The sequence below is a fragment of the Neobacillus niacini genome (assembly GCF_023715415.1).
GTDB lineage: Bacteria > Bacillota > Bacilli > Bacillales > Cytobacillaceae > Neobacillus > Neobacillus niacini_C.
In genome coordinates this window covers 346029-403699 of sequence record NZ_JAMBOB010000004.1, presented here as the reverse complement: position 1 = coordinate 403699, position 57671 = coordinate 346029, and the positions used below count along the sequence as shown (strand labels likewise).

The 57671-nt window shown below is 40.0% G+C and carries 52 protein-coding genes and 2 riboswitches (2 of these 54 cut by a window edge); of the genes, 22 read left to right on the top strand and 30 right to left on the bottom strand.

The annotated features are described in order from the left end of the window. The 6 genes from M3189_RS11225 to M3189_RS11200 form a co-directional block, all read left to right on the top strand. Positions 1–528: the end of a 1-propanol dehydrogenase PduQ gene (locus M3189_RS11225; RefSeq protein WP_251634154.1), read on the top strand. Its footprint begins 657 nt before the window's first position; only the last 528 of its 1185 coding nucleotides appear in the window; its start codon lies off the left edge, out of view; the stop codon is at positions 526–528. A 13-nt stretch (positions 529–541) separates the two neighbouring features. Further along, positions 542–1360 (top strand): MIP/aquaporin family protein, encoded by an 819-nt coding sequence (locus tag M3189_RS11220; protein ID WP_251634153.1) that lies wholly within the window; start codon positions 542–544, stop codon positions 1358–1360. A gap of 168 nt (positions 1361–1528) precedes the next feature. After that, positions 1529–4060 carry a glycyl radical protein gene (locus M3189_RS11215; protein ID WP_251634152.1) on the top strand — a complete coding sequence of 844 codons (2532 nt, stop codon included), beginning with the start codon at positions 1529–1531 and terminating at the stop codon, positions 4058–4060. Between the two features lie 73 nt (positions 4061–4133). After that, the gene (locus M3189_RS11210; protein WP_251634151.1) at positions 4134–5042 is read left to right on the top strand and encodes a glycyl-radical enzyme activating protein; all 909 of its coding nucleotides are present in this window, start codon (positions 4134–4136) and stop codon (positions 5040–5042) included. 208 nt (positions 5043–5250) lie between these two features. Beyond that, entirely contained in the window at positions 5251–5754 is a 504-nt protein-coding gene (locus M3189_RS11205) for a DoxX family membrane protein (protein ID WP_251634150.1), read from the top strand. A gap of 438 nt (positions 5755–6192) precedes the next feature. Continuing rightward, the gene (locus tag M3189_RS11200) at positions 6193–6696 is read left to right on the top strand and encodes a DoxX family membrane protein (RefSeq protein WP_251634149.1); all 504 of its coding nucleotides are present in this window, start codon (positions 6193–6195) and stop codon (positions 6694–6696) included. A gap of 139 nt (positions 6697–6835) precedes the next feature. Here the strand turns inward: M3189_RS11200 and M3189_RS11195 are convergent, their stop codons facing one another. From M3189_RS11195 to M3189_RS11175, 5 genes are all read right to left on the bottom strand, one after another. Then, positions 6836–8050: a M20 family metallopeptidase gene (locus tag M3189_RS11195; protein ID WP_251634148.1), complete on the bottom strand. Its 1215-nt coding sequence runs from the start codon at positions 8048–8050 to the stop codon at positions 6836–6838. A gap of 24 nt (positions 8051–8074) precedes the next feature. After that, on the bottom strand, positions 8075–8905 hold the full coding sequence (locus M3189_RS11190) for a MetQ/NlpA family ABC transporter substrate-binding protein (protein WP_251634147.1): 831 nt from the start codon (positions 8903–8905) through the stop codon (positions 8075–8077). Between the two features lie 18 nt (positions 8906–8923). Further along, positions 8924–9574 carry a methionine ABC transporter permease gene (locus M3189_RS11185; RefSeq protein ID WP_251634146.1) on the bottom strand — a complete coding sequence of 217 codons (651 nt, stop codon included), beginning with the start codon at positions 9572–9574 and terminating at the stop codon, positions 8924–8926. After that, the gene (locus tag M3189_RS11180) at positions 9564–10595 is read right to left on the bottom strand and encodes a methionine ABC transporter ATP-binding protein (RefSeq protein ID WP_251634145.1); all 1032 of its coding nucleotides are present in this window, start codon (positions 10593–10595) and stop codon (positions 9564–9566) included. The genes M3189_RS11185 and M3189_RS11180 overlap by 11 nt, the downstream gene beginning before the upstream one ends. 86 nt (positions 10596–10681) lie before the next feature. Further along, a riboswitch (SAM riboswitch) is annotated at positions 10682–10786 on the bottom strand. Positions 10787–10859: 73 nt separating this feature from the next. Next, a riboswitch (SAM riboswitch) is annotated at positions 10860–10959 on the bottom strand. Between the two features lie 220 nt (positions 10960–11179). Further along, positions 11180–11374 (bottom strand): hypothetical protein, encoded by a 195-nt coding sequence (locus M3189_RS11175; RefSeq protein WP_251634144.1) that lies wholly within the window; start codon positions 11372–11374, stop codon positions 11180–11182. Positions 11375–11608: 234 nt separating this feature from the next. On the opposite strand from M3189_RS11175, the gene M3189_RS11170 reads away from it, so the two are divergent. Beyond that, positions 11609–12070 (top strand): CBO0543 family protein, encoded by a 462-nt coding sequence (locus M3189_RS11170; protein WP_251634143.1) that lies wholly within the window; start codon positions 11609–11611, stop codon positions 12068–12070. Between the two features lie 41 nt (positions 12071–12111). Here the strand turns inward: M3189_RS11170 and M3189_RS11165 are convergent, their stop codons facing one another. Genes M3189_RS11165 through M3189_RS11155 form a run of 3 tightly spaced genes read right to left on the bottom strand, consistent with a single transcriptional unit; the run spans position 12112 to position 15881 of the window. Next, complete coding sequence (locus M3189_RS11165; RefSeq protein WP_251634142.1) at positions 12112–12651, bottom strand: 4Fe-4S dicluster domain-containing protein; 540 nt, start codon at positions 12649–12651, stop codon at positions 12112–12114. Continuing rightward, positions 12644–14644, bottom strand: a complete 2001-nt coding sequence (locus M3189_RS11160; RefSeq protein ID WP_251634141.1) for a molybdopterin-dependent oxidoreductase — start codon at positions 14642–14644, stop codon at positions 12644–12646. Before M3189_RS11160 ends, M3189_RS11165 begins: the two co-directional genes overlap by 8 nt. A 19-nt stretch (positions 14645–14663) precedes the next feature. Then, positions 14664–15881 carry a PucR family transcriptional regulator gene (locus M3189_RS11155; RefSeq protein WP_251634140.1) on the bottom strand — a complete coding sequence of 406 codons (1218 nt, stop codon included), beginning with the start codon at positions 15879–15881 and terminating at the stop codon, positions 14664–14666. Between the two features lie 253 nt (positions 15882–16134). Between M3189_RS11155 and M3189_RS11150 the strand changes: the two genes are divergently transcribed. The 6 genes from M3189_RS11150 to M3189_RS11125 are packed head-to-tail and all read left to right on the top strand — an operon-like array spanning position 16135 to position 23149. Continuing rightward, on the top strand, positions 16135–17451 hold the full coding sequence (locus tag M3189_RS11150; protein WP_251634139.1) for a radical SAM protein: 1317 nt from the start codon (positions 16135–16137) through the stop codon (positions 17449–17451). Between the two features lie 18 nt (positions 17452–17469). Beyond that, positions 17470–18192, top strand: a complete 723-nt coding sequence (locus M3189_RS11145; RefSeq protein WP_251634138.1) for a TorD/DmsD family molecular chaperone — start codon at positions 17470–17472, stop codon at positions 18190–18192. A gap of 18 nt (positions 18193–18210) precedes the next feature. Next, a complete protein-coding gene (locus M3189_RS11140) occupies positions 18211–20787 on the top strand; it encodes a molybdopterin-dependent oxidoreductase (RefSeq protein WP_251634137.1) in 2577 nt (858 codons plus the stop codon). 15 nt (positions 20788–20802) lie between these two features. Beyond that, a complete protein-coding gene (locus tag M3189_RS11135) occupies positions 20803–21348 on the top strand; it encodes a DMSO/selenate family reductase complex B subunit (protein ID WP_251634136.1) in 546 nt (181 codons plus the stop codon). 16 nt (positions 21349–21364) lie between these two features. Next, positions 21365–22198 carry a dimethyl sulfoxide reductase anchor subunit family protein gene (locus M3189_RS11130; RefSeq protein ID WP_251634135.1) on the top strand — a complete coding sequence of 278 codons (834 nt, stop codon included), beginning with the start codon at positions 21365–21367 and terminating at the stop codon, positions 22196–22198. A 42-nt stretch (positions 22199–22240) separates the two neighbouring features. Then, complete coding sequence (locus M3189_RS11125) at positions 22241–23149, top strand: 4Fe-4S binding protein (RefSeq protein WP_251634134.1); 909 nt, start codon at positions 22241–22243, stop codon at positions 23147–23149. A 57-nt stretch (positions 23150–23206) separates the two neighbouring features. On the opposite strand, the gene M3189_RS11120 is transcribed toward M3189_RS11125, so the two are convergent. After that, the gene (locus tag M3189_RS11120; protein WP_251634133.1) at positions 23207–24502 is read right to left on the bottom strand and encodes an MFS transporter; all 1296 of its coding nucleotides are present in this window, start codon (positions 24500–24502) and stop codon (positions 23207–23209) included. A 184-nt stretch (positions 24503–24686) separates the two neighbouring features. Between M3189_RS11120 and M3189_RS11115 the strand changes: the two genes are divergently transcribed. Next, positions 24687–25913, top strand: a complete 1227-nt coding sequence (locus tag M3189_RS11115; RefSeq protein WP_251634132.1) for a helix-turn-helix domain-containing protein — start codon at positions 24687–24689, stop codon at positions 25911–25913. Between the two features lie 19 nt (positions 25914–25932). On the opposite strand, the gene M3189_RS11110 is transcribed toward M3189_RS11115, so the two are convergent. Continuing rightward, the gene (locus M3189_RS11110) at positions 25933–28086 is read right to left on the bottom strand and encodes an ABC transporter permease subunit (protein WP_251634131.1); all 2154 of its coding nucleotides are present in this window, start codon (positions 28084–28086) and stop codon (positions 25933–25935) included. Positions 28087–28875: 789 nt separating this feature from the next. On the opposite strand from M3189_RS11110, the gene M3189_RS11105 reads away from it, so the two are divergent. Next, positions 28876–30969, top strand: coding sequence for a sensor domain-containing protein (locus M3189_RS11105; RefSeq protein ID WP_251634130.1), 2094 nt, complete (start codon positions 28876–28878; stop codon positions 30967–30969). A gap of 23 nt (positions 30970–30992) precedes the next feature. On the opposite strand, the gene M3189_RS11100 is transcribed toward M3189_RS11105, so the two are convergent. Then, positions 30993–31469, bottom strand: a complete 477-nt coding sequence (locus M3189_RS11100) for a GNAT family N-acetyltransferase (protein WP_251634129.1) — start codon at positions 31467–31469, stop codon at positions 30993–30995. A gap of 59 nt (positions 31470–31528) precedes the next feature. Next, positions 31529–32248: a metallophosphoesterase family protein gene (locus M3189_RS11095; RefSeq protein WP_251634128.1), complete on the bottom strand. Its 720-nt coding sequence runs from the start codon at positions 32246–32248 to the stop codon at positions 31529–31531. A 153-nt stretch (positions 32249–32401) separates the two neighbouring features. Here M3189_RS11095 and purU point away from each other — a divergent pair, with 153 nt between their 5' ends. Beyond that, positions 32402–33301: a formyltetrahydrofolate deformylase gene (purU, locus tag M3189_RS11090; RefSeq protein WP_251634127.1), complete on the top strand. Its 900-nt coding sequence runs from the start codon at positions 32402–32404 to the stop codon at positions 33299–33301. A 75-nt stretch (positions 33302–33376) separates the two neighbouring features. Here the strand turns inward: purU and M3189_RS27140 are convergent, their stop codons facing one another. Continuing rightward, a complete protein-coding gene (locus M3189_RS27140) occupies positions 33377–34147 on the bottom strand; it encodes a CPBP family intramembrane glutamic endopeptidase (protein ID WP_251634126.1) in 771 nt (256 codons plus the stop codon). Between the two features lie 157 nt (positions 34148–34304). Here M3189_RS27140 and M3189_RS27135 point away from each other — a divergent pair, with 157 nt between their 5' ends. Together M3189_RS27135 and M3189_RS11075 are read left to right on the top strand one after the other, a co-directional pair. Then, entirely contained in the window at positions 34305–35549 is a 1245-nt protein-coding gene (locus M3189_RS27135; RefSeq protein ID WP_251634125.1) for a sensor histidine kinase, read from the top strand. Further along, positions 35524–36177 (top strand): response regulator transcription factor, encoded by a 654-nt coding sequence (locus M3189_RS11075; RefSeq protein ID WP_251634124.1) that lies wholly within the window; start codon positions 35524–35526, stop codon positions 36175–36177. Before M3189_RS27135 ends, M3189_RS11075 begins: the two co-directional genes overlap by 26 nt. A 46-nt stretch (positions 36178–36223) precedes the next feature. On the opposite strand, the gene sleB is transcribed toward M3189_RS11075, so the two are convergent. The 11 genes from sleB to M3189_RS11020 form a co-directional block, all read right to left on the bottom strand. Continuing rightward, on the bottom strand, positions 36224–36943 hold the full coding sequence (gene sleB, locus M3189_RS11070) for a spore cortex-lytic enzyme (protein ID WP_251634123.1): 720 nt from the start codon (positions 36941–36943) through the stop codon (positions 36224–36226). 103 nt (positions 36944–37046) lie between these two features. Next, positions 37047–40778: a S8 family serine peptidase gene (locus M3189_RS11065; RefSeq protein ID WP_251634122.1), complete on the bottom strand. Its 3732-nt coding sequence runs from the start codon at positions 40776–40778 to the stop codon at positions 37047–37049. Between the two features lie 156 nt (positions 40779–40934). Next, complete coding sequence (locus M3189_RS11060; RefSeq protein WP_251634121.1) at positions 40935–42227, bottom strand: helix-turn-helix domain-containing protein; 1293 nt, start codon at positions 42225–42227, stop codon at positions 40935–40937. A gap of 150 nt (positions 42228–42377) precedes the next feature. Continuing rightward, positions 42378–43373, bottom strand: a complete 996-nt coding sequence (locus tag M3189_RS11055; RefSeq protein ID WP_251634120.1) for an NAD-dependent epimerase — start codon at positions 43371–43373, stop codon at positions 42378–42380. Beyond that, a complete protein-coding gene (locus M3189_RS11050; RefSeq protein ID WP_251634119.1) occupies positions 43370–44773 on the bottom strand; it encodes a hypothetical protein in 1404 nt (467 codons plus the stop codon). Before M3189_RS11050 ends, M3189_RS11055 begins: the two co-directional genes overlap by 4 nt. Then, positions 44773–45834 carry a glycosyltransferase gene (locus M3189_RS11045; protein ID WP_251634118.1) on the bottom strand — a complete coding sequence of 354 codons (1062 nt, stop codon included), beginning with the start codon at positions 45832–45834 and terminating at the stop codon, positions 44773–44775. Before M3189_RS11045 ends, M3189_RS11050 begins: the two co-directional genes overlap by 1 nt. Before the next feature lie 250 nt (positions 45835–46084). Further along, positions 46085–46684: an NADPH-dependent FMN reductase gene (locus tag M3189_RS11040; RefSeq protein ID WP_251634117.1), complete on the bottom strand. Its 600-nt coding sequence runs from the start codon at positions 46682–46684 to the stop codon at positions 46085–46087. 206 nt (positions 46685–46890) lie between these two features. Next, positions 46891–47352, bottom strand: a complete 462-nt coding sequence (locus M3189_RS11035; protein ID WP_251634116.1) for an inorganic phosphate transporter — start codon at positions 47350–47352, stop codon at positions 46891–46893. Positions 47353–47369: 17 nt separating this feature from the next. Continuing rightward, the gene (locus M3189_RS11030) at positions 47370–48128 is read right to left on the bottom strand and encodes a hypothetical protein (protein ID WP_251634115.1); all 759 of its coding nucleotides are present in this window, start codon (positions 48126–48128) and stop codon (positions 47370–47372) included. A gap of 80 nt (positions 48129–48208) precedes the next feature. Continuing rightward, on the bottom strand, positions 48209–48712 hold the full coding sequence (locus tag M3189_RS11025; RefSeq protein WP_251634114.1) for a hypothetical protein: 504 nt from the start codon (positions 48710–48712) through the stop codon (positions 48209–48211). Continuing rightward, positions 48709–49176 (bottom strand): hypothetical protein, encoded by a 468-nt coding sequence (locus M3189_RS11020; RefSeq protein WP_251634113.1) that lies wholly within the window; start codon positions 49174–49176, stop codon positions 48709–48711. The genes M3189_RS11025 and M3189_RS11020 overlap by 4 nt, the downstream gene beginning before the upstream one ends. 158 nt (positions 49177–49334) lie before the next feature. On the opposite strand from M3189_RS11020, the gene M3189_RS11015 reads away from it, so the two are divergent. Beyond that, positions 49335–49670, top strand: a complete 336-nt coding sequence (locus tag M3189_RS11015; RefSeq protein ID WP_251634112.1) for a zinc ribbon domain-containing protein YjdM — start codon at positions 49335–49337, stop codon at positions 49668–49670. Between the two features lie 42 nt (positions 49671–49712). On the opposite strand, the gene M3189_RS11010 is transcribed toward M3189_RS11015, so the two are convergent. Together M3189_RS11010 and M3189_RS11005 are read right to left on the bottom strand one after the other, a co-directional pair. Beyond that, the gene (locus tag M3189_RS11010; protein WP_251634111.1) at positions 49713–50555 is read right to left on the bottom strand and encodes an aldo/keto reductase; all 843 of its coding nucleotides are present in this window, start codon (positions 50553–50555) and stop codon (positions 49713–49715) included. A 2-nt stretch (positions 50556–50557) separates the two neighbouring features. Next, positions 50558–51790: an MFS transporter gene (locus tag M3189_RS11005; RefSeq protein ID WP_251634110.1), complete on the bottom strand. Its 1233-nt coding sequence runs from the start codon at positions 51788–51790 to the stop codon at positions 50558–50560. A gap of 180 nt (positions 51791–51970) precedes the next feature. On the opposite strand from M3189_RS11005, the gene M3189_RS11000 reads away from it, so the two are divergent. Together M3189_RS11000 and M3189_RS10995 are read left to right on the top strand one after the other, a co-directional pair. After that, a complete protein-coding gene (locus M3189_RS11000) occupies positions 51971–52339 on the top strand; it encodes a winged helix-turn-helix transcriptional regulator (RefSeq protein ID WP_251634109.1) in 369 nt (122 codons plus the stop codon). Between the two features lie 95 nt (positions 52340–52434). Further along, a complete protein-coding gene (locus M3189_RS10995) occupies positions 52435–52875 on the top strand; it encodes a cell wall hydrolase (RefSeq protein ID WP_251634108.1) in 441 nt (146 codons plus the stop codon). An 88-nt stretch (positions 52876–52963) separates the two neighbouring features. Here M3189_RS10995 and M3189_RS10990 read toward each other — a convergent pair whose 3' ends face one another. From M3189_RS10990 to M3189_RS10975, 4 genes are all read right to left on the bottom strand, one after another. After that, on the bottom strand, positions 52964–53971 hold the full coding sequence (locus M3189_RS10990) for a FecCD family ABC transporter permease (protein ID WP_251634107.1): 1008 nt from the start codon (positions 53969–53971) through the stop codon (positions 52964–52966). Continuing rightward, entirely contained in the window at positions 53968–54978 is a 1011-nt protein-coding gene (locus tag M3189_RS10985) for a FecCD family ABC transporter permease (protein ID WP_251634104.1), read from the bottom strand. The genes M3189_RS10990 and M3189_RS10985 overlap by 4 nt, the downstream gene beginning before the upstream one ends. Positions 54979–55045: 67 nt before the next feature. Then, positions 55046–55969 (bottom strand): iron-hydroxamate ABC transporter substrate-binding protein, encoded by a 924-nt coding sequence (locus M3189_RS10980; protein WP_251634103.1) that lies wholly within the window; start codon positions 55967–55969, stop codon positions 55046–55048. Beyond that, positions 55920–56765: an ABC transporter ATP-binding protein gene (locus M3189_RS10975; RefSeq protein WP_251634101.1), complete on the bottom strand. Its 846-nt coding sequence runs from the start codon at positions 56763–56765 to the stop codon at positions 55920–55922. Before M3189_RS10975 ends, M3189_RS10980 begins: the two co-directional genes overlap by 50 nt. 317 nt (positions 56766–57082) lie before the next feature. On the opposite strand from M3189_RS10975, the gene M3189_RS10970 reads away from it, so the two are divergent. After that, positions 57083–57671 carry the 5' portion of an NAD(P)/FAD-dependent oxidoreductase gene (locus M3189_RS10970; RefSeq protein ID WP_251634100.1) on the top strand. Its footprint extends 470 nt past the window's final position, so the window shows 589 of its 1059 coding nt (coding positions 1–589); its start codon is at positions 57083–57085; its stop codon lies beyond the right edge, outside the window.

The following is a 57671-nucleotide window of genomic DNA, read 5'->3' as shown; positions in this document are numbered from 1 at the left end:
AATGGAAATGATCTGTATGCAAGAGAAAAGCTACATAATGCCTCTTGTATTGCCGGTATGGCATTTACAAATGCCTATCTAGGATTGAATCATAGTCTTGCACATGCTTTGGGAGGTTCATTCCACATTCCTCATGGAAGGGCGAATGCGATCATTCTCCCGCATGTGATTCGCTACAATGCGAACCTAGAAAGTGGCCAAGAAACTCTTGCTGCCAGAAGATATGCAGAACTTTCTAGAATAGTAGGACTGCCAGCTACATCAGTAAGTGAGGGAGTGCACAATTTAATTGCTGCGATTAAGGTTTTGTTAACCGAAACAAACACTCCTACAAGTTTAAGAGAATTGAATGTTGATAAAGGTCAGTTTGATGAAAAACTAGATTATATGAGTGAAACTGCATTAAACGACCGCTGTACGGCAACAAACCCAAGATCTACGACAAAGAAGGAAATTAGCGCACTTTATATTGACATCTATGGCGAAATAGTAAAAGAAGAAAAAAAGGCTTTAGCACTTTCTATCTAAGGGAGAGTTGTAAATGAGAAAGACTTTATTAGGCGAATGTTTGGCTGAGTTTTTCGGAACATTTATTTTAATTTTTATTGGAGTTGGAACAGTAGCAGCGATGGTTACCGCTGAAATTTCAATGAGCTTTTGGGAGCTATCAATTGCTTGGGGTCTAGCTGTTAGTATTGCCATTTATGTCGTAGGTGCGATTTCTGGAGGGCATATCAATCCAGCCGTTACCATTGGTTTAGCCGTATGGGGCGGATTTGAAAAAAGAAAAATCCTTCCTTATATCGGTTCACAAGTAGCAGGCGCTTTTGCAGGTGCAGCCGTTGTCTACGGATTGTACCGAGAAGCGATTCTAATTTTTGAAAAAGCAAATGAAGTTGTCCGTGCTACTGACAGTGGGTGGGCATCTGCAGGAATCTTTAGTACCTTTCCTAAATCCTACCTCTCTACCTTTGAGGCTTTTTTAGTGGAGATGGCCATTACAGCTCTACTGATGATTGTGATTTTTGCTGTAACCGATGGTAAGAATGGAGCCGCTCCAGCAGGTGGTTTACCGGCAGTAGCGATTGGTTTAACGATAGCGATTTGTGGAATTTCCTTCGGACCATTAACTGGATTCGCCATGAACCCAGCACGTGATTTAGGTCCACGCTTGTTCCTGATGCTATCTGGTTGGGAAACAAATGTTATCGGACCACATCTGTACGGTTTAATCGTACCGATTTTTGGACCAATTGTTGGTGCGATTCTCGGTGGAGGATTATATAAGAAATTAATTGCTCCTTACTTCCCAGTAACTACTGTTGATCCAGTAGGAAAAGATTATAAAAAAGCATCTTAAAAGAAAAATGGAGAATCCAAGGTGGAATTCTCCAAGAAAAAGGCGATATTTTCATCCATAGTACAGGTGATTCACACATTATGATACAAAAACCTGTTGAAATTGTAAAGAGTAATAGAACAAACAAACTACTATCAAACTTTTAATATTGAAAGGGGAAACCTATTCATGCCAACAGTTACAGTTGAACCATCATTACGTATTCAAAATTTAATTGATGTTCTTTACGAAGTTACTCCTGAAATTGAAGCAGAAAGAGCGGTTCTCATCACTGAATCCTATAAAGAAACAGAAGCCTATCCAATGGTTATCCGTCGTGCAAAAGCACTTGAAAATATTCTAACAAAAATGACGATCGTAATACGAGATCATGAACTAATCGTAGGAAATCTTACGACTAAACCAAGAGCAAGCCAGGTGTTTCCAGAGTTCTCGAATAAATGGCTAGTAGAAGAGTTCGAAACGCTTGAGAAACGTAAAGGTGATGTCTTCTTAATTTCTGAGGATACGAAAGCAAAGCTTCGTGAAGTTTTTAAATACTGGGAAGGAAAGACAACTAACGAGCTGGCTACACAATTAATGTTCCCTGAAACTAGAGAGGCAATGGATGCAGGCGTATTTACAGTTGGTAACTATTATTTCAACGGTGTAGGACATATCGGTGTTGATTATGAAAAAGTATTAACAAAAGGTTTTAACGGAATTATTGCAGAAGTTGAAGCAGCTAAAGCACGTGCAGATAAAGCAGATCCAGATTATATTAAGAAAGATCATTTCTTAAATGCTGTGTTAATTACCGCCAATGCCGTTATCGCATATGCTCAAAGATTCGCAGAAGAAGCGAGAAAATTGGCCGGACGTACAAAAGATGTAAAACGCAAAAATGAGCTATACCAAATTGCGGATAACTGTGAAAATGTCCCTGCAAATCCTTCCAAAAACTTTTATGAGGCATTACAATCCTTCTGGTTTGTACAAGCAGTGATTCAAATTGAATCCAATGGACATTCTATTTCACCACTTCGCTTTGATCAATACATGTATCCTTATTATAAAAATGATTTAGCGAATGGGACACTAACTGCTGAAGAAGCTCAAGAATTACTTGATGCTTTATGGGTCAAGTTTAACGATGTGAACAAAGTCCGTGATGAAGGTTCAACAAAAGCATTTGGTGGCTATCCAATGTTCCAAAACCTTATCGTCGGTGGACAAACAGCGGATGGAAGAGATGCGGTCAACCCATTATCATTTGCATGTTTGCAAGCAACGGCTAATACAAAATTACCACAGCCATCTATTTCCATTCGTTATTGGAATAAGACACCAGACGAGTTAATGTTCAAGGCTGGAGAAGTTACACGTCTCGGACTTGGAATGCCTGCTTATTATAATGATGAAGTTATCATTCCATCATTAGTTAGCCGTGGAGTTTCATTAAGTGATGCGCGTGATTACGGAATTATTGGCTGTGTTGAACCACAAAAGGGTGGGAAAACAGAAGGCTGGCATGATGCTGCGTTCTTCAATATGGCAAAAGTACTTGAAATTACTATTAATAATGGTTTGATGGATGGAAAACAAATTGGATTAAAAACAGGAGAATTTACTTCTTATACTACCTTTGAAGAATTCTTGGCTGCTTACCAACAGCAAATGGAATATCTCGTCCGTCTACTTATTAACGCAGATAACTCAGTTGATTTAGCACATGGTGAACGTGCTCCGCTTCCATTCCTTTCATCGATGGTTGATGACTGTATTGGAAAAGGTAAATCACTTCAAGAGGGCGGAGCTCTCTACAACTTTACCGGTCCTCAGGGTGTAGGTGTAGCCAACGTAGGTGATTCCTTAATGGCTATTAAGCAGCTTGTATTTGATGAGAAGAAAGTCTCTTTAGCTGAATTAAAGCATGCGTTAGATACAAACTTTGGCCAAGGACAAGTACAAACTTCACCAAACTTTAGTCTTGACCAGCTTACACAAGAAACTCTTGTAGAAGTGATTAAAAAGCTCATTGTTGAGGGTAATAATATTTCTTTAGACATGCTTAAAAACGCAACTAACGTGAAGGTAGATCTAGGCTCAAATAAAGATCAAGAGTACTTACGTCAACTTTTAGAAAATCGTGCACCTAAGTTTGGTAATGACATTGATGAAGTTGATACCCTTGCTCGTGAGGCAGCATTAATTTATTGCCGTGAAGTAGAGAAGTATCGCAATCCACGTGGCGGCAGCTTCCAACCAGGGCTATACCCAGTTTCAGCAAACGTACCGATGGGAGCGCAAACTGGAGCAACTCCTGATGGAAGAAAAGCAGGTGAGCCATTAGCTGATGGTGTATCTCCAGTTTCTGGAAGAGATAAAACCGGTCCAACAGCTGCTGCGAATTCAATTGCAAAATTAGATCACCATATTGCATCCAATGGTACATTGTTTAATCAGAAGTTCCACCCTTCTGCCATTTCTGGTCAAACAGGCTTAGAGAATTTATCTGCCTTGGTTCGTGGATATTTCGATCAAAAGGGAATGCATGTCCAGTTTAATGTTGTAAGTCGTGAAACCTTAATAAAGGCACAAAAGAACCCTGAAAAATATAAGAACCTTGTAGTTCGTGTTGCTGGTTATAGTGCCCACTTCACATCATTGGATAAAACAATCCAAGACGATATTATTAACCGTACTGAGCAAGCGTTCTAAACATTAAAAAGTAAAAGGAGGAGTAGGAATTTTAAGCTCCTCCTTTATTTTACAGAGGCAGGTGCAACTAGTAATGGAAACTAACAAGGGAATTGTTTTTGATATTCAACGCTTTTCTGTTCATGATGGTCCAGGAATTCGCTCTATTGTTTTTTTAAAGGGGTGCCCTCTTCGATGCCGTTGGTGCAGTAATCCAGAATCTCAAAATAAAGAACCGCAAATTATGTTTATTGAGAGAAACTGTATTGGATGTGGGCGATGTACAGAAGTATGCCCAACAGGTGCGTTACAAATTGTTCCTTCTTTTAAGATTGACTATAATCAATGTACGAAGTGTGGAAAATGTGTAGATGTTTGTTATAGTGAGGCACTTAACTTCTCTGGGAACACTAGGTCTGTGGAAGAAGTAATGGGTGAACTTAAGAAAGATCATATTCATTATAAACGGTCCGGAGGGGGTATCACACTTTCTGGAGGGGAGCCACTTTCGCAACCAGAATACGCTGAAGAATTACTTAAGGCCTGTAAAGCAAAAGGGTGGCATACAGCAATCGAAACCACTGCATATACGAGTGGAACTGTATTGGAAAAAGTATTGCCATGGTTGGATTTGGTGTTATTAGACATAAAACATACGGATGACCAGAAACATCAAGAGTTTGTTGGACGGTCGAATGAAAAGATTTTAGAAAATGCGAGGTATATTGGCCAGTTTGGTGTGCCGATTATTATTCGGGTACCTGTTATCCCTACTTTTAATGATGGTGAAAATGAAATTAAGAGTATCGCTTCATTTGCGTCAAGTATAAAAGGGGTAAAGGAAGTGCATCTCCTGCCATATCATCGTCTTGGTGAAAATAAATATGGTTACTTGAATTATGACTATCGAATGAAAGGTATTCAGCCGCCTACAAATGAGAAGATGCAAGGACTAAAAAAAGTAGTCGAAGAAAAAGGGTTACTATGTAAAATAGGTGGTTAGATAAGCTTGGGAGTGTTTTCACTCCCAGGTTATTTTTTGTTTTTGCATTAAGTTAGTGTAAATCGTGAGCGCAATTACCTTGTTCAACATTCAGTCATATCTTTTCAAACAAACTGTGAACTTAACACTAGATCTATGTTATTAACGTCGGGAATCCAATATAGTGTAAGTATAAAGAACAAACAAATATTGAAAGGCGGAATGACTTATGTTTAACAACTTTTTAAGAGAAAATAAACTTTCTGCAGCACTTTTAACTATCATTCGTTTATACCTTGGCTACTCATGGTTCACAGCTGGTTTTCATAAAATTACAGGCGGCTTCGATGCTGCAGGATTTCTAAAAGGAGCAATTGCAAATCCAGTGAAAGGTCCAGATGGCAGCATGGTTTACAGCTGGTATGTAAACTTCTTAGAAAGCTTTGCATTACCGAACATCGATGTTTTCAACTTCATCGTTCCTTGGGGCGAAACATTAATCGGACTTGGACTTCTACTAGGATGTTTAACAACAGCAGCAATGTTCTTTGGATTAGTAATGAACTTCAGCTTTTTCTTAGCTGGAACTGTATCTCATAACCCAACAGACATTTTCTTAGGCTTCATTATCTTAACAGCAGGTTTCAACGCAGGTAAATTTGGTTTAGACTACTGGGTAGTTCCATTCATCAACAAAACTCTTAGAAAAAATAAAGCAAAAGCAACAGCTTAAAGTATGCAAACAAAAAGACGATTCGAGATCCCCCCTCGTATCGTCTTTTTAGTTTTGGTAATTCAATTTTAGCTTTAATACGGGGATTGGACCTAGGCTTGAGGACAAATCACACGGACCCACCAGGAGGATTAGTCCTCAATCGAGGGTCTTGAGGACAAATCGCAGGAACCGGCCAGAAGGATTTGTCCTCAATCCGGGGTCTTGAGGACAAATCGCAGGAACCAGCCAGAAGGATTTGTCCTCAATCCGGGGTCTTGAGGACAAATCGCAGGAACCAGCCAGAAGGATTTGTCCTCAATCCAGCGGCTGTTCAAATTTCCGTCATATCATTTCAAACAAACTGTGAACTTAACACTACACCTATGTTATTAATATTCAAAACCTAATATAGTGTAAGTATAAAGAACAAACAAATACTGAAAGAAGGAATGACTTATGTTTAACAATTTCCTAAGAGAAAACAAAATCTCAGCAGCACTTTTAACAATTATTCGTTTATACCTAGGCTACTCATGGTTCACAGCTGGTTTTCATAAAATTACAGGCGGCTTCGATGCTTCTGGCTTCTTAAAAGGTGCAATTGCAAAACCCGTAACAGGACCAGATGGCAACATGGTTTACAGCTGGTACGTGAACTTCTTAGAAAACTTAGCCTTACCGAACATTGATGTTTTCAATACTATCGTTCCATGGGGCGAAACATTAATCGGCTTAGGACTTATGCTTGGATGTTTAACAACAGCAGCAATGTTCTTTGGTCTAGTGATGAACTTCAGCTTTTTCTTAGCCGGAACTGTATCACATAACCCAACAGACATTTTCTTAGGCTTTATCATTTTAACAGCAGGCTTCAACGCAGGTAAATTTGGTTTAGACTACTGGGTAGTACCATTCATCAACAAAACAATTGGAAAAAACAAAGCAAAAGCATCAGCATAATGTAGCAGAAAAAGGCGATTCGGTCCCCCTTGAATCGTCTTTTTTACGTTTTGGGGACAATTGTAGATATCCAAGGAATTTGGAAAAATTTCAATTCATAGAAATGCCCAGCGACAAGTTTATATCGCTGGGCGTCTTATTATTTGGATTCTTCTGCTTTTCTTTCGTTGAACTCTCCTTTGATTTGTGCCAATGTATCAGCATCTGTAATCAGTTTTAATGCGGTTAGTGCGAGAGCCTTAGCACCCGTGATTAGAGCTTGGTCTCCTTTAGGTGAGGCAGCTGCTTCTCTAAATGGTACAGTATGTGGAATTAGGTCACTGGCACCAATTTTAATATACGGATGAATGGTTGGGACAACCTGGCTGATGTTCCCTGCATCTGTTGAGCCGATGCCTTTATCGCCAGAATCAACCACGGTTTCACCTAATTCTTCTACAACTGCCTTAAATACTGCATCATAATTGCTATTTAATAGAAGGTTATCGACTTCATTTTGGAAGGCAATGAAGTTCAGCTTTGCCCCTGTGGCCAATGCCGCGCCTTCTGCGACTGCCTTTACCCGCTTAGTAACTTCGTTTAAACCAGCTCTTGTTGCAGCACGGATGAAAAATCTGGCTTTTGCATATTCAGGGATTATGTTTGGCGCATCTCCGCCATGTGTGATGATTCCATGAATGCGCACATCGTCTTTAAGTTGCTGCCTTAAGGCATTGATGCCATTAAACAGTTGAATGACTGCATCTAATGCATTAATTCCTTCATGCGGGGAAGCGGCTGCATGCGCCGGCTTTCCGATAAACTCGAAGTCCAGCGGATCGACTGCTAGGGATGAACTAGTTAGACGTGTCTCACTATTCGGGTGAATCATAAGTGCTGCGTCAATCCCGTTCACTAGTCCGTGTTTAACAAAGCTACCTTTTGCACTGCCGTTTGGCCCGCCTTCTTCTGCAGGGGTACCGAAAACAACTGCTTCTCCGCCTGTTTCTTGTAGGACCTTACTCAAGGCAATCGCTGCAGCCACGCTAGTAGTACCAATAATATTATGGCCGCATGCATGTCCCAAACCTGGCAGGGCGTCATATTCTGCTAGGAATGCAATGGAGGGACCTGGTTTTTCTGATTTTTTCCGAGCTACAAAGGATGTTTCATGCCCGGCAACAGCCTTTTCAACCTCAAAGCCTTCTTTTAAAAGAATGTCTGTCAGAAGGGAAGAAGCAAAAAATTCCTCATTGCCGATTTCAGGGTTTTCATGAATTTTATGGCTTGTTGAAAGATAAAGCTCTCTATTGTTTTCTACATTTTCAATGATTGTTTCTTTTAATGCGGTTATGGATGTAACAGTTTCTGTCATCATTTCTCCTCCTTTTATTACAATCTACCAACCAATATCGCTAAGTGGAACGAATGTTGGGATTAGGTTGCCTTTGTATTCTTTTTCAATAAATTTTGCTGTATCTTCTGATTGATAAAGTTCTGCTACTCTCTTATATGTTTTGTTGTCTTTGTCTTTTGCTTGGACCGCAATAATGTTCAGGTAAGGTGTAGCCGTTTCACTTTCAACGAAAATCGCATCTTCTAATGGGCTAAGACCTGCATCACTTGCAATCCCGTTATTGATCAAAGAAGCGGCAACGTCTGGCAGTGCTCTTGGTGTTTGCGCTGGTACAACTGCGACAAATTCAATGTTTTTAGGGTTATCCTTTATTTGAGTTAGATCACCATTTGCATCGAAATCTTCTGGTAATTTAATGAGCCCCGCTTCTTGAAGAAGTAATAAGGCACGGCCTTGATTGGATGCATCGTTCGGTAGCGCAATTTTTGCTCCATCCGGAATGTCTTTGACATCTTTGTATTTTTCAGAGTAAATTCCCATTGGGGCAAGGACGGTAGTCGCGATTGGCACTAAGTCTAATTTGTGTTCTTTAATAAATACATCAAAATAGGCAACAGTTTGAAATGCATTAACATCTAGCTCGCCTTCAGCAAGTGCAGTGTTGGGTGCAACGTAATCGGAAAATGGAACGATTTCGATATTGATTCCCTCTTTTTCTGCTTTTTTCGCAATAAAATCCCAAATGCGTGTATCGGTTCCGCTAATCCCAAGCTTCACGGTAGTTGATTCTTTGCCCTCTGATGTTTTCTCAGCACAGGCCGCACTAATAATCGCCAATGTAATAATAATGATGGATAATAAAAGTTTTTTCATAGTCGTTTTCCTCCTAGTTTATCTTCGTCTGATTTTTTTTGCTGCTATATTTCCTAATGACTGCAGGCCTTGAACCATCACAATCAGAATTGCTACTGTAATCATCATTGTGACTGTATCAAAACGCTGGTAACCATATGTAATGGCTAAATCTCCAATCCCGCCGCCGCCGACTGCCCCAGCCATCGCCGATGCTCCAACTAAACCGATAGTAGCAATCGTAAGGGCTAAAACAAGTGAACTTAGTGCTTCAGGAATAAGAAATTTGAAAATGATTTGTCCTGGGGTTGCTCCCATTGCCTCGGCTGCTTCAATGACACCTGGATCCACTTCTAGCAAAGAATTTTCTATCAATCTTGCAATATAGGGACCAGCATAGAATACAAGAGGGACAACTGCTGCCGCTGTTCCAATCGATGTACCGACAATTAATCTTGTGACCGGAATCATGGCCACTAATAAAATAATGAACGGTACAGAACGAAAAATATTAATGATCCCATTCAAGACTGTAAAGAACGGCAAATTCTGAAGCAGATGACCTTTCCGTGTTACGACTAACAAGATTCCCAAAGGCAGACCAAGGATGGTTGAGAACAAAAGTGAGAAGGCGACCATTTGAACCGTCTCGATTAAGGCAGAAATGATTTGCTCTGAGTTAACTAGCATGTGAATTCACTTCCTTTATGCTGATTTTCTTCTGATTGATATACGTTAGCGCACGGATAACTTCTTTGTCAGACCCTTGGAACTCAACAATGAGGTTTCCAAAAGGAGTTCCTTGAAGCTCGGTAATATTGCCGAATAAGACATTAATATGAATATCAAACTGTTTGGCAAGTTCAGAGAGTAGGGGTTGTCCGGCTGAGTTGCCAACAAAATTAATTCGGAAAATCCGCTGCATTCCATCATGCTTTTGAATGATTTCTTTTATTGAATTAGGCAGCTGGTCATTCATGACAGTGCTAACAAAATTTTTGGCTGTCTGCGTTTTCGGTGCTGAAAAGACATCAAACACCGTGCCATCTTCAATAATTTTTCCTGCTTCGATAACGGCAACCCGGTCACATATTTCTCTAATCACTGCCATCTCGTGCGTAATAATTAGAATCGTGATGTTGTATTCGTTTTTGATTTTTTTCAACAGCTGTAAAATGGAGCTGGTGGTCTGTGGATCGAGAGCAGAGGTGGCTTCATCACAGAGCAGGATGGATGGCTGTGTGGCCAATGCTCTGGCGATTCCGACACGCTGCTTTTGTCCGCCTGAAAGTTGGTCCGGATAATAGTCCGCTTTGTCTGCTAACCCGACAAATTCTAGTAGCTCTTGCACCCTTTTTTTGACCGCTTCCTTAGGAACTTTGGCTAGCGTAAGCGGCATTGCCACGTTTGCAAACACTGTTTTTGAGTTTAATAGGTTAAAGTGCTGAAACACCATCCCAATATTTTTCTTAATCTCACGGACTTCTTTGACGGACATGGAAGTAAGGTTATGACCATCAACGATCACACTGCCGGAGGTCGGACGCTCAAGTAAGTTCACACAACGGATAAGCGAGCTTTTCCCAGCACCACTAAAGCCGATTACTCCGAAAATCTCTCCCTTATTAATCTTCAAATCAATTCCGTTCAGTGCGGCAACCTGCTGCCCGCCACTTTCATAAACCTTCTTAAGATTCTGAAATTCAATCATGGTGTATCTCCCCTTTATCAAATAAATAAAAAATCCCCTTCTTGGAAACAAGAAGAGGATAGGCCAATGCAAAGCAAAGGAAGCTCTTCTTATCTCCCAAGCATTTATGCCTGCTGGATTTGGCACAGTCTCCGAAGGATTCCGCTGCCGAGGTGTCATAGGGCCAGTCCCTCAACCTCTCTGGATAAGAAATAGTATTCAGTTAAAAATAAAAAACCTCTTCTTGAAAAAGAAGAGGGCAAATTGAAATAATCATTAGACCTCTTCTTATCTATCAAGTCACACTTGCTGGATTTGGCACAGAATTAGAAATTCCGCTGCCGAGGTGTCATAGGGCCAGTCCCTCAACCTCTCTTGATAAGAAGTATTTTTACTTTATTCATTTTTTGAACTTGTTAATTAATTTACTTTAATAAAATTCAAAAGTCAAATACCTTTTTTAAAATAATGTTTAACAGCAGAAATGTAAAACGCTTCCAACTCCTGTTGATAGGCGTTTGGGAGAAAAATAAATTTTTTTTTTGCAGCCTTCTATAAAGAGAAAAGAGAGCAAGAAACTGCTCTCTTTCAGCAACTAAATTCATCTACCTTCTTTTAACTAAACAAAGTACCCCATGGATGATTAATACTAAAGAGAATAAAAGGATAGCTAGGACACCGATAAAGACAACTAAAGGACTCAGCGGTTGAAGAATTCCAGTCAACGGTACTCTTAATAAGGCAAAACCAGCTATAATACAGGCTAAATACAAAAATGGACTGCGGTCTAATACACTCATCGTATCTCACTCCTTTTCTGGGGATTACTTATTACTATTCACCAGAGAGGCAAGATAGTTACTAGAATAATAAATCAGGGCAAAGTTACTATGTATTTGGAGTATTATTCCTAGAATTCATGCCCGTTACTGTGAGTAAAGTTTCATCTTAAGGATGAAGGGGAACATTTGTGACTAATTGAACTGCAGTTGGAAAGGATAAGATTTAATCAGTTGTGTTGAAGGGGAACGATTATGTGGATCCTAGTCGTATTTATTTTCTTTATTATTCTTGTTGTTATTACTTTCCTAGTTCCAAAAAGATTGAGCAGCATAGAACTTTATACAACTAATCTCTTTGCGTTAGTATTTGGAATCAATGTGGATATGGTTCTGAATTTTAAGTACCACTTATATGGATATTTTGGAAAAGGGTTTCAATGGCTGGGGTTTGTGGGAGAATTTCTATACTTTATTCCTGTTAGTGTATTGTTTTTAAACTATTATCCCTTAAAAGGAACCAATCAAAACAAACTTCTTTACATCCTTGGATGGTCATTAATCTCGGTAATTATTGAGTATCTAATAGAAAAAACGCACTTTTTTAACTATACAGGATGGAAGCTATGGTATTCTGCCTGCCTATATCCATTTATTTTTCTAATCCTGGTTTCCCATTTAAGAGTTGTACGAAGGATGCTTCGATTGAATAATTAGCTTTTATTAAGTAAGGAGTTTTCCTTTTAGGGAATAACTCCTTATTTAATAAAATACCTTTTTCGTGGTTTCTCAGGATAAAAGACGATTGATGGACTGGTTATTTTTATATTCGGAAAGCCTGGGAGTGTCCGGACGGCCTCAGGGTCTGAAAATGTGTTTAGGTCAACAAGTTTAAGTGCTCCAGTGGTGCATGCCTCAACGCACGCAGGCGGCAATCCGGCATCCTGCCTTGGATAGCACATCTGGCATTTACTTACTTTGTGTGTTTCAGGATCAAATTGCGGAGCCGAGTATGGGCAAGCGGATACGCATAACTGACAGCCTGTACAGCGGTTTTCATCAATTTCCACAATTCCATCCTGTCTTTTTGTAAAAGCTCTTTCCGGGCAGACTCTGAAACACTCCGGGTTGTCACAGTGATTACAGGAGACAGATAGGAAAAAATCTCCTGAGGTTTTTGTCACCTTTCTCCACCGGATATTTGTAGGAGTTTGGTTTTCGTTTTTACAAGCGATTTCACATGCTTTGCAGCCAATGCAGTCATCGGCATGAAAGGAGTATCCTAGTTGTTTAAACATTGGCCTCGCTCCATTTCCTAATGTAGACGATGCTGTCATAGAAATAGGTACTGACATCATCCTTTTTGTTTTGTTGAATAATGAGTTGATTAATAGGATTATTACCTGCTTGATGGGCAAGGATAATATTCTTGGGCAGATGAGAATTAATTTTAGCCACTCCGATAATTTGCCCTTGGTCGTTAAAAACCGCTATTTTTTCCTGATCGTTAATATCATTTCGTTGTGCTGCTTCAGCGGACAGCTCTATATAGGATTCATCCTGACGGCCGTGGAGCCAGGTTAATGCTTCATACTGTGAATGTATTTTCAATAAGGCTTGTGGAGTAATCAATTGATACCCATTGGGTTCTGCCTGTCTTTCCCTCATCTGATTCTTTTTACCATTGGCAGCGAATAAATGGAAGTTCTTCCTCTTTGTTGAAAAATTCTTTTCTATGTTTTTTTGATAAGGTCTCTGTAAAAGATCTTTATAACTGTTTAATGCATACAAGTCCATTATCTCAGGTGTTAATTCTCCTTTAATCCAGTCAATCGGTTCTTTTGTGGCAGGAAAATTGGAAAATCCGGGTGAGAGCTCATTTAATTTTGTTGTTAACTCCCTAGCAATCTGCAAATCACTCTTTGCTTCGTAATAGGGTGGGATGGCTTTCTGGTTGATTGAGAGCCAATAATGCCAATAGCCAACATTCAAATCTTCTTCTTCAAAATGTGTGGCAGCGGGAAGGACAATATCCGATTTTTCTGCTGTCTTGGTCATATAAAGATCCACTGTGACAATTAGCTCCAACTCCTGAAAAAGATCGGACCACGCTTTTAAATTATGATCTTGTGTGATGTTCCGAGAAGCGATCCATAAAAACTTAAGCGGCGGCTCTGTTAATTGAAGTGCATTGCTAGCAAAGTCACTAATGTCCACTTCTCTTGGTTCAGAAATGGTTGGATGTAGAGGACCTTTATGATTTTTGAGTGCACATGGGAAATCATCGACATCGAAGTGCATGAAGTAGAGTCCGCCATTGGGGATAAAGAGATTCCCTGTTACGGCAGCTAAACTGTTGATTGCACTAATACTGTCACTTCCGAGGCTATTCCGCTGGACACCAAGACCAGCCCAGGTAGATACGGGTTTAATCCTTCCATATAATTCACTAAGTTCAATTAGTGCCTCAAGTTCTATACCTGTTTGTTTACATACCTCTTTAATGGTCATCTGGTTTTCTAGGTAGTGTTTATACTCCGGCCAGCCTGTAGTTTGTTCTTCCAGAAACTCAAGTGAATGCTCTTGTTTTTCAATGATGAGTTTGGCAATCCCATCCGCTAGTAATCGGTCTGTTCCAGGATGAATCTGGATATAGAGATCGGCCTTTTTAGCTGTTTGCGTAAAGATGGGATCAATCACAACAAGGTGTGCGCCCTTTTGGCGTGCTTCATTGATAAACTTCATTTGATGAACATTTGTGACGGCTGGGTTTGCTCCCCAAAGAACGATTAATTTCGAACCTGCCATATCCTCTGGAACCGAGCTAAAGCTTTCTCCAAAGGAGCGATTCATGGCAAGTTTTCCTGTCAGTGCACAAGGATTCCCGATTGGCTTTGTGTGGGGACCAATGCTGTTAAACATGCCTTCTGTTGCATAGTGAAGCAGGCCAAGGTTACCTGAAAATTTATTGTATCCACTGGCCAGATTGGATCCGTAACGCTGATTTAATTCAATCATTTTTAAGGAGATAGTCGTATAGGCCTCCTCCCACGAAATTCGTTTCCACTTACCAGACCCTCTTGGACATTGAACCATCGGATACTTAATTCGCTCTGGGCTATAAACATATTGTGTAAAGGCGTATCCCTTCGCACAAAGACTTCCCTTTGAATAGCCATGCTCAGGGTCTCCGGTAACTTTTATCAGCCTTCCGTTTTTTACATGTGACAGGATGCCGCATGTACCATAACAATTCCGGGGACACGTATTTCGATAGATACCATCCTTCATGCTAAACACCCACTTCCTTTTATATTTTTCGAAGCTGTTTCATTTTGATTGCTGCTGTAATATTCAGCTTGTTATTTAAATCATCAAGCTTGAGATCGAGAATTTCTTCAATTTTTTTAATACGGTACCTTAATGTATTGCGGTGGAGAAACAGGGCCTGTGAAGCAGCTGTCATATCAAATTGATAGGTGACTAAGCCCTCAAGTGTTTCCATTAATTGAGCATTATTATTCTCATCATAGAGCACCACATCTCCTAAAGTGGTTTCGAAAAATTCCTTTAATTCTTGAAGGTCGTGCTTATATAGTATTCTCTCTAATCCTAAATCTGAGAAAAAGGGGATCTCAATTCCTAGTATATCTCCAAGTTCGAAAGCGACCTTCGCCTCCTGATAGCTTCGGAAAAGATCAACCGGACTTTCATAGGTCTTTCCAATTCCACAAGAAAAGATCTCATCGGGATGGAGTGCTTTCATCTGGCTGATGATGTTTTTTGAAAAGGACTCCATTTTAGCTCGGTGCTTTTTTGATTGCTCTGCTTTCATTGGTAAAACAACAATTACCTGATTTTGGCGCTTCATGGTAATCGGTTTTATCGAAACCTCAAGCAGCGTTCTTTCTATTATATAAAGCAAGGTGTTGATTAATTGTTTATCCGTTAGGACATGATTGAAGTCTTCCAAGGCAAACACCAAGACCGTTAGCGGCAGGTTGAAATTCCAATCCCACACTCTGGCATATTCATAAATATCCTCTTTTTGTTTGATATTTCCGTACAACAAATCAAAAAGAAAAGCTTCCTTGAATTTCATTTTCTCTTGCCGCATTTCTAGTTTTCTATGAAGCTGGATGGCACCAAGAGAAGCGGAAAACGAAAGAAGTGGTGCGTATGCTTCATGCGATTGATCATCTTTCGGAAAGATAAATACATATCCAAGAGTATTATTTTCATGGGTGATGGGCGAACCAATTCCCGATAAATCTAAATCAGTCGTGGTTATTTGGTATTTAGAAACAGATATGCCCCCGATTTTATCCAGTTGTTGAACAGCCAAAATACTATTTATTGCAGGTTCTCCAGCTGGTGAGGAAGAGGCAAGGATTTGATAATGGGGATCTGTAATAAGAGCTGGGAGAGAGAGAAGGGTACAAAGCTTATCTGTAAGTTTAGGCAAGCCTTTTGTTGTCGTAGAAAGCAACTCTTGTACCATGTCTGGGATGATCATAGATTTGTTCAAAGGGACCCATCCTTTCTACTATACTCACATTTAGTACCTTAATGGTAACCCATTAACATTGGTAGAACAATGAAAGTCACAGAATCGTAAAACAAAGCCTGTCACAAATTCGTAATATCCATCTGTTCCGTACGCACAAAAATTTAAGAGTTTTTTCGTTCACCGGGGCCATACTCACCCATTCTTTATCCACCTATAATGAAACTATTAAGTGAAATGATTCACAAGGAACAATTTAAGGAAGGTGGATAAGATGAAGACTCTCACGAATGAAAAAATGGAGAAGGGTAACAATCCATCACTTTTAAAATATAGACGAATTTACAAAAACATTGAACAATCAACCATCAGCCAAATTGAATCTTTCGGTCTGCCCTTTGAGGAGAACAATGAATATGCACGAGAAAATCAGCTTGAAGAACTTAGAGATTATGGTGCTGTTTTTAGAAATAATGAAAAAAGTTTTTTGTCTAATGAGCGGATCTCGAGTGCCTGTGAAGCCTGTCAGACAGGAAGCGGCAGTTACACAAGCTTTGTCTCCTTAAAATGCCATCGGGATTGTTATTTCTGTTTCAACAAAAATCAAGACAATTATCAGTTTTATCTTCAAAACCAGAAAAACGTCAATCAAGAGCTGCAATCGTTATTTGATCAGAAGGTTAAGCTCACACATTTAGCACTGACTGGCGGGGAGCCATTATTACACCCAAATGAAGCACTAGCCTTTTTCCAGTTAGCAAAGAAGTTATTTCCTGAGGTTCATACCAGATTGTATACAGCTGGAGATTTATTAACAGATAGTATCCTTGAAGGGCTGAAGGCAGCGGGTTTACAGGAGATTCGCTTTAGTATCAAGCTAGAGGATTCTTCGCAAAAAAGAAAGCATATACTCGGGAAAATTGCAGCAGCAAGAAGCTATATTCCTGACGTCCTTGTGGAAATGCCAGTCATTCCAGGAACAGAAGAAGAAATGAAAAAACTACTTCTGGAGTTAGAAGAGCTTGATATTTATGGAATTAACTTATTAGAATTTTGCTTCCCGCTTGAAAATACAGAAGCCTTCCAAGAAAAGGGATTTCAGTTGAAGAATCCCCCATATGATGTGTACTACAACTTCTGGTACGCTGGTGGACTTGCGGTGGCTGAAAGCGAAAGACTTTGTCTAGAGCTTGTTCGCTATGCAAGGGAGAAAAATCTACAGCTCGGTGTTCATTATTGTTCATTAGAAAATAAATTTACAGGACAAATCTATCAACAAAATCATGATCAAAAATTAGATGATACCTATCATTTTTCTACTAACGATTATTACTTTAAAACGGCTAAGGTCTTTGGCAGTGATAAAAGGAAAGTCATGAAGGTTTTGGATCGGAAAGGCTTTCGATATGTCCAAAATACAGATTATGACTATTTGCAATTTCCGATTAAGGCAATTCCACATCTTGGAGAAAAGGATGTAGATATTCTTATTTCTTCTAATGTCGTGGAAGTCGATCGAGGTAAGCAGAGTATAAGAGAAGTCCATCTTGACAGGACGACTGCTACTGAATTTAAGCTAGAGAGCATGTAAGAAGAAGGGGTGAGAAAGATGGAAGTGACAAAACAAATGATAACCGTCGAGGATGCGTTAGAGATCTTTCATGCGAGGGAATTTGCTTATGACATCTTAAGGAGATTCTTTATTGAAGAGCCATCCCGAGAGTATGTAAAGCTATTTATTCAAAGAAATATGATTGATTTATTTCCTTTTCAAGAGGAATCAGAGGAAATTCGTACAGGTGTAAAAAAAATAAAAGACTATTTAGCTGTATACAATCCAGGAATGATTGACCAGCATTATGAAAACTTGCACTGGGATTATACAAAGATGTTTATTGGCCCTTTTGAGATTCTAGCTTCCCCATGGGAATCCGTCTATGTGCGTAAAGACAAATTATTATTTCAACAAACAACGATGGATGTTAGAAATCTTTACAAAAAGTATGGCTTTCAGGCGGGTGAGCTAAATATTGAAGCAGATGATCATATCGGCCTTGAAATCGATTTTCTCTACCATTTAAATCAACTTGCAATTGAATCAGCAGAGTCACAATCAGCAACAGCTTTACAAGAAATTCAATATCTTCTTCGTGAACAAAAACTGTTTATTGAAAATCACCTGGCAGAGTTTGTTCCAGCATTAGTAAGTAAAATTGGTGAACATGCAGATACAGACTTCTTTCGTGGAATGGCGATACTTTTGCAGTACTTTTTAATAATGGATTCAAAGGTTCTAAATGAACTATTGAATATAGAAATGATCCAAAAGTAAGGAAGAGGAGGGTCAAATATGTTGGATCTTTTACAAAAAATCAAAGATTTTAAGATGACTAGAAGATCATTTATTGGTTGGACAAGTGCAGCTGCAGCAACTGCAGTAATACCGGTTTCAAGAGGCCTGGTTGCCAAAGCTGAAACAGGCACTGGTACAGAGGATAAGAATGGCGAAGGAATATGGAAAGCAGCAGCATGCTGGCACAACTGCGGCGGCCGTTGCGTGAACAAGGTTCTTGTTCAGGATGGTGTGGTCGTTCGTCAAAAAACGGATGATACTCATCCCGATAGTCCGGATTTTCCACAGCAGCGTGGATGTCTACGCGGACGTTCTCAGCGCCATCAAGTATTTGGGGCTGACCGTTTAAAATATCCGATGAAGCGCAAAAACTGGGCTGTAGGCGGAGGAAAGAAAGAGCTTCGCGGGAAAGATCAGTGGGTAAGAATTTCTTGGGATGAAGCACTTGATATTGTCTCAAGTGAGATTACGAGAATTTCAAAAAAATACGGAAATGAAGCACTATGGGCAACAGGTTCTGGTCAGATTACGAAGGTATTATCCTTAAACGGAGGCTGCACAACAGACTATGGAACCACCTCTTGGGGTGCCTGGTACTGGGCGCCAACGATGATGGGTGTGGCTGAGGGATGGACCGACCTTGGAATCAATGACCGGATTGACCTTCGAAATTCACAGCTAATTGTTCTATGGGGAGAAAATCCAGCATGGAGCAGTCCAGGAAGTCCTACTTATAATTTTATGCAGGCAAAAAAGGCTGGAGCAAGGTTTATCTCCATCGATCCTTCCTATACAGAATCAGCAAGAACCTTCAAAGCTGATTGGGTTCCAGTACGACCTGGAACAGACCATGCCTTAGCACTAGGAATTATGAATGCATTATTAGATGAAGATGATCCAGTGACCAATCCATTAATTGACTGGGATTTCTTACATCGCTGTACGGTAGGTTTTGATAGAGAGCATATGCCTAGTGGCGCTGATCCAAAAGAAAACTTTAAAGACTATCTTCTGGGAACCTATGACAATCTACCGAAAACACCGGAATGGGCTTCAGAAATTTGTGGTGTAGAACCAATTCGAATTCGTGAGTTAGCCCGACAAATTGGCTCAACAAACAGAGTTGCTCTTTTAACTGGCTGGGGGCCAGCACGGATTAATGATGGCGAAGGCTGGGTTCAAGCCTTTTCAACACTTGGTATGATGACAGGACATATGGGACGTTCAGGAAGTATGACTGGCGTTAGCTGCCATAGAGCTGCTGGTAATGGCGGACCATGGTTAGTAAAAGCAGGAACAGATGGATATCTATCGGTTAAGAATCCTGTGACCAATCTGTTGAATCATAATGAAATCTTCACCGCCGTTTTAGATGGAAAGTTTCATCAAAAAGGTGAAGGAGAGCGCAAAGCGAATATTCAACTCATCTATCATCAATTTAATGCAACACTTCAAACGCGTGGTGCCATGAAAATGGGAATTGAAGCACATCGAAAGGTAGAGTTTGTTGTTTCACATGCTTATGTCTTAACCACCAATGCGAAGTATTCGGATGTGGTTCTGCCTGTAACAACAGAGTGGGAAACCGAAGGCGGAATGCTCCAGGGAAATCGTGAAATGTATATTGTTTATTCCAACGTGATAGCTCCGTTATATGAAGCGAAGAGTGATGTGCAAATTGCAAAAGATTTAGCTGCAAAACTCGGCTTAGATTCTAAGCTGCTCTATCCTATCAGTGAAAAACAAGCCTTTTTTAACAAGTTAGCCACCAGTAAAGTAATCGCGGCAAATGGAGTTGATTATGAACCATTGGTAACGATTAGTGCTAAGGATATTAAAGAATGGGGCGTAACGGGTACACCACAGCAAGGAAGAATTGGATTAAAGGAATTAATTGATCAGGGTGTCTATCAGGTACAACGCAAACCTGGCGACAATTTCGGATTTATCGCTTATAAAAGTTTTGTTGAAAACCCAGAAGGCAATCCGCTGAAAACACCAAGTGGAAAATTTGAAATCCATTGTAAGACAATCCACGAAGAATCAAAAGGCGGCTGGACCGTGGTTGATCCGATTCCAAAATATGTACCAAAAACAAAAGGCTATGAAGATACCTTTAAAGATTGGGAAACGAAAAAGAAGGGTGAATACCCATTCCAGGTATACAATCCACACTATCTAAGACGTTCACACAGTACCTTTGATAATATTCAGCAGCTTCGTGAAGCATGGCCAAATCCAGTCTTTATCAATATGAGTGATGGAAAACGCCTCGGAATTAAAGAGGGGGATACAGTCCTCTTATACAATCAATATGGAAAAACTTTACGGCCAGCTCATCTAACCGAAACGATGACTCCTGGAGTTATCGCATTGCCACATGGTGCATGGGTCCAATTGGATGAAAAAGAAGAGGTAGATAAAGCAGGAGCCGATAATATGCTTACAGGTCCTATTGCCACTGGTCTTGGAACATCTGGATGGAATACGGCTGTTTGTAACATGAAAAAATGGGATGGCGAGCCTTTAATCGAGGATGTTAAGTGGGATCAGCGCATCATTAAATTTAAATAGAAGGAGGTTTCATCCATGGTGCAAATGGGATTTTATATAAACGTTGCAGATTGTATCGGTTGCAAAACATGTACCGTCTCCTGTAAGGATAAAAACTCTTTAGAAGTGGGAAGAAACTACCGTAGAGTATACGATTTTGAAGAAGGTCATTTTCCAAAGCCCATGCTTTATCATCTCTCTATTTCTTGTAATCATTGTGATGAGCCCGCTTGCGTCCAGGGGTGCCCAACCGGTGGAATGTATAAGCGGGAGAAGGATGGAGTCGTCCTGGTCGATCATGAGAAATGTATTGGCTGTAAATATTGTGAGTGGAATTGTCCATATGGCGCACCACAATACAATGAAGAAATTGGAAAAATGACAAAGTGTGATACATGCTTTGACTTAAGAGAAAACGGCGAAGACCCAGTATGTGTATCCTCCTGTGTCATGCGTGCAATTGAGTTTGGTCCAATCGACGAATTGCGTGCAAAATATGGAGCTAATGCAGATATCAAGGGGCTTCCAAGCGCTAGAATAACAAAACCAAATCTGGTTGTTGGTGGAACGGACTTAGTCTAAAGGGAGGGATTTTAGAATGCATGAATGGCCATTGTTACTCTTTACCGTATCGATTCCAGCTGCAGTCGGCAGTGTTCTCTTTCTATGGTTAATCCATGGAAGAATCGCAGCATTGAACGGTGATAAGTTAAAAGCTATGAAATTACCACTTCTTGTTACGGTGGTGGTATCGTTTATTGGGTTAATTGCTTCATTTTTTCACCTCGGCAGTCCAGAGAATGCGTTTAATGTCTTACGAGGATTTGGGCGGTCATGGATGAGCAACGAAATTGTATTTACCGGTGCTTTTATTGCTCTTGTTTGTTTACTCACCGGTTTGATGTTACTTCAACAAAAGGTCTATCCGATTCTTTTGTTGATTACAGGAATCATTGGATTAGTTGATATCTATTGTATGGCATCCGCATACGCGGTCACGCGTGTGAACGGATGGGATCATTTGAATACGTATGTTGTCTTTTATGGAACGGCTTTTTCACTTGGACCTGTTCTAGCTGCAAGTATGATGCTTCAGAGTCTAGAAAGAGAAGAAATGAAGAAAATAGTAAAATGGGCATTTCTTATCGGTATTTTAGGTGTTGCCATTCAGGTTATTGGTTCAGCTATGTTCGCCGGCTATACACCTGAAGTTCAAGTGCTTACAGGGGAAACTGCTGCTGCCAAGCTTGAGCCATATACCGGAATGATTGGTTTCCGTTGGGCAATTGAAATGCTTGGTCTTGGCGTAATGGGCTATCTATCGTTATCTTCAAAGCCGAAAATAAGTTATTCACTTGTTTATGCAGCTCTTCTCGTATTTGTTGTGGCAGAGGGTATGAGCAGATATGTATTTTATGTGCTAGGAGCGTAAGGCGCTTTGAAATTTAGGCAGAGGTGATCAATAATGGGGATGATGGATAAGTGGGTGGAAAGTCTTGATTATCAATTTCATATATCGGATTCCTGTGTGCGCAGTAAAAGTCCGTGGTCAACATGTAATCAGTGTGTGAAATGCTGTCATGTTGAGGCGATCACACTTGGAAATCATCTGCCTATTATTGATGCGGAAAAATGTGTAGAATGTGGGAACTGTATGGCTGTCTGTCCGATTCAAGCAGTTGAAGGGATTTTCCCAAAGAGGACCATTGTTCGCAATCAACTGGTTGCGGGTGAAGCTTTCGTCCCCACGGTGAATGAACTACTTGTTTTCCATGCCAAAGGAATTACCTCAATCCTCTTTCATTCTAAGGTTTTACAGGAAACCTGGAAACATCATGTTCAAGAGACTAATAGGATACTAGTACAGCTTGGCAAGAGTCCATTGCTTACCCAAATTGGGATTTCTCCCATAGAAAAAAATGAGTCTGTTTCAAGAAGAGATTTGTTTTCTCTTTGGGGAAAAGAGGGGAAATCACTTATAAAACAAGTGACCCCCGCACAATGGAGGTTCAATCATGCCAATTTGGATGTAGCCCGATATTATCCGGATTATCAATTTTTTGATATAGTGGTCGAGCAAGAAAAATGTACGCTATGTCGTGCTTGTGAAGCACTCTGTCCTAAGAAATGTTACACGATTGGTGATGACAGTTTTGAGGTGTCAGCTCACAGCTGTTCTGATTGCAAGCTGTGTGTGGATGTTTGTCCGGAGAAAGCTATCACCATACGACCTCATGTATCGAAGGCAGTTTCAAAAAAACATGAGATGTATTCCAATACCTGTGTCGTGTGTAAGGACAGCTTTCAAACACTTTCCAAACTGGATAACAAATGCCCTATTTGCACAAAACGGAAAGCGGGTTATTTAAAAAGTAAAGCATGAACAAAGCACCTTCCCCATTTATGGAGAAGGTGCTTTGCGTTATATGGTATCTACAAACTAGTAAGCTTCCGCCCTCGTTTTTAACCCTTTTTCTGCGGAAAGCTCCGGGTGTACTTTTCTGATGACTGCAGGTCTTGCAAGAAATAATACGACAGCCAATAATAAGCCTGATGACAGAATCAAGACCAAGTGGGCAGGAAAAACATCGTACAAAAATCCGTAAATAATCATTCCTAAAGGAGATAAAGCCATGGCAAAGGTCTCGACGATAGAAAATACACGACCTTTAAATTCATCTGCAATTTGTTTTTGCATCATCACTTGTGTCGGTGTATTGACAAAAACAATGCAAGCTCCTAATACGAATTCAAGAAGGATAAAGTAGCCAAACATAAGGTTATATTCCATGGAAATGAGTAAAGGTAAGGCTGTAATCCCCATGATTACCCCCATGATAAGAATTCCCCTTTTCGCTGTAAGCAGCGGAAATTTCACTTCTTTTCGGACAGAAAGATAAATAGATAGGAGCAGCATGCCAACGGCAAAAGCACCTTCTGTAATACCAAAATGCCCAGAAGCCATTTTTAACTTTTCAATCAGGATAAAAGAATACCCTACCTGAAAGGCATTGAAGAAGAAGTTCACTAATAAGGCAATCCAGATAATGGTCATCAGCAACGGCTGTAATTTCATATAAGAAATCCCGGCCTTCATCCCTTTCAACATGGATTCCTTTGTACCTTCTACTGCTTCAGTCTTTTTGGAAAATAGGGTGAAGTTCATGGTTGATTCGAGAATAATGGCAACACCTGAGGCTGCCATATACACGATAAGGAAGATGGGCATGGAAATCACTCCATACAATAATCCTCCAACCGCTGGAGAAGCGATTGCTGCAAAGGAAATCGACATTTGATTGAGTGACATTGCTTTTTGGATTCTTGCTTCATCTACAAGTCCAGTAATGGAAGAAGTAAACGCTACACCCGAGAACATAGAGGTAAGCGAAAGTATGCAGGAAGTGATGTAAATAGCAGTTAAAGATAATCCAGAGGTGAGACTTACGATTAATAATCCAGCGATGGCTATAGTCGTTACAATCTGAGAGGCTATCGCAATCGCCTTTCGTGGATACTTATCGATGATATAGCCAGCAAAGGGTGCTGCAATCGTACGTGGTAGAACGTTGCAGATAAGATTGAGCGCAAAACTCTTTGCCGACCCCGTTGCCTGTAAAATGTAGAAACTTATTGCAAATGAGTATACCTGTGAGCCAAAAGATGAAATCAGTTTGCTGATGGTAAACGTCCAGAGATGATAAGTGGCTTTTTTTAACATCGACGTGCTATTCATAATTATCTCCTCATTTCATAAAAAAAGTTTAATTTAATTAAACAAATCATAACATGAAGTTTTTACCAAATCAAGAGAAAGTTTAATTTAATTAAACAAATTTTAGCCCATTTTGTTTACACCTTCCCATTTGAGGGGAAGTTTAATATAATTAAACTAATCACTTTTTGAGGAGGTCACTAATTTGTTAGGAGACCGAATACGGAAACTAAGAAAGCAGAAAAAGCTAACGCTAGAAGCACTGGCAGGACAAGGTCTTACAAAGGGTATGCTCAGCTTAATTGAGAACAATAAAGCAAAGCCGTCCATGGAGAGCTTGGCATATATTGCTGAGGGATTAGGAGTGGACGTAGCTGATTTATTAGAGGAAGTCAGTCCATTTGAATTGAGGGGAGTCCTTGAAAGGGCAGAAAAGCTATATAATGAAAAAAAAGATAAAGAGGCTGATAAATATCAATTGCTTTTAACCCTAATAGAGCCCTATGTAAGGTACCTTACACAAGGGTATGAGGCTGCACGCTTGTTAGATATTTACAGCAGGAGTCTTTATGAAGAAAAAATACCTGGCTGGGAGGGTTTCTCTGAACAAGCTGCAAGTATGTATGACGAGATGAATGTAACTGCCAATCGTGCGCAAATTGCCATATTCCGTTCTATGGTAAAGTTCATTGACCACGATTATTCCAACGCATTAGAGATATTACTGAGCGAGCGTAGGGAAATTGAATCCAATCATGTCTATATGGACCCTATGACACAGGTGGACTTGGACTATACTGCAGCGATTCTGCATTTTGCGGTTGGTGATTTTGAGGCTGCCACTCAAGTGATGGAAAATGCCATAGCTTTTTCAACAAAGCACCGAATCTTTTATCGTGCAGATGATCTATACAGAATAGGTGCAGGGCAGGCTATGATGTTTAGTGATAAAGAAAAGAGAGAGCTGTATTTACGCAAGCTAAAGCAATACGGTGAATTTGCGGAGGATTTACTATCCATCCTCGTCCACGACCTTATTGTGGCTATGACTCTTAATGCTGAGAATCATGAATACACGAAAGCCTTAGAAATTATTGATCAATATTTGGAAAACCCAAAGGTCGAGGAAATAGTTGAATCTCTATATGTAATTGAAAAAGGAAAGTCTCTCTATGGTCTAGGAGAGTACAAAGAAGCGATTCTTCATTTTGAAAAAGTAGAAACACCTTCTACCACGCACCATCCGTTTGACTTGTCCCTTTTTTATATTCGATATTCTTACAAGGCACTCTGCCACCAAGAGCTTGGAGAGCTGGAAGAGGCGCTAGAATCTGCAAAAATGGCCGTAGAGAATTTCGATAGCCTTCCTGATACTCCATTCAAGGAATTTGCGATCAACACCTTTGAAAAAATAAACCCCGTACAGGAATGACTGTACGGGGTCTCCTTTATCAAATTCCACGTTCAAACCCTCGTTTAAACTCTGGTTTTACCCCTCGCTCTTTCTTCGTGATAGCTTCAGGTTCCTCCCGCTTGTCTACGCTGCCAATCACTTTAAAGCTATTCTTGGTAATTTGATAAGAAGGAGCTTCACTGACCTGTTTCACTCTTACTTTGCGTATTTTTGGAAGTTTATATAACACTCCAACTTTCACCTGCTGCACTTCTTTCACTCCCTGGATAATCAGCTGCATTGCAAAAATGGCAAGCATGAAGGCTGCGAGTATCCACAAGTACCAGTAGCGGCCGGAAGCGATGGTGGTTCTTCCTATTTCGCCAATTAATCCAGACCATTCATTGGTGATCGACATTGGCGGATCAGACCCACCCGGATCAAAGTCAAGTTTTGTTCCGCCAAAGAAAAATTTAAATATTCCTAAGTGAATAAAGATTAATAGTACTTGAATAAATTGAGTCCCAAGTAAAATTGTTAATCGGGGACCAATATGCGGGAAAATGTGACGCCAGAATAGATGAAATCTGCTGCCGCCCAAAACGCGTGCACTAGCAATAAATTCATAATCAAGGACCCGTTTTATCTCTTTTCCTAGTAAAAGACTTGTTAACGGAACAACTAGGATGGTTAAGATGAACATCTCTAATAAAATTCGTTCGGTAAAGGTGTAGGTAAATACATAATTATAACCTTTTAGCTGCGGCAGTAAAATTGGCGCAAGCAAAATGTATGCAACCAAACTTAAAGGCAGAAAATGAATCGAATCGATTAGCTTTCCAAGCCATTGCTGGGTACGTGGACCTAGGTGGAAAGCATAAATGACACCGAACAAAAGTCCGCCAAGAACACGCAATAAGGCGATTAATAAGGCGAAAATCAACGTATACTTCGCTCCAATTACTAATTGGTCAAAAAGGCTGTTCCCTAATTTATCGGAACCAAAGAAAAAGGGCTTTGTTGGTGCATGCGGCACTGCACTAAGCAGCGTTGCACCATCTTCTGCGTAATAAAGTAGTACTTGGTCGACGTGGTTATCGGTTGTAACCGAATAGATGACACTGTAACTGATGGTTATTATGAAAAATAAGGCACCTAGAGCGAACTTCCAATTTTTCATATGTCTGCCAAAGGTAAAGAGTAAATTGATTATGGGACGAATGGGCGATAATTTTCTAAAGTTAATGGATTGCAAAGAAAAGAGAATGTTTTCAAAAAAACGCCTTACCACGCCTGCGATATTACCCGCCCGCCATTTATGGACCCAAGAACCTCGTCGGGTTTCATAAGATAGCGGCTGATCTTCTTTAAGCCAAAAATCAACAAGCTGGAAGAGAAAGTAAAAAGGTGTGAAGATAAGACCCAGCGTAACAAATATGGTGATTGGTTGGAAGTTATCAAGTAAGTGATAGGTTAGTCCATGAACATTAAACACCCGTTCAATAATAAACTGACTTGAAAGTGTTCCCCAAATGATAATCTTGATGTGATGAAACGAAAGGGGCATGATATTTTTTAAGATATGCCTGATTAAAATATTGAATTTGTTTATTCCTTTACTTTTTACAAAGGTGACATAAACCTTCAAGAACTCTTCCTCAATCATAAGGAGCAAAATCTTGAACATGGAGACAAGCGGTAAGATAGCAAAGGTGACGATTGGTGCAAAATATGCCTTTTCTTTAAAGCTGGCCACCTCAAATAAATCAACTCCAAACGATTTAAAGACCATGATTGATAATACTTGTAATAGCGTGGCGAGAATCAAGTCTGGAATAGACTCCAATACATCCAGCAGTTTTTTAAAAGGACTTAGCACCACTTTAGGCAAAAAGACTGACCCTAATGCAAGAAAAAGTGCTATACTGAAACCTGTTATTAGCGCTCCTAAGAGGATTTGCATCGAATAAATAAATGCCGGACCCATAATTTCCATCATTGGGGCACCGCCAGTTTGCGAACGTTCAAATTTATAAATCCATGTTTCGGGTTGAAACATGCCCTTGCCAAATGAGAATAATTGCTCGAAATAGCCTGGAGCATCAGGATTTTCTCTTGTGGAAAAATATTGTGGAAAAATACTTACAGAAAATATCGATACTATTCCAAGTATATAGTATGTAAACAACCTAACAATCTTCAAATCTCTCACCTCATTTTCTCCTCTAAATTACTACATTCGCATAATAGTTGTAGTGTCACGTAAATAAAATTATATTCTAAATATTCCCCCTTTTCAACCAAATTCAATCTATGGGATTTGGACGTAAGTGGGGTTTAATAAGTTACATTAAAAGGAAAAAAACTTGTTTTTTTTTAAAATAGTAGAAAAAGCCCTTGCCTGTAGGTAGCAGGCAAGGGCTTCTTAGTTTGTATTTATTAAAAAAGTATTTGAATGACTAATTTTATCCAACCGAAAAACGCTATCCATAACGGTACACTTAAAGACGTGCCCCAAACTAGTCCATATGCAAAATTACCCTGCTCGTCCATGAAATCCACTCCCTAGTATTAGCTATAGATTACCTTTTATTGTTTTTTCGATTGTGTACATTCATTATATTTGCAACCGCTTACAACAACAATAGTAAAAACTACTTAATTCATAGTGTTTAACTTACTAATAAGAAAGTGGACAATAAACAATCTAACACTGTCTATAAGATAACAAATTTAGAATGAAAATTATCCAAAAGCTTGTCTTGCAAATAGAATTGTTTTTCGAGTTTTTACCGACAAAATATTTTCCAGGAAATTGACTTATATTCTTTTTTCATAGGAGTTGAAGGCGTTTTTAATCAAACGTTTGATTAGTAGTGGAAGAAGAAAATATTGTCTAAGTTTGTTGATATCTATCACAGCTAATTTTGCGAAATTAGTATAAGGTCACCTTAAGTAGTTGTTGTTGATTCTCAGTGATCGTAGAAGGGAGTATTTTCTTTTGAGAAATGAGATCAAAAAGCCAGATATTAATTCTTATATTGAAGTTTGTAAGCCTTTACTCGAAGATGTGCCATATCCTTGCTACTTAATGAATTTGGAAGGAAGTATTGTTTTTTCGAATGAAGGGGTTCAAGAATTAACCGGGTACATGAGACAGGATCACTATCAACAAAATTTCGTATCAATCCTGGAAGAAGAGGAGATTGATAGGGCGATTGATCACGTTAATGCGGTACTGAAGGGGGAAAAACGGAGCTTGCAAACGAAGCTTAGACATCAGGATGGCTCTGTGATGATAGTAAATATTCTATCGATCCCGTTTGAAGTAGATGGGGTGATTCTAGGTATATGTGGTTACATTACCGATATCGCAAATGAAAAACGGCTTTCCGCTTGCTCATTCCCTAGTCATTGGGATAATATCTTCACGGGTATTAAGATTTGTTTATGGAGTCTGGATGTCAATACAATGGAGACGATTTCAATATCGCCTGTCTGTCGAACTATCTTTGGTTACTGTGAAGAGGAGTTTCTGCAGAATCCGCACCTATGGGAGCAGTTAATTCTGCCTGCTGATAAAATGGGTGCCAGCAGGCATATAGAGTTGGTGAAGAAGGGAAAATCCTCTCTACATGAGTACCGTATTGTGAGCAAAAGCGGTGAGCGGAAATGGGTATCAGATTTCATTGTCCCCATTTTTTCTGAACATCACCATGACCCAATCCGAATTGACCGAATTGTAGTAGACATAACGAAGCGAAAAAGGGCAGAAGAGAAACTAACCTTTTTAGCCTTTCATGATTCATTGACTGGACTGCCGAATAGACGGAAATTGGATCATGATCTCCATAAAGCGTTAACGGAAGCAAGGGAAAGGAAAAAAATGGTTGGAGTTTTATTCCTCGATCTTGATCGATTCAAAAATATTAATGATTCTTTGGGCCATAAAATGGGTGATAAAGTATTACAGGTGATAGCGGAGAGGTTGAAGGTGAGTTTAAGAGATGACGATATTATTTCACGCCAAGGCGGCGATGAGTTTGTCATTTTGCTTACTAACCTGACCACAAAAGAAGACCTTCTTGAAACGGCTGCGAGGATAAATGGAATCATTGCAAAGCCAATCAGGCTGCTCGGAAATGAGTATGTACTAAGCGCAAGTATTGGGATGAGCATTTTTCCAGATCATGGGTATGAGGCAGAAGGATTGATTCAGAAGGCTGATCATGCGATGTATCTTGCAAAGGAAAGCGGTGTGGGAATCCAGCCATATGAATTGGGAATGTCGACAAGTCTTTCGCGGAAACTTCTGCTTGAACAATACCTTCATAGAGCGATTGAAAAGAATGAATTATCCTTGGACTATCAACCAATTGTTGATGTTTACGGAAAACAAGTGATTGGGGTGGAGGCACTCCTTCGTTGGAATCATCCTGTTTTAGGGGCAATATCCCCAGGAGAATTTATTCAAATTGCCGAAGAGTCGGATCTCATCGTAAAAATAAGCAATTGGGTCCTGGAAACTGCCTGCAGACAGCGTAAGAAATGGGCAGGTAAAAACTTGCCGCCGTTTTATGTGTCGATTAATGTGCCAGCAAGACAAATCAATCTTGAATCGTTCCTTCCAAATGTAAAAGATACCTTGGAACGCTATGATTTACCGTCCCATTTACTCAAAATAGAAATCACAGAGCGAACGGCGATGACCAATGTTCAGAAAACGTTAAATACGATAAAAGATTTACAGGGTATTGGAGTCGATCTTATTCTTGATGATTTTGGTGTCGGCTATTCTTCGATTAGTTATCTTGTCCAATATCCATTTAATACGATTAAGATTGATAAATCGTTTATTGAAGGCTTGGAGAATAAGAACCAGCGCTCTATCTGTCGCACCTTGGTTGCGATGGGAAGAAACTTGGGAATGAATGTGGTAGCAGAGGGCGTGGAGGAGCTAGAACAATATCAATTTCTATGCAGCATTGGCTGCCATAACATGCAGGGATATTATTTTAGCAGGCCAACGAGTGTTGAACAAGTTGAGACATTTTTTACGTCTAAACAACAGGGACTGCAGGAAAGATTTCAATAAGGCCGAAGACAAATTGTCCTCGGCTATTTTTCATTCTTTACCATGGTAATAAATTTGATAACGCCTCTACTAAACTCCATTTTTTTAACAAATCCAAGTTTCGTATAAAGGTGGATCGCTCTTTGGTTAAAATCTGCAACCGTTAATCTGAGAGAATCAACTTTGTAGGTTTCTAGAATATAGGAAAGGATGAATGAGAAGAATTCCACTCCAAAACCTTGACCGGTTAAGGAAGGGTTCATTCCAATTCCGATATCATTTATATCCTCGGAATAAGCACCTACAGTGTTGCCAAATGGCACTTGAGCTGCGCTGCCAATACAAAAGAATCCAATAAGTGTCTCGTCAGTATTCAACACCGCATAATAAGGGTTTTCTAGTAATTCAATAAGAGATTCAGAGCTTTCTTCGTTATTATAAAAATCATAGGGGGCTTCGTATTTCCAAGTAAGGATCTGTTTAGCGTATTCCTCCGTCATCCTCTTTACAACTAACTCCATTTCTAAATCCTCCCTTCTTAAAAGTAAAACCGCCGCCGTTACATACAGCGGCGATTTTTTTATATTTTCGCAGTCCGTATGACTTTACTCATCATTTCTGCGTTTGGATAGTTAACTTCATGATAGAGTGCGACGACATGTTCGAGATCGTAGTTTACTCTTCTGATGGATGTTTTTAGATGGCCATCCTCGATTTCGACCAGACCATAGGATGCCTTAGTCAGACCATCGAATGGCAACCCCACACTGCCGATATTCATTATGACCTTGCCATTGAGAAAACGAATATAGGGCTTGTGGATATGTGCATAAACATATACCTGTGCTTCCTGTGTCTGCATGAAACTAGATTCAATTTCGCTGTCATCGGCGTTTGGCAGTACGATATCAAATAAACTTGTAGGTGTAGCATGAAAAGCAGTAATTTCAACACCCTCAAATCGTACATTTAACTGAACAGGCAGGCTATTCAAATAATCGATATCTGATGAATCAAGCTGCTCCACAATCCATTGGCGTTCAGTGTTCATCAACTCCAATGCTTTTTCAGGAACTTCCCCTTCCTGGACTCCTCGGACCACCCATTCATCGGCATTTCCTTTAATCACTTCAGTATGTAAAGACCGAACTAAATCAAGAGAGCGTTTAGGCTCAGGTCCACGATAGCAGATGTCACCAAGTACATAAATTTTATCAATCCCTTGCTGCTCGATATCTTTGAGAACAGCATCTAGTGCGATGGCATTCCCATGTATATCCGAAATAAAAGCGATTTTCATTCAAAGAAGACCTCCTTTTTTAAAATTTTACCATTAATGGTTTAAAAAATAAAAATAGTAGAATAGAAAAATTAGAATTTTCAAGAAAAACTTCGCTTATATGGGCTGTCTACTGTATAATCTTTTCTATTAATAAAAGCGAGGTTATGAAAAATGAACACATTTATAAAGGACCAAATTGAGTTATTTCAAAAAGAAAATCGGAACCGTGGACGTCTATTGGTCAGCTGTTCGGATCAGCCTGGGATTGTATCAGCCATCTCGCAATTTTTATTTTCCTATCAAGCCAATATCATTGAGTCGAGTCAGTATTCAACGAATCCGGAAGGCGGGGTCTTTTTTATCCGAATTGAATTTGAATGCCCGGGTCTAAAGGAAAAGGCGAAGGAGATGGAGGAGAAGTTTGCAGCGATTTCTGAGACGTTTTCGATGGATTGGAAATTAACGCATGTCTATCAGGTGAAAAAAGCAGCAATCTTTGTATCGAAGGAGCTTCACTGCTTGCTCGAACTGCTATGGGAATGGCAAAGCGGTGATCTAATGGCGGATATCGCGCTCGTAATCAGTAACCATGAGGAAGCAAGAGATGCGGTTGAAGCCTTAAATATCCCATTTTATTACATTCCAGCGAATAAGGATATCCGTGCTGAGGTGGAAGCACAGCAGCTTCAGCTATTAAAGGAGTATGAGATTGATTTAGTGGTATTGGCACGTTATATGCAAATATTAACACCAGAATTTGTAGCCGCCAATCCCAACAAAATCATTAATATTCACCATTCCTTTTTACCTGCGTTTGTAGGGGCAAGACCATACGAACGTGCCCATGCCCGTGGTGTAAAGTTAATTGGAGCGACCTCCCATTATGTCACAAATGACCTTGATGAAGGACCGATTATCGAACAGGATATTGCCCGTGTGGATCACCGTGATGACACGGATAATTTGAAAAAAATTGGCCGCAGAGTGGAAAGAAGTGTATTGGCTCGAGCAGTGAAATGGCATATTGAAGACCGCATTATAGTCCATCAAAACAAAACGATTGTTTTCTAGACTTCGCTTTAGTGAAATAAAGAGGCTGACCAAAAGGATGGAATTTATCCTCCTTTAAGTCAGCCTTACTTTTCATTATAAAGGTGTGGTTATATGAGTTACTTGCTGGTTGTTTGTTGATTTTTTTAAAATATAGAGGGAGTATAGTAAAAATGCTAAGTTAAGCAGTAAAAAAATACTTAACCATTTCAGTGAATACTCCGTACTATGAATGCCATAGGCCCCAGTTGCCCCATATTCTACTGCATCAAGGACAAAGTGGAATAGAATAGCTGGGAGTAAGCTCTTATTTGCCAAAACCATCGCTGTCAGGGCCATACCGGCGAAACTCGCCCATCCAAATTGGAATAGAGCATATGTCACGTCCCCGCCTACAAAAATATTACCAAGGTGTGCTGCCCCAAAAAGGAGTGAAGGAACAATAATGGCAACTGCTTTACCAAACGGTAAAATCGCACGAAGAAGAATGCCTCTAAATAAAATCTCTTCGTTCACTGCAACACCTACCGCTGCAATCAGCAATAGCGGAATATGCCCCATTGTAGAATGAAAACCAAGATAGAAGGCCAATGTGATTGGAATAAGAAGTGCCGGTATCCAAACATACCAATCTTTTGATGAAGAGGGCATCTTCAAGCCAATTTCTTTGTCAATTTTCACCCATTTTACGGCTAAGAAAACAGTGGTTGCATAGATGAGCATGATTAACCAGCCTAAATCCTTTTCAACAGTGAGTTCCGGGTTAAACGATTGAATCCCCTTCACAGCCAACATTCCAATTAATCCTCTTCCAATCATTACTACAAGAAATAACACAATTCCATGACGATATAAAAAGTTTTTCACTTTAATTTCTCCCTTTTCCTTCAATTTTGTATCTTCATTATCGACTAGAATGGGTCATACCTAATAGTGCACTTCGTCATAAGGGGGTCATATGACTTTTATGACTTTTGCCTTTTTGGAAAAAAAGGGAAATCAGTGAGGATGTGGAATATAGTAAGTGATAAAAATCAAAAAATTGAAGGTGCTTATTATGCTGCCAATTCGGCATGAAACTCATTGGGTTTATAAAACGGCACAAATCACAAGGATATGCTGGTTTGTCTTTCATTTGTTATTTCTTGCTATCTTCCTTTCTTCCATGCCCTTCTTCTGGCTGATCCTGCCGTTGTTCTTTGCTGCATTCCTGATTCCACAATGGTCTGGAATAAAGATGGAAAGCTTTGGTGTGAAACACTATCCTTTACTTGAATTAATCTTTAGCGGGCTATTTTTAATTATAGGCTGTTATTTGTTAGGGAAGTATTCGTCTTTTTTGGCCTATCCTGCACTTTGTGCCGGTATTTATAGCAAACCAGGAAAGGGAAGATGGTGGTTATGGGCAGGATTTTCACTTGTACCGTTCCTTGCTGTACTTGCAGTAGGATTGAATCATTTGGGTCTAGGAGTCATCGATGGGTTTTTCTTATTTGGTATTGGTATATCAGTAGCAAAGGTGATTGAAGCAGAAAAGAAGACGCAAATGCTACTTGTTGAAAACACCAGGCAGAATCAACTTTTAGAGGAATACGCAAAACAAATTGAAAAGGTCACGTTATTGGAGGAGCGGAATCGCTTGGCGCGAGATCTCCATGATACGGTTGGGCATACCTTTACCTCTGTTATTATGGGACTAGATGCTGCATCTTTTCTAATGAAAACATCACCGGAGAAAGCGCAGCAACAAGTGGATGTGTTAACGGATGTGATGAGGAAATCATTAGGGGAAGTACGATCTCAGATTCATCAGATATCACCAAGTGGGGAAAGAGAAGAACTATCTTTCCAGCTGAAAAAAATTGCAGATGAATTTGCTTTCCATACAAAAACGACTATCCATTTTGAATTTATTGATCATCAGGACATCACTATTTCCTCTCAAGCAACACTCACTTTTATACGGTGTCTTCAGGAATCGCTAACCAATGCTATCCGTCATGGACATGCCAATGAAATAACAATTACCCTAAAAGTAGATTCCTCACATGTGATTCTTTTGATTCATGATAAGGGCATTGGTATTCGCAATGTAAGCTATGGATTTGGGCTTAACGGAATGAAGGAGCGGCTGGAATCCCTCCAAGGTGGATTGAGTGTTGAATCAAAGGAAAACGAAGGGACGGTTGTTACTTGTTTTTTACCGCTACTTGCAAGCCGTTTTAGAGAGGAGCTTAAACACAATGATAAAAGTGTTAATAGTGGATGACCAGGAGCTGATTACGGCAAGCCTTGCGATTGTTTTGGGAGGGGAAGCCGACATTGAAATTGTCGGTACAGCTGAAAATGGGAAAGTCGCATTGGAGTTAACAAAACAGCGTTCTCCTGATGTTGTGCTGATGGACATCCATATGCCTGTAATGAATGGGGTCGACGCCACCGCCCAAATTAAAAGCCAATTTCCTTCTGTAAAGGTGATGATCGTTACAACCTTTGAGGAATTAGGGTATGTTCGGGATGCGTTAGCTGCGGGCGCAGAAGGGTATTTATTAAAAGCCATTCATCCAAAAGATCTTGCTGCCGGAATCAGACTCGTCCATCATGGTGGAACCCTGATAACTCAGGAGATTGCAAAGCAGTTAATTACACAGTGGATAACCCCATCGGAAAAAGTAATGGAGGAAAAAAGTAATCATGATTTTGGACTTACAGAAAGAGAAATAGAAATAATAGAGGAACTATCAATGGGATTAACCAATCGTGAAATCGCCCGAAAGCTTTATTTAACAGAAGGAACGGTGAAGAATTATATTTCAAATATTTATTCCAAATTAGATGTGACCGGAAGGCATAAAGCCGTTTTTAAAGCAAAAGAACAAGGTATTATCAAGCCTTAGACACTTAAAAGAGAGAAACTGCCATTGCAAGACAGTTTCTCTCTATTTATTTACAAAATATATGTTTCCCAATTTTCTTAATCTGCGATCTACTCCAAATCCAGCTGCTTGTCGCTGTATCAGGATTAAAGTAATAAATGGCATTACCCGTAGGATCCCATCCATTTAAGGCATCCAGCACAGCTTTTTTTGCTGTTTCGTTTGGTGTTAAATTAATTTGTCCATCGGCAACAGCGGTAAAGGCACCTGGTTCATAGATAACACCGCCGACCGTATTAGGGAATGAAGCACTTTGGACTCGGTTCAAAATAACCGCAGCGACTGCAACCTGGCCGATGTAGGGTTCCCCGCGTGATTCCCCATATACGGCGTTTGCCATTAGTTGAATATCATTTTGGCTGTACCCGCCTGGAACATTGGCGCCTACGCTGCCTGTATTGCCTTGCTTTTGATATTTTGTGGCTTTCACCAGCATAGCCTTCGTTTTTGCCCCAACAACCCCATCGACAGGAAGACCAAACTTATCCTGAAAGTTTCGAACTGCCCAGTAGGTATTCCAGCCAAACACACCATCAATCTTACTCTTAAAAAAGCCATTATACGTAAGGCGTGTTTGCAGCTCAATCACATCTTCCCCGGAAGAGCCCTGCTGAAGTACCTGGTTTGAAAAAGCATGGATTTCTTTCACTTGGTCGCTGTTTACGAAAAGTGTAGCCGTTAGAAAAATAAGAATCAGTGGAATCTTAAATAAGGTTTTCCTCTGCAATGTTCATCCTCCTAACATTTTACTTAATTAGTTATATACTTCCATAGTTTTTATCTTTTACTCATGAAAAAAGAGACCAGTTATGAAAACTGGTCTCTAGAATTTACCTTAGTCCATACGCCTTTATTATTTCTTGTTTGATTCTATTGCCTTTGTCATCCCAGGCACTTGCTCTTAGTGAGACATTGCTACCAGCTTTGTTTGGATGTTTAATCTTCGCGCTCCAGCCAGTACCGTCTGACACTAGATCTACCTTTTCCCAAGTTTGGCCATCGTCAAAGGAAACTTCTAATTCTGCACCTTCCACGACTCCGTTTCCTGGGGCACCCGGAATTTGATGCACGGATAAGCCAAGCTGAGTTGATTTACCTGCAATAGCATCTCCGTTCATGTCCGTATCGATTTTATAATCAAGTGATAAAAGTGGAAGTGCAGAGTGGAATTCTTCCTCTTTTTTAGACCAAAATTCCCACTCGGTATGGGTACGAATTGATGTATCCCAGCGTTCTGGATTACGAGAGGTGTCTGTTACGATTCGATATTTCGTGTTTTCCTCTGGCTGCTCTACAAAAGAGTAGATGGCTTGCCCAGCGGCTTTTCTCACGAGCGTATCTTCTCGATAAAACTCGATTGTTTGCTCTCCAGGATAATTCGTGTCTGCTCCTGTATGTCCATTACCTGAATCGGCCCATGCAGGAATATTGATCACAAAGTAATTTCTGTCACGGTAAGGTGCCCAGAAGCCTTCGCCAAGACGAGGACGGGCAACAGGTGAAAACCATTCCTCCGCGAACTTTTGACCAGGTTTGTAACTCACTTTTGGCTGACGAACTTCCCACTGTGCATCAAACACACCAGCCTGATGGTACCAGGATGTTCCCTCTTGGGCGGATACCCATTCGGTACGTACAGATGGGAGTGATAGTTGGAGCAAGAAGCCAGTTCCTGCAAAGCTGTGAGGCAGAAGATCATAGCGGAACTCCGAACCTATTGCATTACGGTCTGATTTATATTCTGAATCGATTTTTACAAGATCCTTCGTTTTTGGTGCATAGGTTAAATCCTTTGGTATTGCGCCGTGATGCATATCAACAAGGTCATAAATGAATTCACTGTCAGGAGTACCCTTGACGTTTAATGTCAGTTTTCCAGACTTTGCTGCCTCTACGAGCTGTTTTCCCTCCGTACCGCTAACACCCGCTACGGCCAGCGGAGTATCTGAAAGGGAGAAATCTGGATTTTCAATTCCCACCCATTCGCTAAGCTCTTGTGGTTTATCGTTTACGGTAATCAATAGTTTTGCTCCAGCCTCCAATGCTGCAGCAGCACGTACTTGACCAGAAACTTCATCACTGCGTTCCACCACAACGGCTTTTCCTTTTACATTAAGACCTGCATAATTGTCAGGAGCACCTTTTCCTGCATAGACTGCTTCTAAATTGTGTATTCCTTTTAAAAGCGTACTTCCAGCCTGAGGGATATCATCCAGCTCTTTGCCTTGGAAGTTGATTGTCAAGGTTGGTTCAGCCAGGCGCCAGCGTGTAGCGAGGGTGAATTCTCCTTTTTCTACTTCTTTTGTAGGCTGAGCGTACATTTTATCCACCCATACTGGCATGACATAGATATCATTCATACTAGATTCACCAGTATTGCGGTAATATTCTAATTTCCGATAATTTGCTTCTGTTTTCTTTGGAACGTTTACTTGAATTTCCTCTGCCTTACGGGCATCCAGTTCAACGGTTTGTGGGCCGTTCAGATTAATTTCTGGATCCCCAACCAGGGCAACACCCCTGTGGTCTGTATCACTATCAACATCCATCATACTCATAACCGAATAGGTGCCAGGCACCAATCTCAGTTCCCTTGTTCCGTCCACTGCAAAAAACTCTGGAACCCCACTCGGACCAACGAGGTTAAAGTAGGCAAGGGCAGGTGATCCGTTACGGTCGGTTGCATTGATAGTAAGAGAATATTTTTCATCTTCCTTTACCATGGCCAAAGCAGTATGGACAACAGTATCTCCATCCATAGCAGCTGAAATGTGACCTTGATAACGAGTGCCAAGAGCGGCAAGCTGAAGATCTAGTGACACCTTTACTTCAGCATTGCTGTTAGGAGCCACAGTCACTTTGTCTGTTGAAAGTGTAATCATTCCTGAAGGTGCTGTTGAATTATTGCCGTCAGAAACGGAAGCAGTGAGATCCAGTGTAACCTCCTGGTCACTGTCATTGGTGTACGTAATGGTTTTCTCTACTGGACTGTCGTCTTCATGCGGCCAGTCAAAGAATCCAAAATCGAGTGAACCTGTCGCACGGACTGTATCAAAGACAGCAGCCGCTACGTCAAGACGTCCAGTTCCACCCTCAAATGGTTTAATATAATCTAGTTGCTTGGTCGTGCTCATTAGTGCATCTTTTAGTTGTACGCCTGTCCAATCCGGATGAACCTGTGCAAGAATCGCTGCTGCACCTGAAACGTGTGGTGTGGCCATTGACGTTCCATCCATCGTCATATACGAACCGCTGCCATTGCTAAATTGAGAGCGGGCTGCGAGAATTCCTACACCTGGTGCGGTAAGGTCAGGCTTTAATCCAGAATTTCCATTTTGCGGTCCCTTGGAGGAGAACCAAGCAAGCTGATCAGACTTGTCAACAGCACCTACTGTAAGAGCTGAATGAGCTGATCCTGGTGAATTAATTCCTTCCATGCCCGTATTACCCGCAGCAATGACAAACAGAGCACCTGTCTCTGCAGTTAAGTTATTAACGGCTTGTGCCATTGGATCGGTGCCATCGCTTGGCTCGTTGCTGCCAATGCTCATATTAACAATTTTGGCATTTTCTGCAGCCCATTCCATCCCATCGATAATCCAAGAATCTTGGCCAAATCCTTCATTACTAAGGACCTTTCCGACGAGTAAATCTGCTCCTTTTGCGACCCCTTTATTTTTTCCTTCCGATGCAGCACCGGTTCCAAGTACAGTTGAAGCTACATGGGTACCATGTGCGTGATAGTCACGAACATCTTCATTTGGAACAAAGCTCTTTGCATCAACCATTTGACCTGCGATGTCAGGATGCTCTGCATCAATTCCTGTATCAAGTACGGCTACTTTTACTCCGCTTCCATCGTAACCGGCTTCCCAAGCAGTTGGTGCCCCAACCTGAGGGACACTTTGTTCAAGTGTTGCTTCTACCCGGCCATCCAGCCAGATTTTTTCAATTCCTGGTGCTAGTATTGCTTTTGAATTTTTTGTAGATTGATTCTTTGTTATGTCCTGCCAAAAGTTACTTGCTTCCTTTTTATCTGTAGAGAGGGCAACCCCATTTATGCTCTCAAGCACATGGGTCTTTTTAGAGCCCTTTGGTGTTGGTAATGCTCCTGAACGAGCTTTTGATTCTGAGTATTGCACAATAACAGGCAACGTCTTCTGTGCGGCGTCATCATAGCCATCTTTAATGAGTGCAGTCACATTAAATAAACTCTGATCCAAGAAACCAGAAGCTAAATAAGGCATCGCTTGATCAGGAATGACATATGTATCTTTGTCCACGGTCAAAATTCGTGCACCACCACCCGCTGTGGCAGGTTCCACGTTAATGACACGCTGTCCATCTGCAAGCTCTGTCACCGTTACAACATCACCAGTAATGAGCGTAAGCACTTGCCTGCCTTTACTTGCTTTTGCATTAATTCCCTGCGGATTTGTAATGGCGGTTTTGCCATCGCCGGCCTTACCTGAATCATCGGCAAATGCCTGAAGTGTTGGGACCGCGAGCAGAGCTGTTGTCATCATCAGTGCAAAATACTTTTTATACTTTTGCTTGGCCATCGTTCACATTCTCCCTTTCTAGTAAAAAATGATTCTTGTAGCTACTTTTAACTATAGATGGATTTAAAGAGTCTGTTAATTGGGACAATTTGCTAAATTCGACAAAAAAGGACAATCGCTCTACGCAATTGTCCCGTAAATCTAGTGTACTCGTGATCATTTTTCTCGTATAGCGGCTTTTCGTAAGTCAACGGGTGTCCCGATGTTGGTAAGCAGGTTTTTCAGGTGTTGATTGGATATATGAAGATAGTGGTTTGCAGAAAGGAAGTCCTGTTTTTCTTCATAATAGGCAGCAACCATCTGAAGATATTTCATTCCTCTATCGATATTCATATGATGTTCGATAATAGGCAGTCCATATTTAATGATATAGTGAATCAGCATTTTCTTAGAACCAGCTGCTTCTAGATAAAGGATTTTCAATTCAATATAGCGCGGCGATTTTTGATCGTGAAAGGTGTCTAACACCTCAGATAACAGGTGAGCAACCTTTTTATTTTGCGAAAAAGATAGAAGTGCCTCGGCCAGGTAGGAAATCGTTATATAATAGGAAGCCGAATTCTTTTCTTTGTGTTGAAGAGCCTGTGAATAATAATCTAGCGATTCTTCTATTTTCCCTTGTCTGTAATATAAGAATCCGAGATTATGTAAAGAAAGTGCCTTTGTATCTGTATCTTGAAGCATCTCTGCATCATTTAATGTTTGACCTAACATCTCTTTTCCTTTATCAAATTCCCCAATATAAATGAAATTAACAGCTAGTATCATTTTGAGATGAACCATTCTTAATAGATTGTTTGTCTGCTGAAGCACATGCAATGCTTTATACGCATAATGAATCGATAAAGAATAGTGGCATAAGTGCCCGTGCAAAGCTGACCGAAAAAAATAATACTCTGATATCCTTGTCTGATATTGCTCTGCCAGTTCTTCATTCTTCGTCAGGAATAGGAGAGCTTGGGAGAATTGTTCCTTTTTTCCATAATAGATCGCTTGAAGCAAATCCCACACATATGACTCAAATGGAGAAAATTTTGAGAGATAGTTATGAATACCTCGAGATGATTTTTCAAAGGCTGAAAAATCATCCATAAGCAAGTGATAGCGGAGCATATATAACTCATACTGATAAATCATGTCTGTGCAATGCACATATTCCTTGCAATCCTGTAATTCTTTATATATTACCGAGGCTTTTTCTTGGTGCAGCCGCTCCATTGTCCCGTAAAAGATATCCAGCTTCTGCCTAACCAACTCGCTCTTTTTGTTTTCTTCCTCGATGGAAATATCCAATCTATCACATAGCATTTGGAGTGTTTTGAGATTCGCTTCTTTTACATTGTTTTCAATTTTACTTAAGTGGGTGACCGAGCAAATGCCTTGGCAAAGCTGCTCTTGCGTCTTATTTTGCTTCCTTCGATGGTAATAAATCACTTTTCCAATTGACATACAACCAACCTGCTCTCTCGTAAAAATGAATGTATTCCTATTGATAGTATACTGGATGACTTTCAGCAGTTCTTGTGGTTTTACTAGTCAAATAGTATGATTTTTTATTAAAAAACAATCCCCTCAATCAAGTAGAGGGGATGGGGCTGGTTATGAATGATATTTTTTATACCAATCTACGAAATGACCTAAGCCTATTTCTAATGGAGTAGCAGGGGAGAATCCGGCTGCCTCCTGTAAATCTGTAATATCTGCATAGGTTTCTTTCACGTCTCCAGGCTGCATCGGAAGAAATTCGATGTTGGCTTTTTTGTCAATTAACTTCTCTAAGGTGTGAATGAAATCCATTAATCTGACAGGACGATTGTTGCCAATATTATAGATTTTGTAGGGAGCATGACTAGTGCTTGGATCGAGGTTTCTGTTTGAATCGGGTATCGGCGGATGATCAAATAATTTGACAATTCCTTCAACAATATCATCGATATACGTGAAGTCTCTTAGCATGTCACCATTATTAAATACCTGAATGGTATTTCCTTCGATAATATCCTTCGTAAAAGAGTAATAGGCCATATCAGGTCTACCCCAAGGTCCATACACGGTGAAAAAACGAAGACCAGTAGTCGGGATAGTAAATAAGTGACTGTAGGTGTGAGCCATTAATTCATTTGCTTTTTTCGTTGCTGCATAGATACTTACCGGGTGATCAACAGAGTCTTGGGTAGAGAAGGGGGTTTTAGTATTGGCTCCGTAAACAGAACTAGATGAAGCATAAAGTAAGTGCTCCACTTGATAATGCCTGCAAGCCTCTAAAATATTCACAAACCCCACTAAATTGGAATGAACATAGGAATGTGGATGGGAGATACTATAACGGACTCCGGCCTGAGCAGCTAAATTAATGACAATGGGGATGGAATGATTCTCGAATATTTGATTTAGTGAAGGCTGGTCTGCTAAATCTACTTTATAAAATGTAAACTTATCGTTATTCTCTAATTGTCTTAGCCGCTCTTTTTTTAAACAAATATCGTAATAATCATTAAGGTTGTCCACACCGATAACATAATAATTTTCAGCTAACAAACGTTTAGAGAGATGGAATCCAATAAAGCCTGCTGCACCTGTCACTAATATTTTCATTTTTTACCCGATCCCTTTTTACGATCATTTCCTTTCTTATTATCCTTGTTATCTCTTTTGCCGCCATGCGCTCTTTTCTTATCGTGGTCATTATTCCGATCATTTCCTTTTTTATGGTCACGGTCTTTGCCCTTTTTACCGTCATGCCCTTTATTGTGCCCTTTTTCCTTTTTACCACCGCGGGATTTTATTGCTGGGAGTACTGTAGGAATATCTTTAATTTCCATTTGGACTTCCTCTTCGGTGAGAGGGATTGGTGTTTTCGTCCATTCTGCATGTGTGACAGGGTCAAGAATCTGAACCTGCTCAAGAAAAGCAGTCAGGAAACCTCGCTCATGGAGGTTTTGGAAAAGTTCAAGGGGTCTTTCTTGAAGACGAGAGAACGAATACACATGGTCGACCATTTTAAAGCCTTTGTTCGTGACAAAAACATGCCGTAATGGAGCGTCAATTTGTTTGAATCCTGCCTGTTTTTGGGAGGTTACAATCTCTAATAAAAGTTTCGTTACGACTAATGGAAGGGTAGTTTGTTTTTTTAGAAAGGTGTTTAAGTCTGGCCCCACTAAATATTCCATGACAACGTAATTATCGCCTGTTTCATATACTTTTGGAATAAAGGAAAGATCTTGATTCGCCAGGAGAATGGTCTTTTCCATATTACAATGCTCTGGCTTTCCATAGATTTTCACGCATCGATTCTCGGCTATGCGATAGACCGCACCTTGGTGACCGGCACCAATTAATGTTTGCGAAATGGCGCTGTCGACTTTTACTCCTTCGCCGTCTCCACCCGAATATACGGGGATGTTCCGATAATCGAGTTTGTTCTCGTTAAAATATTGCTGCCATAATTCAAATGTTTTTGGTTCCATCTTTCTAACTTGAGAAAGAAAGGATTCTTTAAGCAGCATCATGTTTAAATCCCTCAATAATTTTAGTGGTACAGGATGAATGCGTTTGAAGGCATTTACGTGGTCAATTACTTTTAATTCTTCATTTTCAAGGACAAAAATATGTCGAAGCGGGGCATCGACCATCGTGAATTGTGCCTGTCTCATTTCATTTAAAATCGAAAGAAGTTTTCTGGTAAATCTTTCTGGGACGTAGGTGCAATTCCGGAGATATTCCTTTAATGTAGGCGCATTGAAGTATTCCATGACAATATAGTTATCCCCATAGCCATATAAACGCGGGAAAAAGGATAAGTGCTGGCCAGTTTTTAATGCTTCTAATTCCATTTGGGCTTGAAGGGTGTTGCTGTAAATTTTCACACAGCGCTCTTCCGATAGCTTAAAGACGGCTCCTTGTGCACCCATGCCAATTAGTGGATAGCTAGTGGGGTTGTCGATTAGCAGAGTTTTTGGACCTTTGGTTACTTGTATTAATCTGAAATCTTCCATCAGAATCCCCCTAACAATTCATTATAATAGTTGGCCTGCAAGAGAAGCTGTTTATTCTGGTCAAAGTTTTGCTCTACTTTTTGACGTGCAGCTAGTGAGAACTTTTGCCAAGAGCCTCTGTCCATTAGCATGTATTCCAATGCTTGTGCGAGATGGTTAACATCGTTCTCCCGAACCAATATTCCTTCTTGGTTATGGGTGATGATCTCTGGAATTCCAGCATGGTTGGTTGCGAGGACTGGAATCCCAGTGGCCATTGCCTCTTTTATTGTATTTGGAATTCCTTCCACATCGCCATTTGAAGCTGTTAAGCTCGGTGCGCAAAATAAATCTGCTTGTCCCATTAGTTCTGGAATCATAGCTTTCGGAACACGATTTAATAGACGAAAGGAAGTACCTAAATTTAGCTGGGCGGCTAGAGATTTAAGATATCCTTCCAATTCACCCCCGCCAATAATCGTAAGTGTAGCGTGTGGGAATTTCGATTGAATTTTTTTAAATGCCTGCATTAAGATATGGTGACCTTTCTTTTCGACTAACCTTCCAATGGAAATGATGTTTTGAGTGCCATTTTGATTAGGCGCTCTGTATGGAAATAAATCGAGGTCAACCCCGCCATACAATATTCGGATTTTCTCAGAGGGACATCCCCACATATTAATTTGCTCCGCTAAATACTGACATACAGGGAAAAATCTCTCTCCTTGGTCAAAAAGCAATTTCATTCCATCCAAATAGCCAACTGGCTGATTGGCAAGAGTTGCATCTCTGCCACGAATACTAGTTACAAGAGGAAGAGAGGTTTCTTCTTTAAATGGAAGAAGTAATTGCCCTAATTGGCCATGATGGGCATGTAAGAGGTCGATCTTATTCTTTTTGACATATTCCTTTGGCGAGAATATTTCACTTAGGTAGTGTACCTGCTCATTGAGAAGAGGAAGATTGATCATATACTTGGGCTGCCGCACCAAATGAATATAATCATAACCAGGAATATTGCGAATTTGAGGAATGTATTGGGTCGGGTCAACTCTAAGGTTTAAATGCATAACTTTTGGCAATTGATTGATCTCCTTTCAAGAATGTATTAAAACTTAATCCTTTAAAATTAAGGTATGCATCCTTAAAAAGGAGGCTTGGACAAATCGGAAAAAACACAAAATGCGCCACAGTCATTAAAGACTGTGACGCATAATTTATTAGAAATGAGATTTGTCTAGCTTCAGCGCCTGTGCACTAAGGAAAGCTCCTTAGATTAATCCTCGCAGGAACAAGCTGTGCTTGTTCCGAAGGCGCTTCCGCTTTTCGTTTTTATCTTAATGTCTTTAAAGCGCCGCTCCAAGCGATTACTTCGTCAAGCATTGCAGTCATGTTTGTTTGGTGTAGATCTTGGGGTTTGAATACAGAGCCGTTTTCAAAGTCTGTGAATAAAGACAATGTTGGATGTGTACGAACGTCAGCCACTTTTACTTCGCCAAGAATTCCACGTAAGTGTTCAGCTGCACGTGCTCCGCCTGTTGAACCGTAGCTTACGATACCAGCAGCTTTGTTGTACCAAGCTTCACGTGCGAAATCAATTGCATTTTTTAATGCGCCGGTAATGCTGTGGTTGTATTCTTGAACAACGAATACAAATCCATCTAAACTCGCAAGTTTTTGATTCCAAGCCGCAATTCCTGGTTCTGTTCCATCAGTAGTTCCTAAGAATGGCAGGTTGTATTCTGAAATATCTACGATTTCATAGTCTGCATCTCCACGTTGGTCAGCGATTCCTTTTACCCATTCTCCTACCTGCGGGCTAACACGTCCTTGACGTGTGCTTCCTAAAATAATACCTATTTTTAATTTTGAATTTGTCATTGTTTCTTCCTCCTTCGTTGTTGTACCGAATAATTTACTGAAAAAACTCATACTGTCCACCCCTTGCTGTGATTTTTATCTATTTAGGTTTTTCGGTTTCTCTTGTTTTGAATTAAAGTATACTTAAATTAAATATTTTTAATTCGAGATAAATATACAACAGATATATCTCGATGTCAAGAGATTGAATTTACGTTTTGTTAAAAATAGAAAGAGAAAATGGACCTCATGAAAGTTTCATGAAGTCCAGATGAAGTCTATGAGGAGGGGTCTTCCGTTTGTCCAACGGTAAGAGCCCGGTATTTCCATAGGATCTCTCTAATTGGGTGCACATGGATTTCCGTACATTGAATAATGACCAAAACTTCCGGTTCCTTCTTTAGCCGACGGGTATGAACACTATCTTTTTTAAGAAAGTAATATACGCTATAGCCGATTGTAAAGCCAATTAATACACAAATTAGTCCCCAAATAATCGGTCCCCACACTAAAACAAACCCGATACACGCCCCAATAACAGCACTCCCAGTGGCACATGCCATTCCTACCTCAAAGGCATTCGAATGAATTTCTCGTGTCCGTCCAGTTAGTTTTTCGGGTGAAGGCTCGTTGTCCATATAGACTACGAGTATTTGATCTCTTGAGATCAAACTGCTTTCGATCTCTGCTAATGCTTGCTCTATATCAATGGATTGTTCAAAGGTTGCGAAAAGGTTCATTTTACAAAAACACCTGCTTAAGGTAGTATTCGGAGCTTGTTACTGCCATATCGTTTCGTGAGCTCGTTACGTTGGGAAAGTCTGTAAAGTTTATTGTGCTCAACCGCTGTAATATAGGCATGATAGATAGAGCCCCCCATAACGGATGGCATAAATAATAACCAGTGCGGATTTAGGATAGTAGTTGATTTATGAAGGTCGCCTAAAACAAGGGATAATAGAGATTCATGCAGCCCTGATAGAGTGAGATACACCCACCACCAGAAAATAGCGTAAAAAGCTAATCCAAAGCGGTGGATGTATATTTGACCTAATCCAGGAAAGAAAAAGGAATAAAGAACACCAACGATTGGTTTTTTCCTCTCAAGATATTGAATTTCAGAAGAGAAAATTCCGATTCGTGGTGGTGTAATATTTTGCAACTTGGTTAAATGATATAGTTTTTTTTGATACACAGCTGATCGATAGCTATCCCATATTGAAATCATATAAATAACGAGGTATCCGAATGCCCATCGTGGTTCAATCACGGATGTAGCCATTTCAAATTTGCCGCAAAATGAATAAATCATTGCTTCATTGATATGTGCCAGCGTATTGATAGTAACCTCAGAAAGCGTTAATAAAGTTGCTCTTAAATATTGATTTAGTAAATAGTGTCCGAAACCTGGGAATACTGCGGACCACCATGCCACCATAATTGGATTATGCTGTTGCAGATGGGTTATCCCAAATATACTAATTTTATAAAGAGAGGGTTGGTTTTGATTGATCATTTCTAGTACCTGCTTATGTCTAGATTATTTATAGATTGTTGAAAGCTAGTCTAATTCACTCATTTTTATAAAGGGTGTGTTTACTGAAATTCTTGTAGAGATCCATCATGAAGTTTTTTTTTCATAAATCGAAAAAGTACAATTAAAAATACCGCGGTAAGTGGATAGGTTGGAATAGAATAATATAGCTTCCAGCCAGTATAGGTTAATGCCCGATTTTGTACAGTGATCCATTCGAAAAATAAAGAAAATCCAGTCCAAAACAGAATATACCAAATCGTTTTCCTGCCATAGAGCTCCCATTTATCATAGACATATAAAAATAGTATGGATGCACATGGATACATAAAAAAGTGAAACAGGCCACCAGAAAGCTCATATGTGGGGTTATCGCCGAAAAAGTAAAGTTTAAAGGGAGTTGCAATTAAAAAATAGTCAATGGTGGAAACGTACCAGAAATTAAAAATGAAAATAATAAAAACGATAACAGGTGGAAAGTAATCTCGAATCAGTAAAAATAGCAAGAGTGCAATTAATACAGCTATAATAAAAAACCATTCATTCCAATCAAAAGTAACATTCATTTCTTCCATACTCCTTTATAGAGGATGTTTTGAAATATCTTCATTAGCACGATTAAAATCACCAAAGCCAGTAACCAAAAGGCAAAGGTCCACCATATCTCCCAGTGGGCATGATTCATCACACCTAATAAGTCGTCTAACCATTCCAATCCAGATAACAGCAAGATAAAGCCTAGTAGTAAAGGAAGCTTTTTACAGTGTTTGTCTTTAAAAAAGTGAAGGAAAGTAACCATTAGTACTGGGTAAAGAACGATTCTGTTTATAAAATGGGCTAATTCAAAAGTTAGCTTTTCGGGAATCAAAAGGGTTTTGAAATTCATAAAGCACAGGGCAGAATAGTTTTGAAAAAGATAAGAAGAAAACAGCCAATATACAATAATCTCAAGGATATGCAGCCGTTTCCTCATTTTTATAAAAAGGAATATAGCCAATAAGTTTACTATAAAGTAAAAGAATAAAATCATCTGAGCTGCTCCTTGCCTATTCACTTTGCTTTTCACTTATTATGGTTTTATATAGGAAAAAATATGAAAATCATTATTGAGGTTTGCGCAAGGCTTGTCTGTTTGAAAGGACTATGCCACAATAAACAAAGAACAAGAACGAATGGAGGAAATGAAGGATGTCAGCTTTGCCAAACTGCCCAAAATGCAATTCTGAATATACATATGAAGATGGAAGTCTATTAATTTGTCCAGAGTGTGGTCATGAGTGGAGTTTAGAAACTGCTTCAGTGGAAGAAGAAAGCGTGATTAAAGATGCAAATGGAAATGTTTTAAGCGACGGTGATTCGGTAACCGTTATTAAAGACCTTAAAGTAAAAGGAAGTTCCTCCACGCTAAAGCAGGGAACAAAAGTAAAAAACATTCGTTTGGTGGGTGGCGATCATAATATCGATTGCAAAATCGACGGTTTTGGTGCCATGAGCTTAAAGTCTGAGTATGTAAAAAAAATATAAAAAGTTGGCGCTCCTTTTGTAAGGGGCGCCTTATGCTTTTTCCTAGAAATCAATGTTGTCAGGATCTGGACCAACTCGATGATTTTCATTCAGACCACTAATCCTGTCCATATCTTCATTTGAAAGTTCAAAATCGAATATAGCTGCGTTCTCCACTATTCTGTGATCTTTCGTTGATTTTGGAATCGTTACAACGCCGTTTTGTAGATCCCAGCGTAAAATTACTTGAGAGACGGTTTTGTCATATTTATTGGCAATTTCCTTTAATAAAGGGGTATCAAATAATTGCCCCTGCATTAACGGGGACCAAGCTTCAAATTGAATGCCATTGGTATTACAAAAAGTTTTGACTTCTTGCTGTGTTAACCTTGGATGATATTCAACTTGGTTAACCATTGGATTTATTTCAGCATCCTTCATCAAGTCTTGTAGATGATGGACTTGGAAGTTACTTACTCCAATTGCTTTTACTTTTTCATCCTTATAAAGAGTCTCTAATGCCCGCCAAGCCTCCTTATATTTACCCTCTACTGGCCAATGAATAAGGTACAAATCAAGATAATCAAGACCCAGCTTTCTTACGCTAGTTTCGTATGCTTCAATCGTTGATTCATAACCTAAATCAGCATTCCAAACCTTTGATGTAATAAATAATTCTTCTCTTTTAATTCCGTATTCTGTCATTGCTTCACGAATGGCTTGTCCAACGCCTTCTTCATTCTCATAAATAGCGGCTGTATCGATACTGCGATAACCATGCTTAATCGCAAATTTTACAGCATTCACTAATTCTGGACCTTCTTCGACCTTAAATACCCCCAGACCAAACCAAGGCATTTTTACACCATTAGATAAAGTAGTTGTTGCTTGTAAGTTGTTTGCCATTTTTATTGAACCTCCCATTTTTGATTTGAAAATGAACATATGTTATCGGTAACGGTATCGACTTTTTGCTCAAGCTTCCGACTCCAGCCAGTTAGGAAGACAGCCCCAAGAACCATTAAAGCACCTATCCAAGTGGTATGAATCAGTCCAATTGAATCCGTGATGAAGCCTCCTAAAAATGCGCCAATTGCGATTCCTGCATTAAAGGCAGCGATATTAAGGGCAGAAGCAACGTCTACGGCTGTTGGTACATACCGCTCTGCCAGCATGACTACATACACTTGTAACCCTGGAACATTCATAAAGGAAAATAGCCCCATTAGGAAAATCGTGATTAATCCAGCTATTTTAATTGGTGCTGTAAACAGTAAGATAAATAGAACCAATGCTTGAGCGATAAACATATAAAATAGGGCCTTAATCGGATTTTTATTCGCTGCCTTGCCACCAACCATATTCCCGATTGCGATCGCTATTCCGTATCCAAGAAGAATGACAGCGACACTTTCGTCTTTAAAGCCTGTGATTTCTTGAAGGATGGGAGATAGATAAGTAAAGACGACAAACGTTCCCCCATAGCCTAAGGCAGTGATGATAAAAACGAGTAATAAGCGGCCATTTGTTACTAATTTGATTTGATCACGGAAAGTAGAAACTGTACCTTTTCGTAAAGTAGATGGAATCAGGATACTGTTCGCAATGAATGCGATTAATCCGACAACAATAATAAGGATAAATGCCATCCGCCAGCCAAATTGCTGGCCAATAAAGGTACCAAACGGAACACCGGTTACCGTGGCTACGGTTAGTCCGGTAAACATAATCGATATGGCGCTTGCTCTCTTATTTTCTGGTACTAAATCAGCCGCAATGGTGGAGCCGATTGACATAAAAATACCATGTGAAAGGGCAGATATTATGCGGGCAGCGAGGAGTATCCCAATGCTCGATGCACTTGCCGCCAGCCCATTTCCGATGATAAAAATAACCATAATCCAAAGTAATAAAGATTTACGTGACATACTAGAAGTAAGAGATGTCAAAATCGGGGCTCCTAAGGTTATTCCTAAAGCATATAAAGAAACCGTTAATCCGGCAGTTGTAACAGGAATTTCTAAATCATTTGCAATTAACGGTAAAAGACCGACACTGATAAATTCAGTGGTGCCAATTGCAAAGGCACTAATAGCTAATGCCAACAGTGCAAGCATACTTTGTTTATGATTCAAAGACATATTGTCTCCTCCTTAGAATGAATAAGTATTTGATTTCGATTTGCTGGTTGCAGCCCAATCGATAAATGCTATTATGAGATATGGTGGAACATTAGTGAAGTACGCACTTTAAAGTGATATAGATACTTTTGAGTAATATAGGTACTTTTTAGTGCCTATCTTTGAGGAGGAAATGAACGGATGAAAGCAAAGAAATACAATATATCTGTTGAAGCGACACTGGAAGTGATCGGAGGAAAGTGGAAGTGTGTAATCCTCTGCCATTTAACTTATGGCAAGAAGCGAACAAGTGAATTGAAACGCTTGATGCCGGATATAACGCAAAAGATGTTAACGCAGCAATTGCGGGAATTAGAGGAAGACGGAGTCATTAACCGAAACGTTTATAATCAAGTTCCGCCTAAAGTAGAATATGAGTTAAGTGAGTATGGCTGGAGTTTAAAGGGAATCTTAGATTCCCTATGCGCATGGGGAGAAAAACATATCTCCAAAGTGTATGGCAGTTTGGATATCTTAGAAAAGAACGTACTTAATGAACATCTGAAATAAAAATTAGGCGTTCTTATTAAAACTGAGCATACATTATTAATAAACAGAACATCAATTCAGGCTTTTTTTCATACTATATTTTTGGAGGTGGAAAAATGGCAAGAGTATCTTACCGGAGTTCAGACATTGACTTGATGGCAAGAATGATGAGAGCAGAAGCTGAAGGCGAAGGGAAGCAAGGAATGCTATATGTTGGAAACGTTATTGTTAACCGTGTAGTCGCAGATTGTCCAGACTTTAGGACATTGACAAATATTGAACAAGTCATTTTTCAAGTACAAGGAGGAAATTTTTCCTTTGAAGCTGTTCAAAAAGGCAATGTATTTTATCAAAGAGCAAGAGAATCTGAAAGAAGATTAGCAAGACAGAATGTGCAAAATTGGAGAGAACACCCAGCGAAATACTCTCTTTGGTATTTTAATCCAACTGGTCCATGTCCTCCAACCTGGTACGACCAACCTTTTACGGGTCAATTTAAAGAACATTGTTTCTATGAACCAAAACCTGGAACCTGTGATAGTGTTTATAGAGGATGATAACTTTTTATGGCAAGAACCTTAGAAAAACTAAGTAATTGCAAAAAAAAACGCTCAGAAATCTGAGCGTTTTACTACTTTTCAGGAGCTATTTTTTCAATAAGAGGTACATAAAATACGGTGCACCAATGAGTGCGACCATAATTCCTGCTGGGATTCCAGCGGAGTCCATGATATTCCGTCCGAGTGTGTCAGCAAACATTAACAGCCACCCGCCAATTAAAATGGCAACAGGGATAAATAATTGATTTCTTGGTCCAACGAGCGCCTTTGCCATGTGTGGAGCCATTAATCCGATAAAGGAAATGCCGCCCGTAACCGAAACCGCAGAAGCGGCAAGGGCAACAGCCGTAATCAGTAATACGATTCGTTCTTTTTCAATCGATACTCCAACTCCGATTGCTACGGGTTCACTTAACCCAAGCAGGTTTAACCGATTGGCTTTGTATAAGGTAAAAGGAAGCAGAACAACCAGCCAGGGGAGGAGAGCCCAGATAAACGGCCAATCCGTCCCCCATATATTCCCCGCAATCCATTTTGCAATAAAATCGACTTTTGCCCGCTCGGCAGATGAGATGAGGACAATCATCGCACCTGAGAGTGCCATTGAAAAACCGACCCCAATTAACACTAATCGTACCGGCTGCAGACCCTCAGTTTTGCTATACGCAAATAGATAGAGAAGGAAAGCCGTCAGCATGGCGCCGATAAATGCTACAACGGGAATCATGTAAGTAAACGCCCCTGAATCAATCGGAAAAAATAAAAAGAATACGGTAACAGCAACACCTGCACCGGAATTAATTCCGATGATCCCAGGGTCAGCTAAATCATTACGGGTAATCCCTTGCAAAATAGAACCTGATAATGCTAAGGCCATTCCAGCTAATAAAGTAATGATAATTCGCGGCATTCGAATGGAAAATAACACGAATTCCTCTTTGAACGTCCCTTGTCCAAAAAGGGTTGGAATCAGCCTATCATACGATAGAGAGGAGAAACCCAACCCTAAGCCAACCACAATTGTACCCAGGATTAAGGCGAATAATATAAATAAAATAACACGTTGCTTTCTAAGTAAAGAGGGCTGGATCATGAGAATGCTTTCCCTCCTCTACGAACAATCACAAGGAAGAAGGGTAACCCAAGTGTTGCCACAATTGCCGCAACTGGGGTTTCAAATGGTGCATTTATTGTCCGTCCTAGTGTATCGGCAAAAAGCATAAATGTTGCCCCCGAAATGGCAGACATAGGAATAATATAACGGTAATCCGTCCCCACGATTGCTCGTACGACATGGGGGACCATTAGTCCGATAAAAGCCATATTTCCGATTAGCGCAACAGAAGCTCCCGCTAATAAAATAATCGCAATAAAAAGGATGGTCTTTATTTGAGTCGTTTTTTGCCCCAACCCAACAGCGACTTCTTCATTTAAGCTAAGAATCGTAAGCTGCCTTGAAAGAAAAAGAGAAACTAATAATCCAACTAGGATGAAGGGAATAATGATTTTTAGCTGGCCCCAGCTGGTTCCAACCATTCCTCCTGCCGTCCACATTGAGACATTTTTTGAAATTTTAAAGGTAATTCCAATTCCTTCTGCAATCGCATAAAGGAAAGCCGAAATAGCCGCTCCCGCTAATACAATCCGCAGCGGTGAAAATCCGCCTTTCTTCATCGCACCAATCCCGAATACCATCAAGGTTCCGACAGCCGCTCCAATAAAACAGGCAATGGTAATACCGAAATAGTTGGCGGAAGGGACGAATGCGATGACGAGGGCTAGTGCGGCATTTGCTCCTGCCGTTAACCCTAGCAAACCTGGATCTGCAAGAGGATTTCTGGTAATACCCTGCATAATCGCCCCTGAAACCGAAAGAGCGGCTCCGACTACAATGGCCGCAACCTCACGCGGTAGGCGTATTTCACGGATGATAGAAATCTTTTCACCTTTTGCATCTGAAAAAAGGGCCTGTGAAACATCTTTAAGGCTAATATCTGCTGCTCCCACCATCATGGAAAAGACAAACATAGCGACAAATACAAAAATTCCGATGATCAGTTTATATAGAAAAGGAATGGAACGTTGTTTTTCATTATTCATAAGTCTCTCATCTTTTCTTTCATAGAATAGGGGAAAGAGGAATCTAGGAATAGATTCCTCTCTTATATTAGTTACCTAAAAATGATTTCTTAATGAATTCTAGCTGCTTTTCTAGTGTGACTGGATCACTGAAGGAAGCACCTTGACCATTCATTTCAAAAACTCGGTTGTTTTTTACCGCAGGAATGTTTTTGTACGTTTCTGTTTCTTGGAAGGAAGTATCAGCGTCAGAGTATTTGCTTAAGATTACATAATCTCCTGCATACTCAGGAATAACCTCGGCCGATAAGGTAAAGTAGCCAGATTCTTCCGCAACTTCTTTTACTTTTTCAGGCATGTTCAATTTCATGGCTTGATATAGGATTTCTGTTCCACGTGCCCAATTGCTGCCAAATACATATAGGTCTTTTCCATAGCTTTCCATAACGGAAACGGTTGCATCCTCACCAATTTTTGCCCGAATCTCTTCACCAGCTGCTTCCGCTTCTTTTTTGAATTCGTCAATCCAGCTTTGAGCTTCTTTTTCTTTATTTAAGAGTTTCCCAATTTCTAAGTGTTGCGTTAAATAATCTACTTTTCCCCATGTGTAGGTAACAGTAGGAGCAATTTCACTTAACTTATCTAGGTTTTTAATATTGGAAAGGCCAATAATTAAATCTGGTTCTAATTCAATGATTTTTTCTAAATCTTCATCAGAAACTTCTGCAACATCTTTCATTTCTTTTTCAAATGTCGGATTGTTCTTTGACCACACATCAACACCGACCACATTTACACCTAAATCGATAACATTACCTGTAAAGCCTGAAAGGAGAATAACTCGTTGTGGATCAGCAGGAACTTCAATTGGTCCATTTTCGGATTGGTAGGTGATTGTTCCAGATTTCTTATCATCTGGTGCTGCCGTGTCCTTTTCTTTGGAAGTATCGGTACCGCAAGCACTAATAATTAACACTAAGAGCACGATAAAAGTCAGTAGTAGTTTTTTCATGTTTTGTTTCTCCTTTTAGTAGATTGTACGTTATGCACATTGGTTTTCCTGTACGAGGGTCGTGGCCGATGACCGCATCAATATTAAATACCTTTTTTAGAACCTTATGGCTTATCACTTCTTCACAATTTCCTGCTTTTACAATCTCACCGTCTTTTAAGGCAATGATATGATCCGCAAAGCGGGCTGCTTGGTTCAAATCATGAAGGACCATAACAATTGTCCGTTCCTGTTCATGATTTAATTTCTGCAGAAGTTCCAATACTTCGAGTTGATGGGCCATATCCAGGTAGGTGGTAGGTTCATCCAGGAAGATAATTTCCGTTTCTTGGGCAAGTGCCATTGCAATCCATACGCGCTGGCGCTGTCCGCCTGATAGTGCGTCAACTGGTCGAAACTTAAAATCAATTGTTCCAGTGACTTCAAGGGCCCAGTCAATCACCTCATAATCCTTTTTTGTTAAGCGGCCGAAGCCCTTTTGATAAGGGAATCGCCCATAAGATACAAGCTCGCCAACCGTAAGTCCACTTGCACTTTCTGGTGTTTGCGGAAGGATAGCCATTTGTTTAGCGAGAATTTTCGTGTTTACCTTTGAAATGTCGTTGCCGTCCAAAAGAATGTTTCCCGATTGGTGGGAGATGATCCGGGTAATTGCTTTCAATAAAGTCGATTTCCCGCAGCCATTTGGTCCGATAATCGTTGTTATTTTCTTATCTGGAATTTCAATGCTTAGGTTTTTGACAATTAACCGTTCACCATAACCAATGCTTAATTCTTCTGTAGATAAGCGATCCATGGTAAACCTCCTTTATGTAACTGAGAGTTAGATGATAATGATTATCACTGTCATTATGACCTAACTATAAAGGTGAGTGATAATGATTGTCAATTACAATTTTGTGAAAAGTTTTTTATTGTTTAATAGTGTTTATGTACATGAAGTATGAATCCTTATGGTGTAGTGGTTTTGTATCCATTTTTTTTTTGTGTCGAAAAATCGAATAAATAGAATGCCGCAGAATTTTCAAAAAATATGTATTGTCATTCGAGAGAAAATCCATTACTCTTATTGATAATGATAATCAATTACAGTTGGTTAGGGAGTGGACGGAGATGGAACAACACGAATTGTTTGATGTGACGGTTATTGGTGGGGGACCAGCAGGGCTTTATTCTACTTTTTATAGTGGTTTAAGAGAAATGAAAACAAAGGTGATTGAGTATCAACCGGCGTTAGGCGGTAAAATTCATGTTTATCCTGAAAAAATGATCTGGGATGTCGGCGGCTTAACGCCTATAACCGGAGCAAAATTAATGGAACAGCTAGTTGAGCAAGCATTAACGTTTAGCCCAACCGTCGTCTTGAATGAAAAAGTTGAATACATCACTCGAAATGAAGAAGGAATTTTTGTCTTAAAAGGGTCATCCGGGGAACTTCATTACTCAAAAAGTGTGATTGTTGCGATTGGCAGCGGAATTCTGAATCCACAAAAGCTGGAAATAGAAGGCGCAGAGAGATTTGAAGTTACGAATTTACATTACACGGTGAAATCTTTTAAACAGTTTAAAGACAAAACCATCATTATTTCTGGCGGCGGGAATTCTGCGGTAGACTGGGCGAATGAGCTAGAGCCGATTGCAAAAAAAGTCTATTTAACCTATAGAAAAGAGGAATTAGGCGGACATGGCCAAGAAGCACAGG

What these genes read in the sequence shown, in the direction of transcription:
- M3189_RS11220 (WP_251634153.1), top strand. Translation starts at nt 542, where the DNA reads ATGAGAAAGACTTTATTAGGCGAATGTTTGGCTGAGTTTTTCGGAACA.
- M3189_RS11040 (WP_251634117.1), bottom strand. Translation starts at nt 46,684, where the DNA reads ATGAGTTTTTTCAGTAAATTATTCGGTACAACAACGAAGGAGGAAGAA.
- M3189_RS11060 (WP_251634121.1), bottom strand. Translation starts at nt 42,227, where the DNA reads ATGTCAATTGGAAAAGTGATTTATTACCATCGAAGGAAGCAAAATAAG.
- M3189_RS11055 (WP_251634120.1), bottom strand. Translation starts at nt 43,373, where the DNA reads ATGAAAATATTAGTGACAGGTGCAGCAGGCTTTATTGGATTCCATCTC.
- M3189_RS11215 (WP_251634152.1), top strand. Translation starts at nt 1,529, where the DNA reads ATGCCAACAGTTACAGTTGAACCATCATTACGTATTCAAAATTTAATT.
- M3189_RS11005 (WP_251634110.1), bottom strand. Translation starts at nt 51,790, where the DNA reads ATGTCTTTGAATCATAAACAAAGTATGCTTGCACTGTTGGCATTAGCT.
- M3189_RS10995 (WP_251634108.1), top strand. Translation starts at nt 52,435, where the DNA reads ATGGCAAGAGTATCTTACCGGAGTTCAGACATTGACTTGATGGCAAGA.
- M3189_RS10990 (WP_251634107.1), bottom strand. Translation starts at nt 53,971, where the DNA reads ATGATCCAGCCCTCTTTACTTAGAAAGCAACGTGTTATTTTATTTATA.
- M3189_RS11095 (WP_251634128.1), bottom strand. Translation starts at nt 32,248, where the DNA reads ATGAAAATCGCTTTTATTTCGGATATACATGGGAATGCCATCGCACTA.
- M3189_RS11190 (WP_251634147.1), bottom strand. Translation starts at nt 8,905, where the DNA reads ATGAAAAAACTTTTATTATCCATCATTATTATTACATTGGCGATTATT.
- M3189_RS11140 (WP_251634137.1), top strand. Translation starts at nt 18,211, where the DNA reads ATGTTGGATCTTTTACAAAAAATCAAAGATTTTAAGATGACTAGAAGA.
- M3189_RS11160 (WP_251634141.1), bottom strand. Translation starts at nt 14,644, where the DNA reads ATGAAGGATGGTATCTATCGAAATACGTGTCCCCGGAATTGTTATGGT.
- M3189_RS11130 (WP_251634135.1), top strand. Translation starts at nt 21,365, where the DNA reads ATGCATGAATGGCCATTGTTACTCTTTACCGTATCGATTCCAGCTGCA.
- M3189_RS11015 (WP_251634112.1), top strand. Translation starts at nt 49,335, where the DNA reads ATGTCAGCTTTGCCAAACTGCCCAAAATGCAATTCTGAATATACATAT.
- M3189_RS11120 (WP_251634133.1), bottom strand. Translation starts at nt 24,502, where the DNA reads ATGAATAGCACGTCGATGTTAAAAAAAGCCACTTATCATCTCTGGACG.
- M3189_RS11195 (WP_251634148.1), bottom strand. Translation starts at nt 8,050, where the DNA reads ATGACAGAAACTGTTACATCCATAACCGCATTAAAAGAAACAATCATT.
- M3189_RS11180 (WP_251634145.1), bottom strand. Translation starts at nt 10,595, where the DNA reads ATGATTGAATTTCAGAATCTTAAGAAGGTTTATGAAAGTGGCGGGCAG.
- M3189_RS10980 (WP_251634103.1), bottom strand. Translation starts at nt 55,969, where the DNA reads ATGAAAAAACTACTACTGACTTTTATCGTGCTCTTAGTGTTAATTATT.
- M3189_RS11000 (WP_251634109.1), top strand. Translation starts at nt 51,971, where the DNA reads ATGAAAGCAAAGAAATACAATATATCTGTTGAAGCGACACTGGAAGTG.
- M3189_RS10985 (WP_251634104.1), bottom strand. Translation starts at nt 54,978, where the DNA reads ATGAATAATGAAAAACAACGTTCCATTCCTTTTCTATATAAACTGATC.
- purU (WP_251634127.1), top strand. Translation starts at nt 32,402, where the DNA reads ATGAACACATTTATAAAGGACCAAATTGAGTTATTTCAAAAAGAAAAT.
- M3189_RS11100 (WP_251634129.1), bottom strand. Translation starts at nt 31,469, where the DNA reads ATGGAGTTAGTTGTAAAGAGGATGACGGAGGAATACGCTAAACAGATC.
- M3189_RS11185 (WP_251634146.1), bottom strand. Translation starts at nt 9,574, where the DNA reads ATGCTAGTTAACTCAGAGCAAATCATTTCTGCCTTAATCGAGACGGTT.
- M3189_RS11020 (WP_251634113.1), bottom strand. Translation starts at nt 49,176, where the DNA reads ATGATTTTATTCTTTTACTTTATAGTAAACTTATTGGCTATATTCCTT.
- M3189_RS11030 (WP_251634115.1), bottom strand. Translation starts at nt 48,128, where the DNA reads ATGATCAATCAAAACCAACCCTCTCTTTATAAAATTAGTATATTTGGG.
- M3189_RS11075 (WP_251634124.1), top strand. Translation starts at nt 35,524, where the DNA reads ATGATAAAAGTGTTAATAGTGGATGACCAGGAGCTGATTACGGCAAGC.
- M3189_RS11200 (WP_251634149.1), top strand. Translation starts at nt 6,193, where the DNA reads ATGTTTAACAATTTCCTAAGAGAAAACAAAATCTCAGCAGCACTTTTA.
- M3189_RS11150 (WP_251634139.1), top strand. Translation starts at nt 16,135, where the DNA reads ATGAAGACTCTCACGAATGAAAAAATGGAGAAGGGTAACAATCCATCA.
- M3189_RS11205 (WP_251634150.1), top strand. Translation starts at nt 5,251, where the DNA reads ATGTTTAACAACTTTTTAAGAGAAAATAAACTTTCTGCAGCACTTTTA.
- M3189_RS11165 (WP_251634142.1), bottom strand. Translation starts at nt 12,651, where the DNA reads ATGTTTAAACAACTAGGATACTCCTTTCATGCCGATGACTGCATTGGC.
- M3189_RS11065 (WP_251634122.1), bottom strand. Translation starts at nt 40,778, where the DNA reads ATGGCCAAGCAAAAGTATAAAAAGTATTTTGCACTGATGATGACAACA.
- M3189_RS11175 (WP_251634144.1), bottom strand. Translation starts at nt 11,374, where the DNA reads ATGAGTGTATTAGACCGCAGTCCATTTTTGTATTTAGCCTGTATTATA.
- M3189_RS11035 (WP_251634116.1), bottom strand. Translation starts at nt 47,352, where the DNA reads ATGAACCTTTTCGCAACCTTTGAACAATCCATTGATATAGAGCAAGCA.
- M3189_RS11125 (WP_251634134.1), top strand. Translation starts at nt 22,241, where the DNA reads ATGGATAAGTGGGTGGAAAGTCTTGATTATCAATTTCATATATCGGAT.
- M3189_RS11170 (WP_251634143.1), top strand. Translation starts at nt 11,609, where the DNA reads ATGTGGATCCTAGTCGTATTTATTTTCTTTATTATTCTTGTTGTTATT.
- M3189_RS10975 (WP_251634101.1), bottom strand. Translation starts at nt 56,765, where the DNA reads ATGGATCGCTTATCTACAGAAGAATTAAGCATTGGTTATGGTGAACGG.
- M3189_RS11135 (WP_251634136.1), top strand. Translation starts at nt 20,803, where the DNA reads ATGGTGCAAATGGGATTTTATATAAACGTTGCAGATTGTATCGGTTGC.
- M3189_RS11145 (WP_251634138.1), top strand. Translation starts at nt 17,470, where the DNA reads ATGGAAGTGACAAAACAAATGATAACCGTCGAGGATGCGTTAGAGATC.
- M3189_RS11010 (WP_251634111.1), bottom strand. Translation starts at nt 50,555, where the DNA reads ATGGCAAACAACTTACAAGCAACAACTACTTTATCTAATGGTGTAAAA.
- M3189_RS11025 (WP_251634114.1), bottom strand. Translation starts at nt 48,712, where the DNA reads ATGAATGTTACTTTTGATTGGAATGAATGGTTTTTTATTATAGCTGTA.
- M3189_RS11210 (WP_251634151.1), top strand. Translation starts at nt 4,134, where the DNA reads ATGGAAACTAACAAGGGAATTGTTTTTGATATTCAACGCTTTTCTGTT.
- M3189_RS11050 (WP_251634119.1), bottom strand. Translation starts at nt 44,773, where the DNA reads ATGGAAGATTTCAGATTAATACAAGTAACCAAAGGTCCAAAAACTCTG.